Genomic DNA, 57,671 nt, shown 5'->3' with positions numbered 1-57,671 from the left:
ATGTCAAAGATGTACATGATCTGAAAATCTTTTTCCTCTCCTGTTTCATCATCAGACAAGGTAACCACTTCGCCTACTTCTAATTCTTCCAAATGCTTCTGCCTCCTCTAACGTTATTTTTTAAAGTCGAGATAGCCTTGCAGAATCATCACTGCAGCCATCTTATCAATGACTTGCTTTCTTTTTTTACGACTAACATCTGCAGCAACTAGCATTTTCTCTGCTGCCATCGTAGTTAATCGCTCATCCCACATACGCACGGGAATATTCAAGCTGTTCTCTACCGTCTTGGCAAAAGCCTGACAAAGCTCTCCTCGCGGACCAATCGTACCATTCATGTTCTTGGGAAGACCTACCACAACCTCAGTTACCCCATACTCGGCAATAAGTTGAGCCAAGCGGTTTAAATCTGATTTTAGGTTTTCCCGCTTAATCGTTTCAATTCCTTGGGCTGTCCAGCCCATCTCATCGCTGATGGCAACGCCGATCGTCTTGTCTCCTAAATCCAAACCCATAATTCTCATTTGTTTCACCCGACTTCTTCTTATGTGCGGTGCTGAGACAAATACGAACGGACCAGTTCCTCAATCAATTCATCTCTTTCCAATTTACGGATGATGCTTCTAGCGTTGTTGTGCCGAGGAATATAGGCTGGATCACCAGAAAGAAGATAACCCACAATCTGATTAATGGGGTTATATCCCTTTTCCTCCAAGGCGCTGTAAACGGTGAGAAAGGCATCTTTCACCTGAACATCTGTATCATCTAACTTTAGATTGAACTTCATGGTTCTGTCCAATGAACTCATCTTCAACACCTCTTTACCTTTAAGAAGTTCTTTCTACATGCTTCGCTACGCGAATGCCTTTTTCCTCTTTATTTTACAGAAATTTACGCAATTATTGTTGCTCAGCCCAAACTAGCACATAGTTTAAAGCTTCTTTAAGCTGTTCTGGATTTTTTCCGCCCGCTTGCGCCATATCCGGACGACCGCCGCCGCCACCGCCGCAACGAGTCGCTACTTCCTTAATGAGCTTTCCAGCGTGGAAGCCCTTATCAACTAAGTCCTTTGTGACTCCTGCCGTTAGATTCACTTTGTCCCCTTGTACAGACCCAATGACCACCACGGCGGACCCTAGCTTGTTTTTCAAGTCGTCTACCATGTTGCGAAGATTTTCCATATCCATTCCATTTACTTGTTCAGCCAAGACCTTCACCCCGTTCACTTCTTGAACACGATCAGTCAAAGAGGAGGCTTCAACATGGCTCAGTTTCGCTTTTAGAGATTCATTTTCTCTTTCTAGCTCACGGATATTGGCCTTTAATCCTTCTACCCGCTTCGGAACATCAGACAAAGTAGATTTTAGATCTCCTGCTAGTCTGCGAAGTGTAGAATATTGCTCATTTAAATACTCATAAGCAGCACGACCTGTTACAGCTTCAATCCTTCTAGTTCCGGCTCCAATTCCGCCTTCACTGATGATCTTAAAGAGCCCGATCTCTGCCGTGTTCATAACATGACAGCCCCCGCATAATTCTAGGCTGTAGTCGCCTACTTGAACCACACGGACGATATCCCCGTATTTCTCTCCGAATAAAGCCATGGCTCCCATTGCTTTAGCTTCTTGAATTCCTTTGTTCATGATGGAAACTTCAATCTGCTCCCAGATCTTCTGATTAACAAGACCTTCAATGGTCTCGAGCTCAGACTCGGAAATAGAACTGATATGTGTAAAGTCGAAACGCAAGCGATCGGCGGCAACTAAAGAACCTGCCTGATTTACATGCTCTCCTAAGGTATCCTTCAAAGCACGATGAAGCAAGTGGGTAGCCGTATGGTTTTTAATGATATTTACCCTCGAAGCGCGGTCTACAACAGCTTCTACGTTATCCCCAATTTTAATGCTTCCTTGATGCACCCTAGCCTGATGTACATGCTGCCCATTCGGTCCTTTTTGCACGTACTCCACGCTAAGCTGGTTTGGACCGCAAAGGATGAGGCCCTTATCCGCCATTTGTCCTCCGCTTTCGGCGTAGAAAGGTGTACGGTCTAAGATCACTTGACACAAGGCTCCTTCGGATACAAAGTCAACCGATTGATTGTCTACGATTAAGGCAACAACTTTTCCACTTGTTACCAAATCATTATACCCAACAAACTCACTCTTAACCGTGATCTCCCCTAGGATACCGCCTTGAACCTTCATACTATCGACGTCTTGACGAGCGGCGCGAGCTCTTGCACGTTGTTCATCCATGGCTTGCTCAAAGCCTGCTCGATCAATCGAAAAACCATTTTCAGTTGCAAAATCTTCGGTGAGGTCAATTGGGAATCCATAGGTGTCATAAAGCCTAAAGGACTCTTCCCCTGTTAATGCTTGACGCCCGGCCTTCTTGGCTTGTTCAATCATATCGGAAAGGATGGCTAACCCTTCATTCAGTGTCTCGTGGAAGCGTTCTTCTTCGCCACGAACGACTTTCTCAATGAATTCACGCTTTTCCACAACCTCTGGATACGTATCTCCCATGATATTGCCAACCACCGCTACAAGCTGGTATAGGAATGGCTTTTCGACACCGAGCACTTTACCGTAGCGCACGGCACGGCGAAGCAAGCGGCGAATTACATACCCTCGTCCCTCATTGGAAGGAAGAGCTCCGTCGCCAATGGCAAATGTCATGGTCCGAGCGTGATCCGCTATTACCTTAAGCGCTACATCGGCTTCAGTAGAAGAACCGTATTTCACTCCGCTAATTTCACTTGTTGCTTCAATAATCGGAAATAGTAGATCTGTTTCAAAGTTATTGTCCACATTCTGGATCACGGAGGCCATTCTTTCTAAGCCCATTCCGGTATCAATGTTTTTCTTCGGAAGTGGAGTATAGGACCCATCCGTATTATGGTTATACTGTGAGAACACGAGGTTCCAGATTTCCAAGTATCGCTCATTTTCTCCGCCTGGGAAGAGCTCAGGATCATTGGGATCATTTCCGAAAGCTTCTCCACGATCGAAGAAGATTTCACTATTCGGACCGCAAGGACCCTCTCCAATATCCCAAAAATTCCCTTCCAGTCTAATGATCCGCTCTTTTGGAATCCCTACCTTCTCATGCCAAATGGCAAAGGCTTCATCATCCTCTGGATGAATCGTTACAGACAGCTTCTCTGGGTCAAATCCAATCCACTCAGGACTCGTTAAAAACTCCCATGCCCAAATAATCGACTCTTCCTTAAAATAATCACCAATGGAGAAATTCCCTAGCATTTCAAAAAACGTATGGTGACGAGCGGTCTTTCCTACGTTTTCGATATCGTTGGTTCTTAGCGATTTTTGTGAATTCGTAATCCGCGGATTGTCAGGAATAACCGATCCATCAAAATACTTTTTAAGCGGCGCCATCCCGCAATTGATCCATAGTAACGTTGGATCCTCATGAGGAACCAACGGGGCACTCGGCTCAATGCGATGACCCTTAGAAGCAAAAAAATCCACGTACATCTTTCTGATTTCAGCTGAACTTAGTTTTTTCATATCCTTTCATCCTCCAACCATATTGTGAAAAAACAAAAAACCCCCATCCCTAGTCAGGGACGAGAGTTGTCTCACGCGGTACCACCCTGGTTGCCTCTCCCAATCCAATGGAAAAGAGACCTCCTTCAAGCCGTAACGAGGCGAACGGCAGGTTTTCCTGCTCTCTGGATTAGCGTTCAACCATGCCTTCTAGACGCCCTCACACCCTAGGAGCATCCTCTCTGAAAAAAGGGAATACAGTTTACTTAGATCCTTCATCAATCCAATATCTTATTCTTTTGACATTATAATTTTTCAACTTGCCCATGTCAATGTTTGACCAAATGAATAATCACGTGGTGGATGATTACTCTTAAAGTAGCTAAAATGGGTACAGCAAAAATCAAACCGATTAAGCCTCCAAGCTCCCCTCCTAAGAGCAGGGCAAATATGATGAGGATCGGATGCATATGCAATCGCCTCCCCATAATGAACGGAGAAACCAAGTTTCCTTCCAAGACCTGTACGATCAAATTTACGATTAATACGGCAACGGACATTTCCCACGATATCGTAAGCGCAACGAGTATAGAAGGCGCTGCCCCAATGATCGGCCCGATATAAGGAATGATATTGGTAATGGTAATAATTAAAGCGAGAATAAGCGCATAAGGCATTCCAATGATCCAGTAGCCAATGTAGGCTAACACTCCAACAATGAGTGACACTAACAATTGACCTGCTATGTAGTTGCCTAATGCATGATCAATATCGTGGAACAACTTGGAAAATTCCTTCCGCTGGCTTCTGGGAACAAACAAAAGAATCCCTTTTTGTATGGATTCCATATCCTTTAGCATGTAGAAGACAAGAAAAGGAATAACAAATAAGCCGATAAACTTATGAATAAAGCCTCCTGCCCCATTGACAAGATTTGCAAAATACTCCGTCGTTTTCACTTCTATGTTCTCAAGAGCCTGATCGATTCCTAGACGTATGGATTCAGGCAGCTGATACTTGTGATTATTAAATTCCTGCAGCCAGGCCTGATAGGTCTGAACAAGTTCAGGGATATGCTCCGTTAAATCGCTTGATTGTTTAAGAAAAGTTGGAATCGCATTTAAGATGAACACCGTAAAGACAAGGATGAATGTAAAATATATAATAGCGACCGCCATACCCCGAGGAACATTTCTCTGATGAAGCAGCCTGACGATGGGATTTAGTAAATAGGCAAAAATGACGGATATCAAAAAGGGGGCTATAACCGCTTTGATCACTTGCCACATCCATCCGAAGTGAGGAGCCAGCTGGAGAAGCAAGTAGACAAGTCCTGCCACCAAAGTCGCCATACCGAGATAGATTAAAAGTCTTATTCTCAGTTCCATAAGATGCCTCCTTTCTCATATTGTTGCCAGCCCTAGACTAACTATCCGTTAAATAAAAAGGGCCATCTCGAAACCGCAAGATGGCCTTTGGTGTATTTATCGAACTTTCATTTTTCTCATAACCATGCGTGATACAGGAACCACCACGGCTCCTAGCCAATTGACATTATTTCTGGTCCATTTCATGGCTTTTTGCATTGGTGATTTTCTTCTTTTGGGAACCATCCACCCCACAACGGCTAAAGCAACTGCACCTATACCTACCATCCACGACATCATTCCGTTATTTCTCATCTTCATCCTCTCCTTCCGCTAATGTGAAGCTTTCCGATTCAGAAAAACTTGCGAGAGGAAGAATCACTGCGTCCTCTCCAATGGTTGCCCGTTCAAGGTGCTTAACTGCTTTTCTGCCTTCCATTAGGTCGGCCAAAAGGCCATCGGAAACCTCATAGCCTACAATGGAGCCAAATTCCGTCCGAAAATAAACATCCTCTATCTGACCAAGGCGATGACCATTGGTTGTGATGAGCGGTTTGCCCAGCATATGGAAGGATCCAGACTTGACTCCAACCAGATGGTCAATGCCCTCTAGAGGACCCATTGCTCCTTCGTCGGCAATGGTTACATAATCGTCTCCAATAGCCTGAATGGAATCGGAAGGAATAAAGCGACCTCTGCGAAACATTGCTTTGATTTCGACCAATAGGCCTTGGAATGTCCAGTCCTCGTCGAACAAAACGTCGCGAACAACCCCCCGTTCATGACCGGCCTGCAGGTCAAGGACGGGCAAGCCAATAACCTCACTCGCTTTGTACACAAAGAAGACCCTCCTTCCGCTTTCTTAGTGTGTGAAAGGGAGAGAGGGTCTATGTTCTACAAATTTTGCAATTGTTGTAATGCATTTTTCGCTAATACGTGTTGAGGGTTAATTTCAATTGCCCGTTGAAGGCTGTCTTTGGCTGCGGGAAGATCACCGAGATAAGCGTAAGCTATTCCTAAATTAAAAAGGCCGTCTGCATGATCGAGCTGCAAGTGAATCGTTTGTTCAAAAGCTTCTTTTGCCCGACTGATATCCCCCATTCTGGCTAAGGCAAGACCTCTTGTAAACGTTGCTTCCACGTCCTCGGGTTCCATCTGCAGAGATTGATCAAAACGAGCAATACTTTCTGTAAGTTCTTCTAAGTGGAAGCAGGTCATGGCGAGCATGAAGTGAAGATCATGGTGCTTCATGCCTAATTTTTCAGCGCGTTCGTAATGTTCCTTGGCTGAGGCATAATCCCCAACATTGAAATAAACATTGCCTGCCCCATATTGAAAAAGAGGGCCTTCAGGATCTAGAGAAATGGCTTTTTTAAACCATACAAGAGCATCTTCGTTTTCGCCTGAACTTGCCAGAACATTGGCGATATTCGCATAGGGATCCGGAAAGTCCGGCGCCTCCTGCATAGCTTGCTGGAAATATTCCAGCGCTTTATTGATGTCTCCCATGGTTAAGTGCTGAAGACCTTTTTCATTGAGTTCGACTGCTAAAGAGTTCATGGTTTTTCTGTTCCTTTTATCGCTTTATCTATGATACCGCCGCCCAAACATTCCTCACCCTTGTAGAAGACGACAGCCTGTCCTGGCGTAATCGCTTTTTGAGGCTGATCAAAGACAACATGACAGCTTCGGTCTGGCAGCAGATGAACGGTCACCCCTTGATCAGGTTGGCGATAACGAAACTTGGCTGTGCAGGAAAAGCTTGAAGCAGGCTCTTGATCGCTTACCCAGGATAGATCTGTTGCTAATAGTCCGTCTGAATAGAGAGCAGGATGATTGGATCCTTGGCCCACATAAAGAATATTGCGCTCCAGATCCTTCGAGACAACAAACCAAGGTTCTCCTGTTCCTGCTCCGCCGATTCCGAGTCCTTGTCTTTGACCAAGAGTGTAGTACATTAGTCCGTCATGTCGACCTTTAACTTCTCCATCCAAGGTCTGGATTTCCCCTGGCTTAGCCGGCAGATAAGAACTTAGGAACTCTTTGAAGTTTCGCTCTCCGATAAAGCAAATGCCGGTGCTGTCCTTCTTATTAGCTGTAGCTAACCCTGCTTCCTTTGCAAGCTCCCGAACGCGAGATTTAGGCAGGTGGCCGATGGGGAACATGGTTCGGGAAAGTTGTTCTTGCCCGAGCGTATTCAGGAAGTAAGTCTGATCCTTCCCTTGATCCTCTCCACGAAGCAAATGATATTCCCCATCAGAATACTTCACCTGTGCATAGTGCCCTGTGGCTAGGTAATCTGCACCAAGCTGCAACGCCCGATCTAAAAATGCCTTAAATTTGATTTCTTTGTTGCACATCACGTCTGGATTGGGTGTGCGACCTTTTTTATATTCATCTAAAAAGTACGTAAATACTTTATCCCAATACTCTTTCTCAAAGTTGACCGTGTAATAAGGGATGCCGATTTGATCACACACGCGCCGAACGTCTTCATAATCCTCTTCTGCCGTGCAATGTCCAAATTCATCCGTATCATCCCAATTCTTCATAAAGATGCCGATCACATCATAGCCTTGGCGCTTCAGCTCTAAAGCCGCAACTGAAGAATCAACGCCGCCAGACATTCCAATGACAACGCGGGTTTCATGATTTGGTTTACTCATCGATATCCATTACCTACCCATTATATTAATCGTTTGACGATTTCACTCACCTTATGTGCTGCGGATCGAACCTGCTCTTCTGAGTTTCCTAGTCCGAAGCTGAAGCGTATAGCGGAACGCAAACACTCCTCAGCAATTCCCATCGCCTTCAGTACATGAGAAACCTCTAATGATCCTGAAGCGCAAGCTGACCCGCTAGAACAGGATATACCTGCCATGTCTAAATTCATTAGTAGTACTTCCGTTTCCACTCCAGGGAAGCTGACATTCAAGATATGCGGAAGAAAATCCGTCGGGTGTCCATTGATCGTAAAGTGAATGCCTTCCTGTTTCCAAATATCAATCATCGTTTCCCTGAAATGCAAATATTTCTCCTTGCGTTCATCTAAGGATTCAGATGCCATTTCTGCTGCTTTCGCAAAACCAACAATCCCTGGAACATTCTCTGTCCCCGCTCGGCGCTTTTTCTCCTGAGCTCCTCCAAACATCACAGGGGAGAGCTTCACTCGTTTGGACATATAAAGAGCACCAATTCCCTTAGGCCCATTGATCTTATGCGCTGAGATGGACAGCAAATCAACGGGCAGAGCTTGAACATCAAGAGGAATCACACCATAAGCCTGAACGGCATCCGTATGAACATACACGCCTGCAACATGTGCAATCTCCACAATTTCTGCAATCGGCTGCAGGGAACCTACTTCGTTATTACCATACATGATGCTAACGAGGATGGTCGTATCCCTCAATGCCGACCGAACATCTTCCGGTCTCACTTGCCCACGGTCATCAACAGGAAGGTAGGTAACTTCAAAGCCCATCTTCTCCAGCTGATGGCAGGTATGCAAGACTGCATGATGTTCAATAAGTGATGTAATAATATGATTCCCCTTCTGTTGATTGGCCAAGGCAATCCCTAATAGAGCCATATTGTCCGCTTCAGTTCCTCCGCTGGTAAATATGATTTGCCCTGGCTCCGCATGCAGGCTAGAAGCGATGGTCAGCCTCGCCTGATCTAATGCAGCCTTCACTTTTCTGCCGAATTGATGGACACTCGAAGGATTTCCGTAGTATTCCTGGAAATAAGGAATCATTCGATCCACCACTTCGGGATGAACAGGTGTCGCTGCAGCATGATCCAAATAAACGGATTCCACTCTAACCAACCCCTAAATATAAAACATATACGAGCTTCTCTGCCCATCATCTTGATACGTAATCAGGTCATGCAAGGTAGTCGAATCTAGTACTTGGGAGATCGCGTCACGAATTTGAAGCCAAAGATTACGCTTTGCCGGGTCTTCTTCTTCCTCGAACTCAACCGGACTGATCGGACCTTCGAGGACCCGTATAATATCCCCTGCCGTGATTTCCTCGGGTTTCTTCGTCAAAATATATCCGCCATACGCCCCGCGTACGCTTTTTACTAATTCCGCATTTCTTAGCGGAGCAACCAGCTGCTCTAAGTAGTGTTCGGAGAGATCGTGGCGCTGTGCAATGCTCTTAAGAGAAATTGGGCCCTCACCGAACCGCACGGCTAGTTCCATCATGATGGTTAATCCGTAACGTCCTTTGGTTGATATTTTCATAATCTGCATCTCTCCCTATTGCCTTGTCTAATATTCTCTTCCATAATCCAATAAAATATTGACAGATGGGGCCAACGGTCAGACAAAAAATAACGGTACCGATAAATACGGGACCCCCAAGTACCCATCCCAATACTAGAACTGCCATTTCCATGATTGTACGTACCCGTCGAAATGGCCACTGGGTTCTTTCCGCTAGAGCCAGCATAAAACCGTCTCTTGGTCCTGCTCCCCAGCCTGGGGCAATGTACATCCCCGTTCCAAAACAGCTAATCACGAGTCCCATCACAAACCATAAACCTGATTCGACAAGGGAAGAGGCTTCATGAATCCAGCCCCAGGACATGATAAGATCTATAAAAAAGCCTAGGAAAAACATATTTAAAAAAGCACCGATCCCCATCATCCTTCTTGTCAAAACGATCGTTATGACCAGCAGAATCAACCCCAGCAGTTGGGACCAGATCCCAACCGTCCATCCTACGGTGGAAACAAGGCCAAGATGAAGAACATCCCATGGAGCTACTCCAATCTTGGCTTGAATCATAAACACAAAGCCGAGAGCCATGATAAACAATCCGCTCATGAACACAAAGCTTGAGAGTACGTGCTTGAATTTGGTATTCAAGTTTATACCTTCTCTCTATCTTTTCGGTTACCTTGGATATATTCCTTTAATCGTTTCTCTTCTCCATAATCAGTGGGTAGATAAAATCTTTCCTGTACACCATCTGGCAAATATTGCTGAGGAATATAGGCTCCTGGATAGTTATGAGGATAGAGATAGCCTGCCCCATGACCTAATTGGCTTGCTCCTTTATAGGAAGCGTCACGGAGATGAGGCGGAACGGGCCCATGCCCCTTGGTCTTGACCCAGTCCAAGGCTTGGTTAATTCCTTTGTATGCGGCGTTGCTCTTAGGTACGGAAGCACAATAGGTGACAGCCTGCGCTAGTGGAATCCGTCCTTCAGGCATACCTAGAAATTGTACCGCTTGAAAAGCAGATACAGCTAGTTGGAGCGCCATAGGATCCGCATTACCCACATCTTCTGATGCGGAGATCACGACTCTGCGGGCAAGAAAGAGCGGATCCTCTCCCGCATCCAACATCTGGGCTAGCCAGTAAAGCGCACCGTCAGGATCAGAGCCGCGAATCGATTTGATAAAAGCTGAAATCGTATCATAATGTCGATCACCCGTTTTATCATATCGTACCGCTCTCCGCTGAATAGATTCTACGGCCGTTTCCAAATCAATAGAAATGATATTTCGCTCGTTGGGAATGGTTGTCGTAACAGCCAGCTCTAGTGCATTTAACATCCGGCGAGCATCTCCTTCAGAATAATGAACCAGATGCTCCTCTGCTTCGGGGGTGATCTGAACGGTTAGCTCCCCATATCCAACTTCCGGATCCATTAATGCACGCTTGAGGATTACCGCCATATGCTCCTCATTTAGAGGAGATAAGGAAAAAACCTGAGAGCGAGAAAGCAGAGCGGAATTCACCTCGAAGAAGGGATTCTCCGTTGTAGCTCCAATCAAGATAATCGTCCCCTCCTCAACGTAAGGAAGAAGAGCATCCTGCTGAGATTTATTAAAACGGTGGATCTCATCTACGAACAACGTAGTTCTTTTGCGATAGACGGTGTATCGTTCTTTCGCTTCGTCTACAACTTTACGAATATCAGCTACCCCGGCAGTTACCGCATTAATTTCCGTAAAATGCGCTTTGGTTACTCCTGATATCACCTTAGCCAAGGTGGTTTTACCCGTACCCGGAGGTCCATAAAAAATAAGGGAAGATATTTGATCTGCTTCAATCGCTCTTCGCAATAGCTTCCCTTTGCCCACAATATGCTCTTGACCAATAAACTCATCTAAATTTCTTGGCCTCATTCTAGCCGCTAATGGCTGACGCGATGAGGACGGTTTAGCTGATGATGTTTCTTCAAACCCAAATGAAAAAAGATCCATAGTATCCCTCATGAAAGAAAGCAATTTTTCTGTCATTATATTCAACTATAGCTTCTGTGTAAAGGCGAAAAGACTACTCGCTTACGCGTTCTATCTTGACATTGGCTTTCGCTAGCAAGTCGTTTATGACCACACTGGCCATAATTAAGCCCGCTACAGAAGGAACGAAGGCATTACTGGACGGGGGTTGTTTTGCCTTGCGGATGGGTGAATTTGGATTCTGCACCACCTTATCCAATACTTCTCCCTTCTGCTTTACAGGGATTTCTGTAGAATATACAACCTTTACTCCCTTGGTAATCCTATCTTTGCGCAATTCACGGCGCATGACCTTAGCGATGGGATCGTAGGAGGTTTTAAACAAATCTGCTACTTGAAAGCGGGTAGGATCGGTTTTATTCGCTGCACCCATACTGCAGATAATAGGAATATTGCGCTTACGGCATTCTTTAACGAGGTGAATTTTGCTGGAGACCGTATCCATTGCATCCACGACATAGTCAATTTTTTCAACTTCAGAGAAAAGGCGTTCGAAGGTTTCTTCGTTATAGAACATATTTAGCACACGAACGTCACAATCAGGATTAATCCTTGCCACTCTTTCTTTCATTAATTCTGTTTTTTCCTGACCAACCGTGTCAATTAAAGCATGGATCTGACGATTCACATTGGTGATGTCAACTACATCTTTATCCAACAGGATTAATCTCCCTACCGCTGTTCGTGCCAACGCTTCGACTGTAAAGGACCCCACTCCCCCTACCCCTAGCACAGCTACCGTACTTCCACGCAAAGCTTCTAATCCTTCCGAACCTATTGCAAGTTCTGTTCTCGAGAACTGATGCAGCATATGTCGCTACCCCTTTCAAAAATAAAACAAAGTTATTCTATATGATTTCCATATTTGCTAAAAAGATAATATAGCATACTTTCAAGCAAATAAAAAGACTGTCCGTTTCTTGCCTTGGACAGTCTCACTTTTGCTAAATAATCTCTAATTCCCTTAGCTTTTCTTCCGGTACTACGCCGTCCTTCCATCCGCGAGCTCCATAGTACTCGTCTAGCATGACGTCTAGGTGACACACTTGTCCTTCGCTGTTCCCGCTCGCTGGTTCTTCTAAGAATCGCTTAGGCAGCATGTCATCCTGACGGCGGTTGAACCCTGATAAATTATTATAGTAGCGTTCTAGATTATACACCCGTTCACCGATCCTTAATACATCATCAGCCGTTATTTTGATGCCTGTCATTGCCGCGTACTGGTCAGCATATAAATCGGCGTTCTCCGCAAAAGCAGAAAACTTGCATATATTCATAGAATCAGAGAAAGCATGGAGATCTTGGAAAATCTTAAGCAGGGTTCCTTTCCCTTCAGCCTTCAGCCTGTCTGTCGGTTCTGGAATCCCTAATATTTCGGAAGCAATAATATACCCTCGAAGATGGCAGGCTCCGCGGTTACTTGTGGCATAACCCAATCCAATCCCTTGCGCTCCCCTAGGATCATACGCGGGAATGGCCTGATTCTTTACCACCATCGCCATGTCTGGAGCACCATAGAGTAGGGCTGCCCTGCCAGCTCCATCGGCAATGGCGTTTCCTAGAACCCCTTCGCGTCGGGCTGCTTGATCAATCAGCTCAATCATTTTATCTGCATCGCCCCATTGGACAGCTTCGTCTATCAATCCACGCTGATAAGCTTCCATTGTCACCGATAAGGCGTTGCCGATCTCAATGGTATCGAAGCCATATTCGTTGCATTGGTTAAGCATATAAGCTATGGCCCGAGCATCAGAAAGCCCGCAGTTCGATCCAAGCGCCCATCCAGTTTCATATTCGAAGCTTTCTACTCTCGTTTTGTACTTTCCCTCTTTAACTTCAACTTCCTTCTTACATGTGACAGGGCAGGCATGACAGCCATTATCTGAAACAAGTAGGGTGGCATTCACCGTTTCGCCACTGTGTCCCTCAGCCCCTTCAAAATGAGAGTACTGAGAGTTTTTTGCAGGCATACCCCCTACTTCATTCATGATACTCGTTAATACATTTGTTCCGTAGACGGAAAGACCTCCCTTACGAGGAGCCGTTACTGGACTTTCCATGATAGCTTTTAGCCCAGCTTGGACGGCTGGCTTGTAATCCGCCTCGTTCGCCGCTGTCGGCATATTCCCTTTCTGAGAAGCTCTGATCACGATCGCTTTTAGCTTTTTGTCTCCGGCGACCGCACCTGTTCCCCCACGCCCCGCAGATCGATCATGCTCATTGATAAACCCTGCATAGAGTACCTTGTTTTCTCCTGCAATGCCGATACATGCCACACTCAAATCATTTTCTCCGTATCTTTCTTTAAGTCTTTGAATGGTTTCCCGTGTTCCAAGACCCCATAGATCGGTTGCATCTCGAAGGTTTGCCTGTCCGTTTTCTATATATAAATAGACGGGACGATCACTTTTTCCTCTGAAGATTACATTATCTATCCCCGCCCATTTTAACCTCGCTGCTGTCCATCCACCCATATGAGAGTCAGTTACGGTCTCTGTTAGCGGTGACTTCGTCACAAAGCAAAGACGTCCACTCATGGCTACTCGGGAGCCAGTGACGGGACCTGTCATCAAACATAGGATATTATCTTCTGAAAAAGCCTTTACCTGTGGACCGTTGTCAAATACATACTTTACGCCTAAACCTCTTCCTCCGATATACTTCCGTGCTAAACCCTCATTAATTGGTCGATATTCTATATTCCCTGTCGTTAAGTTTACATAGACTTCTCGATCTTTGAATCCCCCGATATTCATAGCTTCCCCCTTAAGTTCTATTTAGCCTACCCGCTCGCAATATTTATGGTTTATTTGGATCTCCACTTGATTCATCATTTCCTTACCTTCGATTGTTTTTAAGAGTCCTAGCCTTACCAAAAAATCCACCACGCGAGATAAGGCATACATCTGCGTATCCAAAATATCAGCCGCATGGAGCTTTCCTTTTTTACTTAATTGATGCTCCATGATCAGCATAATCCGATGAATATCATCGTCAAGCAGTTCGATGGCCGCTTCGCCCAGTTCCATAGATTCCTTCATCTGTCTTCCTCCTTCTATCCAGTACCATGCAAGACTTACTCTTAGATGAGGAAAGAGGGAGTTCACCTGCCAAGGCGCTCCCTCTTAAAGAATCCGTATCGTTCTAATTAAAACGCTGCGCGGATGATGGCTTGTAATTCATCCATGGTTGCTTTTCTAGGATTTGTGAAAGAGCAAGCATCTTTCATTGCGTTTTCAGCAAGCACCGGTACGTCTTCCAACTTTGCCCCCAGCTCACTGAATCCGCTAGGAATGTTAACATCGCGTGCTAATTTTACGATAGCATCTAGCGCTTTTTCAGCAGCTTCCATTGTAGACAAGCCCTCAATGTTTTCACCTAAAGCTACAGCGATATCTGCAAAACGCTCAGGCTTAGCCATAAGGTTAAATCTCTCTACGTGAGGCAAGAGGATCGCATTACAAACCCCGTGCGGCAAGTTGTAGAATCCGCCGAACTGATGCGCTATCGCGTGAACATAGCCCAGAGATGCGTTGTTAAAGGCCATTCCGGCTAACAATTGAGCATAGGACATTTTATCGCGGGCTTCCAGGTCTTCTCCGTTAGCAACGGCCGCACGCAAGCTTTTGCTAATTAAGCGGATCGCTTGAAGAGCGCAAGCATCGGTAATCGGAGTAGCGGCTGTCGATACATAAGCCTCCACTGCATGCGTAAGGGCATCCATACCTGTAGCTGCTGTTAAAGGAGCTGGTTTCTTTACGGTTAATACTGGATCATTAATAGAGATCGTAGGAGTTACATGCTTGTCTACGATGGCCATTTTTACGGAGCGTCTTGTATCTGTAATGATACAGAAACGAGTAATCTCACTCGCGGTTCCTGACGTTGTGTTAATCGAAATCAAAGGTACGGAAGGAGACTTGGATTGATCTACCCCTTCGTAGTCATAGATGGTACCTCCGTTAGCAGCTACAATCCCGATCCCTTTCGCACAGTCGTGAGAGCTTCCTCCGCCAAGAGATACAATCACATCGCAACCCTCTTCCCTATAAGCAGCCAATCCCGCCTCCACATTCTTATCGGTAGGGTTAGGTTCTGCACCCGGGAAGATGGCAACATCAACGCCTGCCTCACGAATATAGCCTGCAATTTCATCAGCTACGCCAAATTTATATAAACCTGCATCGGTTACGATAAGAGCTTTTGTTTTGCCCAAGTTCTTAATTCTAGATCCCACTTCTTTCACCGCACCTACACCCATCAAGTTTACGCTTGGCATAAAGAATCCAAATACTGACATCAGAACACTCTCCTCATAGTTAATGTTTATTTTTGTAACGCTTACACTCATTTATATAAGCAAGTTTGATGCCAACTTCTAGGGGAGGTTCTTAATGCAGTTAAACCTAGAATTAACCCGTAGTCTAACTCTGACGATCTCTCCACCATTGTTCCACAATAGAGCAATCCCCTGTTCCATAACGGAACAGGGGAGCAACTTCCCAAACAAAAAACCGGAGCAACTGCCGCTCACCGATCAATCGGTAAGAGGCAATTCTCCGGTATGATTTCATTAAGTATGGGAAGAGTCCCACATATGCCGTAAAAAACCTAGTTTTGAACCTGCTCAAAACCATTCCCAATCACGGGTGCATCCTGTTCTCCGGTTCACGTTCCAGGTCATTAGCCTAGCATCACTCCCCAAGAGAAACTCCGGAATCCCATTACTCTAGTGTTGGGCTCAAAACATATGGGCCTTACGTACATCTTAGGACTCTTTGTTGATTTTATTTTAACCTATACTGAAAGCGATTGCAATACCCATACAAGCCTATATTTTTACTTCTTCAGGTAATTTGAGCTGGATATGAAGCTCATTCAATTGCTTTTGCTCTACCGCACCAGGAGCATCCGTCATCGGATCTGTCGCACTGGCCGTTTTAGGGAAGGCAATGACTTCTCTTAGATTGGTTCGGCCGGCAAGCAACATGACTAATCGGTCAAGTCCAAAGGCTACTCCCCCGTGAGGTGGTGTGCCATACTCAAAGGCATCGAGAAGGAATCCAAACTTTTCTTGTGCTTCTTCTTTGCTGAAGCCAAGGGCCTGGAACATCTTTTCTTGAATATCGCGCTTATAAATCCTCATGCTGCCCCCACCAATTTCAAAGCCGTTAAGCACAAGGTCATAAGCTTGAGCACGAATTTGGCTTGGATCGCTGTCAAATAAGTGCAAGTCTTCTACTCGAGGCATTGTGAACGGATGGTGCAAGGCCACATAGCGCTGGGCATCTTGATCGTATTCCACAAGCGGGAAGTCGACTACCCATGCGAACTTAAACACATTCGGATCGATGAGCCCCAAGTCTTTTCCGAACTTCGAACGTAGTGCCCCTAATCCATCTGCTACTACTTTCGGAGAGTCAGCCACAAACAGCAATAAGTCTCCTTCTTCTGCAGCAAAGCGTTCTTTGAATTGGGCAATTTCCTCTTCACTAAAGAACTTTCCGATTGGTCCCTTGATTTCCCCATCTTTAAACGCAATCCACGCCAAGCCCTTAGCCCCATATTGAGCGGCAAACTTCGCTAGGTCATCCACGTCTTTTCGGGAGAAGTGTCCGCATCCTTTAACATTCAATCCCTTCACTTGTCCGCCGCGTTCAATCGCGCTGCTAAACACTTTAAAGCCACATTCCGCCACTAGATCCGACACATCGGTAAGTTCCATTCCAAATCGTAGGTCGGGCTTGTCTGAGCCATAGCGTCCCATCGCTTCTTGGTAGCTTAAGCGTTGGAATGGAGTTTCTACCCGAAGCCCAATCGCCTTTTCACACACTTCAGCAATCAATTGCTCCATCATATCCAGCAACTGTTCCATGGACAAGAAGGAGGTTTCAATATCCACCTGAGTGAACTCTGGCTGACGGTCTGCACGCAAGTCCTCATCACGGAAGCAGCGAACAATTTGGAAATACTTTTCATAACCCGAAACCATCAACAATTGTTTAAACAATTGCGGGGATTGTGGTAAAGCAAAGAATTCACCTGGATGAACGCGGCTAGGAACGAGGTAGTCTCTTGCTCCCTCTGGTGTGCTTTTGGTAAGCATAGGCGTTTCAATCTCAAGGAAGCCTTGGTTATCTAGGAAATCGCGGAAGGTCTTCGATACACGGTGGCGAAGCATCAGCGATTGTTGCATGACTGGACGTCTCAAATCCAGATAGCGGTATTTTAAACGGATATTCTCATCGACTTCGACCTGATCCTCAATCATGAAAGGAGGCGTCTTGGCTTCATTTAAGATATTGACTTCAGAAACATGAATCTCAATTTCTCCCGTCATCATCTTCGGATTGACCGTCTCCGGGCTTCTTTCCACCACTTTTCCTTTTAAGGTCAACACGTATTCACTGCGAATGCGGTCTCCCCGCTCATGGGCTTCCACATTGTATTCCGGATTTAATACCACTTGAACCAACCCGCTGCGGTCACGTAAATCAATGAAGATTACCCCGCCTAGGTCTCTTCTTTTTTGTACCCAACCGCTTAACGTTACCTCTTGACCTACATGGTCTTTTCCAATTTCACCACAATGGTGTGAACGATACATCTCCACTTTCCTTTTCCTCCTTTTTTGATTACAGGTATTGCAGACATATGATCCGCTATTCCTTTCAAAAACACTATATCTGTGCTTTTATCGGACCTTGAGTTCCTTATTTTCTCAAAAACAGTCAAAAAGAGCAGGGTTTTATCAACATAACGGAACTGATGTCCGCTCTACTTTCTATCCCTCGCCATTTTACCCATTTAATGGATCAAATGGCCGAAAAACCTAATGAGCTGACAGGAACGATACCATTTCATCAAACGGAACTTCCTGCTGATCGCCTGTCTGCATATCCTTGATGACCACCACTTGCTTGTTTAGTTCATCCTCACCAAGAATCAGGACATAGCGGGCAGCATAGCGATCTGCTGCTTTGAGCTGGGCTTTCATCTTTCTGCCTACATAATCCTTATCTGCAGCAAATCCATGCTGTCTAAGCTGATCCAGCAGCTCCACCGATTTCATTTCCGCGGCTTCTCCCATCGCAATCAAAAAGCAATCCAGATGGGTATGTACCGGCAACTCGATGTTTTGAGCCTTCAGAGTCAGTAGAACCCGTTCGATACTCATGGCAAAACCAATGCCTGGCATATCATTCCCGCCAATTTGCTCTACGAGACCGTTATATCGCCCTCCACCGCAAATGGTGGTTATCGCCCCAAAACCCTCAGCCATTATCTCAAAGGCTGTTTGGGTGTAGTAATCCAGCCCACGGACCATCCTTGGATTAACCGTATAGGCAATGCCCAATTGATCCAGGTGCTTCTTGACTGCTTCGAAATGAGGAGAGCATTCTTCGCACAAGTGTTCCGTGATATTCGGAGCTTCCTTCGTGATCTCTTTACAAGTAGGATTCTTACAATCCAGGATCCGCAAAGGGTTTCGCTCTAACCGGGATTGACAATCTCCGCAGAGCTCTTCCTTCCTTTCCTCCAGATGAGCAACTAAATGCTCCCGATGAACGGGCCGGCAAGTAGAACAGCCAACACTGTTGATTTCTAGACTTAAGCCCTTAATCCCCAGCTCTTCATATAGTCGCATGGCTAGAGCTATCGTCTCTGCATCAATAGAAGGATGGTGTGCTCCAATGGCCTCGACGCCGAACTGCGTAAACTGCCTCATTCTTCCCGCTTGAGGTCTTTCATACCGAAACATCTGACCTATATAGTACAGCTTCGTCGGCTGGTTAGGGTCACCATACATCTTGTTTTCCACATAGGAACGGACTACGGCTGCCGTCCCTTCCGGACGCAGGGTAATGCTCCTGTCGCCTTTATCCGTGAAGGTGTACATTTCTTTTTCTACGATATCCGTGGTTTCACCCACGCCACGGTGAAAGAGCTCCGTGTGTTCAAATATCGGGGTACGTATTTCCCGATAGTTGTATCGCTTGCAAATCTGTCTCGCTTTTTGCTCAATATACTGCCATAACTCCACTTCGCCTGGGAGTACGTCTGCGGTTCCGCGGGGAATGTGAATTGCCATCCGATTTCCTCCTTACTGGGTCTTTTTTCAAATCAAAAACAAAAAACTCTCGTCCCCGACAAATGTCAGGGACGAGAGTTGTTCTCCCGTGGTGCCACCCTAATCAAGAACAAGGTAAACAACGCTTGTTCTCACTTATTGCATAACGTTCGCACGCCAACAAGCTACTAAATTCGTTCGTTCGCTTGAGGTCCTCAGGGATGTCTTTCGCCAGAATAGTCTAGAGAAGTGATTTCAGCCGGGTCACTTCCTCTCTGTTCTAACCTAATTAAGGGTACTGTTCCCTTCAAAGGATCGAATATTCAATTGCTTTTTTCATGATACTGAGAAGCTGTTTTAATGTCAAGTTATTTCCCTAACCTACAGAAATAATTTGTTAAGCATGTCAATTTTTACTGATGTATAGTATTCGTAATTCTCATTATAAGCTTTGGGCTCCTTTGGATTAGCAAACCGCGAGATTTTTCCTGTCTTGGGATCCACCCACTTACTCGAAGCGCCGCAGCCTAATCCGATAATCGTCTGCGCTTCTTCCATAATCATAATGTTATATAGGCTCTCTCTGCCTGCTAACGAATATCCTATATTCTCCAGGTTTCCTAATATATTCTTTTGGCGGTATAAATAATAGGGTGAATAGTCATGCTTCTCTGTCCACAACTGGGCTTTATTCATCATTTGGGTAATTTCTTCACGGCTTGCAACGGGATACTTTTCCTTATTCTGTGTCATTTCGGAGGCTCTTTTAAAGGATAAGGTATGAACCGTTAAGGATTCAGGTTTTAGCTTTTCAGTTTCCGATAAGGTATATTCGAATTCTTCTAATCCCTCTCCCGGCAACCCAATAATTAAATCCATATTGATGTTGTCCATCCCCATGTGCCGTGCCAGCTTAAACTTCTCAATCGTTTCCTCTACGGTGTGATGACGTCCAATCGCTTTCAAAGTTTCCTGGATATAGGATTGCGGGTTGATGCTAATTCGGTGAATGCCCCATTTTTTTAATACATCCAGCTTATCGGGAGTAATGGTATCCGGCCTTCCCGCTTCCACTGTAATTTCTCGTATGCGCTCGACATGAGGAAAGGACTGATACATTTGCTCGTATAAGTCATCCATCTCTTCTGCTGTAATGCTCGTAGGCGTACCGCCTCCAAAGTAAACGGTAGTGATGGGGATGTTGTGCTGCCGAAGCCAATCTCCGATCCCCTTAATTTCGTGGTGAAGCCCACCTAGAAAAGAATCCACGGATCCTTGACGTCCATTAATTGCATATGCCGGGAACGTGCAATAAGCACACTTGGTTGGACAGAACGGAATGCCAATATAAATACTCACTTGATGTTTTAGCTCGTAAAGATCAGGAACAGCAGATAGCTGACGCTCTACAATTCTTTCAAGAAGCTTTGATTTTTCGGGTTGAACAAGATATTCCTCTTGAAACTCCCGGTGTACCTCTTCCTTCGAGACCCCCAATTGAAGCTTGCTGTGCATCAGCTTGGTTGGTCTTACTCCCGTAAGAATGCCCCACGGCTGTTCCAATCCCGTATAGTCCTGCAGAATGGAGAGTAGATTTTGGCTAAGGCCTCTCTTAAGGCGCTTCCGTTGCTCCGCTTCAGATAAATCCTCATTCCATTCTATGATTAATGCTTTTTCAACTTTTTGACCTTGTCGGTCTGTGATTGCCACTTTAGTTTGCGGCCGCTCTTCCAAGAATATTTGTATATCAATTTGCAAATCCGGCGCTTGTTCTAGAGCTTGGAAAGAAATCGTAGTGTCCTCATAAAACAGGTCAATAAGATGGGCCACTGCTCTTTCCCATTTTTCCTCAATCCCTGTTACATAAATAAGCATGACGGTTCTCCTTTAGAAACGATAAACTTCCCGTTTACTCTATCATCTGCCTATTCTTCTGGCAAGGTCTCTCCCTTCTCCAAAGCACATGCTGCTTCCCTGAGCATCTTCCCAGACCTCAATTTGAACTGTTGTATCATGCAGATCAGCACTTTCTCCAGTTAAAATGGTTTGTGCAATTTGCGCATCTTTAACGCCCTGTCTCACGACGACTCCCCCTTTTCCATTCGGCTTTCTCTCTTATTCTTGCCAACTTAACCATTTTTTCTTCGTTTTTTTAGAGGATATCCCTTATCAAACAGCGAAGTAGTTCCCATGCGATTTCTATACGGAGAAAGGATTGTCACAATTGTCGCACCTTGAATGTAATCGAAGGAGGATCATAAGCCTGCTCGTAAGCATAAGCTTACTTTTAGGCTGTATTCCTTTGGCTGTTTTATCTAATTCTCAGCAGGCAGGTTCGGTAACGATTGCCGTCAGCTCATTGAACGTACGAGATGGCGCAGGCCAAACTCATAAAGTCATCGCGCAAGTTAAAGGCCAAGAAAACTACCCCATCGTTCAAATGAAAGATAACTGGATTCAGATTCTTCTGCCTAACGGACAGAAAGGCTGGGTTGCCTCCTGGCATGTGGAAATCAATCAGCCGGCGACGCCTGCGGCTTACGTCTCTCCTACGATTGAGACTTTGAATATCCGAGCTGGACCCAGTACCTCTTTTCCAGTGGTTGGACAGATGGCCAAGAGTGAGAGCTTTCCCCGGTTAGATGCAGAAGGCGACTGGATCAAGATTCGCTTGAAGGATGGGTCGATTGGCTGGACCGCAGGCTGGTTAACCAAAGAGGTTCCCTCACCTGCGCTCATACAGCCAGCCCCCAATCCATCCTCACAGGCTCAAGCCACCGTCAAGAGTGCTACGCTTAATGTGCGAAGTGGTCCGGGTACCCATGAGTCTGCGGTTGGACAGGTGTATGCAGGCGACAGTCTCACCATTTTGGAGCAACAAGGAGACTGGATACGAATACAGAAAGACAATCTGCAAGGATGGGTGGCTAGCTGGCTTGTGACCATGGGGTCTACTCCCTCCCCTCCGTCACCAAGCGTCGAATCGGAGAAGCCGACGATACGCATCTTGAATCCCGGCACCAACCTACGCAGCGGACCAGGTACTTCCTTTGATGTCGTAAAGATTGCAAAGGAAGGGGAGAATTATGCTGTTTTAGGCGTTGAGGGAGACTGGTTTCGGATTCAGACAGCCCCCAATCAAGTGGGCTACGTGGCGGGATGGATCGTATCGGCTCAAGGAGTAGCCAACGTTGAACGTAAAGGAAACGAGTCCCTGCTTAAGGGACGAACGATTCTCGTTGACCCAGGACATGGCGGCAGCGATAGCGGGGCGATCGGTCCTCATTTAGGAACCTTAGAAAAAGTCGTCAATCTTCAGGTGAGTCATCTCCTCAGCCGCAAGCTTAAGGCGGCAGGGGCTACCGTAATCATGACCCGGGAAGATGATCGGAAGGTATCCCTTCAGGAGAGAGTAGATTCTTCCATTCGTCGGCAGGTAGACGCTTTTATCAGCATCCATCACAATACAAGTGAAAACTATCGTGTCAACGGCGTGATTACCTACTTCTATAGCAATGGCGATGACCGAGAACTGGCCAACAGCATTCAAAAAGAAGTAGTAAAGAGAACGGGATCAACAGATCTCAATGCACGCTATGGGAACTATTTTGTGCTAAGGGAAAATCCCCAACTTGCCGTACTATGCGAGCTAGGCTTCCTGACGAACTATCAAGAAGAAGTCATCATGAAGACAAAAGAATTCCAGGAACAAGCTGCTGAAGGTGTCTTCCAAGGGATTGTAAAATATTTTGCACAAAAGAAATAACCAAGGGAGTGAACTCCCTTGGTTATTTTTCTTTACTATCAATGATTATGGTCACAGGCCCGTCATTATTGAGGTGAACCTGCATCATAGCTCCGAATACCCCTGTTTGTACGTTGATGCCCATTTTCCTTAAGGTCTCATTAAACAGATCATATAGCCGCTCAGCGTGATCAGGTCGGGCAGCTGCCATGAAGTTCGGTCTTCTGCCTTTCCTACAGTCGCCGTAAAGGGTAAATTGGGAAATCGATAACATGCTTCCACCGACGTCCAACACCGAATGATTCATCTTTTCCGTGTCATCCTCAAAGATCCGCAGATGAGCGACTTTTTCCGAGGTAAAGCGCACATCTTCTTCCCCATCGTCATGGGTAATGCCAACTAACACGACCAGGCCTCTGTCGATTTTGCCGGTCACTTTCCCTTCTACTGTAACCTCGGCCTCTCTGGAGCGTTGCACTACAAGTCTCATGGCCTAATAAATCCCCTTTTAGATGTTTAACACTCGTCTTACGGTATAGACGTCTTTGATCCTTTTAAGCCTTTCTACTACTCTCTGCAGATGGCTAACGTTATGAATCGCAATGGTCATATTGATTTTAGCGACCTTATTCTTATCCGCTTTTCCCGTCACCGCAATAATATTCGTCTTGCTGTCAGCTACCGAGTTGAGTACTTCGTTTAGTAAGCCGCTACGGTCATGTCCGGTAATCTCAATATCGACATTGTATTCCTGAACTCGGTCGCCTTCCCAATCAATATGGATCAATCGATCTTTTTCCTCTTCATTAATAATATTCGGACAGGAAGTTCGATGAACGGATATCCCTCTCCCCCTCGTGATAAAGCCTACAATGTCATCACCAGGAATAGGCGTACAGCAACGCGAAAAGCGGACTAATAAATTATCGATCCCCTTAACGGAAATCCCTTGATCCGGTGTTTTTCTTTTCGCAAAATCCTGCTTAAAGTCTGGAATGGATTTTTCTTCCCGTACCTTCCGAATTTTCTCTGTCAGACGTGTGACTAATTGTGCGGGCGTGAGTCCTCCATAGCCAATAGCAGCATACATATCTTCTTCGTTATTAAAATTAAATTTACTGATAGCTTCAGCGATATTCTCCTGCGTAAGGGCTTCTTTCAGTTCAAAGCCTTGTTTTTTCAGCTCATTCTCGACCATTTCCTTGCCCTTAATCACATTGTCGTCCCGTTGCTCTTTCTTAAACCAGGCTCTGATTTTATTGCGGGCTTGAGACGATTTAGCTATCTTGAGCCAATCCCGGCTAGGTCCATAACTGTGTTTTGAGGTAAGCACCTCAACAATGTCCCCCGTTTTCAGCGGATGGTCCAAGGTTACGATCTTGTTATTGACCTTTGCTCCAATGCAGCGGTTACCGACTTCGGAATGGATCCGATAAGCAAAATCCAACGGCACCGAACCGTTTGGCAGCTCAATGACGTCTCCTTTTGGTGTAAACACAAACACCACGTCCGAGAACAGGTCCATCTTAAGGGATTCCATAAACTCTTGGGCGTCTTTAGCACTGTCCTGCCATTCCAATATCTCCTGGAACCAGGTCAGCTTGTTTTCTAGGTTATCCTCTGTATTGGCCTTCCCTTCCTTATACGCCCAGTGAGCGGCGATCCCGTATTCAGCTGTCCGGTGCATTTCTGCTGTCCGGATCTGAACCTCTAAGGGCTCTCCATTGGGTCCTATGACGGTTGTATGCAAGGACTGGTACATATTCGCCTTAGGCATGGCGATATAGTCCTTAAAACGCCCGGGCATCGGCTTCCATAGCGTATGGATAATCCCAAGAGAGGCATAGCAATCCCGAATATCCTCCACGATCACACGAACAGCTAAAAGGTCATAGATTTCATTGAATTCTTTGTTCTGTGTAATCATTTTTTTATAAATACTATACAGGTGTTTAGGTCTTCCTGAGATATCCGCAGAAACCTGCAGCTCGCGAAGTTTGACGCGTATTTCCTCAATGACTTGCTCAATATATTTTTCACGCTCGGTGCGTTTCTTTTGCATGAGGTTGACGATTCGGTAGTATTGCTGCGGGTTGATATATCGCAGGGCAATATCTTCTAATTCCCATTTAATCGAAGCTATCCCTAGACGATGAGCTAACGGCGCAAAGATTTCCAAAGTTTCGTTCGCAATTCGTCTCTGCTTCTCCTCCGGCAGATGCTTGAGTGTCCGCATATTATGCAAACGGTCCGCTAACTTAATGAGGATCACACGGACGTCCTGAGCCATCGCCAAAAACATTTTGCGATGATTCTCAGCTTGTTGCTCTTCTTTTGACTTATATTTGATCCGCCCTAGCTTCGTTACCCCGTCCACAAGATTGGCTGTATCTTCGCCAAATTCCTTTTTTATCTCTTCTAATTCTACTGGGGTATCCTCCACGACATCGTGTAAGAAAGCAGCAGCCACGGTGACAGCGTCCATCTGCATTGTCAGCAAGATCTCTGCCACTGCAATGGGATGGATAATGTAAGGCGCACCAGACTTACGTATTTGCCCTTCATGTGCGCTCCGAGCAAATTCGCAAGCGCGGATCAACATATTGACATCCTTGTCTGGAAGATATTTTTTGGCCTTGGTTATGGCACTGTCAGCGGCATGTTCAATGGCAGTATCGACGCTCATTTTTCTCACCCTCATCTATACTTCAATTCATCCGAAGATTTTGCTATCCATTATCTTTTAATTTAATAAGATTGTAAAGCTTTATGAACGAAAAAAGCAATATCCCCCCTTTTGGGGGCCTATTGCTTTTCTGTCTTATTGGTATTTTACAAGGGAAAACACATCAATATCCTTGATCTTATCTCTGCCGTTCAAGTAGGTCAGCTCTATTAAAAAAGCGGCTCCAACGATTTCCCCACCCAATTGTCTGACTAGATTGACGGTAGTCGATATGGTTCCTCCTGTAGCTAATAGATCATCAGCAATGAGGACTCTTTGTCCAGGTTGGATGGCGTCCTTATGCATGGCTAGCTGATCCTTTCCGTATTCCAGATCGTATTCAGCTGAAATCACTTCTCCCGGTAATTTGCCGGATTTTCTAACAGGCGCAAAGCCAGCATTCAACGCGTAAGCTAAAGGAGCTCCCACCACAAAACCTCGGGCTTCCGGTCCAGCGATAATGTCCACGTTTAAATCTTTGGCATACTGGGCAATTTCGTCAATGGCTTGTTTATATACGGTTCCATTTTTGAGCATGGTTGTAATATCCTTAAACTTAATCCCTTCCTTGGGGAAATCAGGAATGATTCGAATATAATCTTTAAAATCCATCTTACTTCCTCCTATGGGTTACGATAATTTAGTTTATCCTGATTAACGACTTGACATAACGATTCAAAGCTGGAATAGAGAATTTCTGTTTCAAGCTCTAACTCTTTTTGCTTATTTCTATAGAGTACCGACTCCGTTAATTCCCTTTTTTCTGCTGAAGGCACGATTTCAATTTGTGAACGTTCATTTTTGACAAAGCCTAGTTCCAAGAAAACCTGCAGCATAAAGTAGACAGCCTGCTCACTGATGCCTTTTGTCTTGGCAAGGTGGGGAACTAATTCTGGTTTAAAGGTCTTCTTTTTTACTAACGTCCCATATAGCCACTTGAATTGTTCCCGAGTCGGTATCATCGCTAAGCGGTTGCGATGCTCAGCTCCAAAAACACAATAAAGTCTGCCATAGCTAGGCAGGCGGCTAAAGGTTTCTGTTAGCTGTTCGAGTGAGAACGGCATGTCATACCAGATCAGGTGACTCATTCCACCATCAGCAGGCAACAACAACTGATCGTCCACAACTAAAAGAATTTTGGCTTTTGTCTGAACCCCCACAAGTTCCGCTAAACTTTCTTTTCGAAAGCATAAAATCCACGTATTTAAATCTAGGATGCTTGCAATCTTATTAAGCTTGTCCTTTACCCCCCGGTAATCAAATACTTGGGTATGTTCGATTGCCATATCCACAAACATAAACTGGGGCTTCCTCACGCCATTCCACTCATGTACAACAGGTTGACCCACAAGATCAGCTATCGCGTGTTTGGAGATCTCTGCAACCTTTTTCCCTATTCCTCCAACCCCCAAGCCATCCATAGAACTTTCTCCTTGAACAATAGTACACTTCATATCTTCCTGATACAGGCCAACCGCTCGAACATTCTTTAGTTCACCACGTCGCAGCAAGAAGACTGGAGATGGATTGCCAGGACCAAACGGAGCTAACAGCTCTAATTCCTCTATCACAGACACGCTCCAATCCCATAAGGAACAATCGGTATCAATATGTATAGTAGGGGATGAAGCTAGTGGCCGATCCGTATCCTCGGTCTCCAAAGAATCGTTCAAATTAAGAGAAACAAGGAAGGAATGGATCTTGTCATCCTGATTGGAAAGGAGCAGGTCAACGGTTCTTCTATCCGTTGGAAGCATACTTAAGATGGATTGAGCAAGCTCTTGCCTAGAACCAGTAGTTATCCGTCTTTGCAGATGTTTGACGCCTACATTCTTACTCTGTTTGAAAGTTTTAAGCCCCATCTTCACTATGGTTCGGTTGACGCCTCGTAACGGCACCTGGGCGGAAAGGGTTCCTAATAACGCTAAATCCAATAAAGATAAGGCATCACTCTTTAGTAGTCCGTAAGCCAGCACCAAACACAAACCACTGACGGATAAAGGAGTTTCCGTTTCAGGCGCGAGCCGTTCAGGGGAAAGCAGGATGCAGTCATCGTAGCTGTGCGCCAGCCCCCCTATTGTGATACGAACAAATGATTGAGACTCACACTCTTGGCTTAGAGCGGGTTCATATTGAATCCGCTCAGGGGAGCCTTCTGCTAAGAGCAGCGAATGAATCAGGATACTAGAAGCAATCAGTGCATCTTGATTCTGAGAGCTTGTTATCAAGATGGGGTGTGAGTGGCTAAGGACCTTATGTAAAGAGGAAAGAATTCTTTGACATTCATTCCATTCACTGGCATCGCGAATAGAGTTCGTCGTAGGATATAAGAACTCTTTAGCATGTGCAGGAGTTCTAAGTTCTCTGCGAACTAAAACCCGAGCAAGTAAGGGCGAAATTCCTAGCTCTGTTTGCAAAACAGCCGCTTGCTCTTCATCCAGTGGTTCTATAAGCCATTGAGCTTGTGATGAAAGCATGTTTGCACCACCCCTCTAAGAGATCATTATACTGAACCTTAAAGAAGTGGACAATCCTTGCTTGGCAAGCTAATGGATCACCTCGGGATTTTCATCCTGAAACTCTCCACTATACGGGTTAATGTGAACCATCACATCATGAACATGTTCAAAGTTCGTAATTAAGGTTTGTTTCACTTCTTTGCCAATGGCATGCCCTTTTTCCACCGAGATGTGAGGGTTGACACCAACCTTAACATCCACGATCACATAGTGACCGTGTTCTCTTGCCAGCAGCTTATCAACGGAAATAACACCGTCCACTTTCTCAACAGCATCCACTAGCTCTTGCGCTTCTTCTTTATGTATGACATGGTCCAGCGTGTTATGAATCGATTCCTTCAAGATATGATAAGCCATCTTGAGAACAAGGATCGATACGATGATTCCCGCTATTGGATCTAAGTAGAGTAAAGCTGGGATGTTCCACTTGCCTCCGAGCACCGCTCCCCCAATCCCGATTAAAGCGGCAAAAGAGGAATAGACATCTGACCGATGCTCCCAGGCATTCGCAATAAGAGCTTGACTATTCAGCTTTTTTCCTAAACGGTATTTCCATTGAAACATGGCCTCTTTGATGATCATGGATGCTAAAGCTACATAAACAGCAATCGCACCAGGAGCAGTCAGGGGCTCTCGCATCGTTTGGAACGACGCATTCGCCACTTCCAAACCAACAATAAATAAAATAATACTAACAATAAGGGCTGCGATGGATTCAGCTTTTCCATGCCCATAAGGATGGTCCTCATCAGGAGGTTTCCGTGCCGCCCGAAGTCCTATTAGCACAGCTAAGGACCCTACGACATCCGAGGCGGAATGTACAGCATCCGCTACCAATGCTTTACTATTGGCAATGTATCCAATCAATCCTTTAGCAACAGCAAGGATCAAGTTCCCTACAATCCCTACCCAAGCAGCAAACTCGGCTTTGCGAAACCTTTCTTCTTTCATATAGTCACCTCATGCTCTTGATAATCGTCCATATGAAAACCGCGGGGTTTACCCGCGGTTCAGATTTCTCTTCCTATAGTTTACGCTTTAGGATGCCTCATTATTTGCTGAAGCAAAACGATTTTTCACCAGATCTCTTCCCTTCCACTCTAACCAGATCTGACTGGCAATGAAGATGGAGGAATACATACCAAAGATTAATCCAACCAGCAATGCTAGAGAGAAGTTCTTGATGCCTTCTCCTCCAAAAATATAAAGAGCAAGCGCTGCGAATACAACCGTAATCACCGTGTTAAAAGATCTGACAATGGTTTCTTGGATACTTACATTTACGAGTTTCTCCAGATCCTCCATCTTCTTCACCTTATACAAGCGAAGATTTTCTCTTATCCGGTCAAAGGTTACAATCGTATCATTAATGGAATAACCCACAATGGTTAGGATCGCAGCAATAAACGGCAAATCTACTTCGATACGAAAAATCGAGAAAAAAGCAATAACGGCAAAGGCATCATGCAGAAGTGCAAGAATCCCTGCTATAGCGAAACGATATTCAAATCGGATGGTAACATAGATGATGATTCCAAGAGAAGCAATGGCAACAGCGTACATCGCATTCTTCGCAAGCTCTCTACTTACGATAGGATCCACCGTACTTTCTTGAATATCTACTTGTTCCCCATATTTCTGCGTGAACGCTTCTTTTACAGAGGCAAGTTGTTCCTTCGTCAGCGGCATTCCAAAACGGACGGCTGCTCTCTCTCGGTTATCACCTGCCGTTTCGACACTTCCAGGCTCTAAACCTAACGCTTTCATCTCAGCCCTTACGTCTTGCTCTGTAAACGGCTTACCAATCATAATGTCCATTCGTGTGCCGCTCTGAAAGTCTACTCCCAGATTGAGCCCAAAAACAAACAAGACGATCAAACCCACTACTTGTATGATCCCTGAGAGGGTAAAGAAGAGTTTTCTTTTCTTTACATAATCAAACGTCTTCGGATTAAAGCTCACCGATTTCACTCTCCTTTACTCCATAGAACCAAGGCTTACGCAAGGCGTTTGAGCGAACCCAAACGGCTAGAAGCAAACGCGTTCCAAACACAGCTGTAATCATGGTAATCACAATTCCAACCATAAGCGTAATAGCAAACCCTTGTACGGCACTTGTTCCAAAGTAGAACATAACAGCCCCTGCGATCATGGTGGTAATATTAGCATCCAAAATCGTAGACAAAGAACGACGTTGTCCAGCTCTTACTGCGGAGAGAAGTGTTTTGCCTGTCCGTAATTCTTCTTTAATCCGCTCATACGTAATAATATTGGCATCTACTGCCATACCTACAGTAAGGATAAAAGCTGCGATACCTGGCAGTGTCAACGTTGCATTCATCCAATTAAGAATGAGCAGAAGCAAATACATATAAGCAATCAAGGTGATGATGGCAATCACACCTGGCCAACGATAGAAGAAAAACATAAAGCCAAAAATCAAAATAACAGCAATTCCGCTGGCATAAACGCTTTTCTCAAGGGATTCTTGTCCCAGTTTAGCCCCAACGCTGTTGGAGTATAGTTCCTTCATCTCCACAGGTAATGCACCTGCGTTAAGGATAGCAGCAAGTTCCGTTGCTTCTTGTACGGTATAACTTCCTGTGATGGACGCTACGCCCCCAGAGATTACGCTCTGGACAACTGGGCTAGTCAAAATGTCTTCATCCAAGGCGATATGGATAGGCTGTCCCAGATATTCTTCAGTAATAGACTTAAATTTATTAGCATCCTTAAGCTTAAGGGCAATGTACGGTCTCTTCACTTCGTCATATTGGACGGAGGCACCACTCTCTGCCAGATCATTACCCGTCATCAGTTCCTCACCAGTTGGGCTAAGAAACGCCAATTTGGCCGGTGTTCCGAGTAACCTTCTTGCATCTTCTTGATTCGTTACCCCAGCAAGCTTTACCCGGATCCGATTGGTTCCTTCTATCGAGACTTCAGGCTCAGAAACCCCAATAATGTCAATCCGCTTAATAATAGCAGCTACTGTATCTTTCATCGTGTTCTGATTCAGTTCTTGCCCTTCTTCTATTGGCTTCACTTCATACAGAATCTCGAAGCCGCCTCGCAAATCAAGCCCAAGTGTTATTCCTTTGACTACACCTGCAGCGGTGGCACCAATGATGCCAAAGGTCAACCCCACTATTAGTAGAAAGGCTATAATTCTGCTCCATTTGATCATGAGCGATGTTTTCCTCCTTTTACTATGCCTGCTGGTAATGCAAAGATGAGGATGCAGGCTTGTCCAATAGTAACTATTATACGCATCGCTTCAAATCTATGTCAATTCATGTCAACAAATCTCATTTTAGCCACAAAAAAGAAAAAGACCCGGGCAGGCCTTTTCTAAAACTCTCCACGATAAACCTTCATGGTCAACCAATTCATGAATTTCGTTACCTTTAAGGATAAGATATCATTGGCAATGCGATGGACAGGAGGAACCTCTTTTTTATAAGCACTAGCCACGCATTCCCAAATCTCCTCTACCGTAACATGCTCATAACCAAGCAAATGAAATTCCTCTGACTTGCTTCGGCATACCTCCAGCATTTTCACTTTAATATCTTCTAGCTCTGAATTTTCCATTTTTTGTTCTCTCCCGGCCGTAATAAATTAGAGGTCATGTCCTATTTTTGCGCGCATATGTATTTTATGTAAGAAAGAATTTAGATGCTCACGCCAGAAAGGAACTTTAAAAGGCATGAATAGGAAAAAGCAAACTTTTTTGCAAGGAACCTTAATCCTTGTCGCAGCAGGTCTTCTAACCAAATTGTTGGGATTTATCAATCGTATTTTCCTAGCCCGGATCATTGGAGCCGAAGGTATGGGTCTGTATCAAATGGCTGTGCCTACCCTGTACCTCGTCATTACACTTACTCAATTTGGACTACCTATTGCCATTTCGAAGCTTGTCGCTGAAGCCTCTGCTCAAAACGATCATAAAAAGGTTAAAGCGATTCTCAAGATCTCGTTATTTCTTGTATCCATCCTTAGCGTCATTTTTACTGCTGCCATGGTCATCGGCGCCCCAATGATCTCTAAACATCTTCTGACAGACGAACGAGCCTACTATTCTTTAATTGGGATTGCTCCCATTGTTCCAATCGTAGCCATCTCGTCCATTATTCGCGGATATTTCCAAGGGAAGCAAAATATGACCCCTACTGCCAGCTCTCAAATTATTGAACAAGTGGTAAGAATTTGCCTTGCGTTAGCTCTAGCCTCTTATTTCCTTCCGATGGGAGTGGAATATGCAGCAGCGGCTGCTATGGTAGGAGTTGTAATTGGTGAGTTTGTCGGGATGCTTTCCCTCGTTTATCAATTTAGAGGAACCCGGATGAAGGAAATCTGGGCTGGCTCCAGGTTAAATCAGGCGATGAAACGACATGCAGAAACTTGGAAAGGGCTCTTGCGCATTGCTGTACCCGTTACCTCCGGCCGATTAATTGGTTCCTTAACCTTCTGGGTGGAACCGATCATCGTCGCACAAAGCTTAGCTATTGCAGGATTAACGACAGCTGCTGCGACGACCTACTATGGGCAACTACAAGGAATGGCTATCCCTCTTTTAACGTTTCCAACCTTCTTTACTTATTCTCTTGCGGTGTCCCTTGTTCCTGCTGTTGCAGAAGCGCATGCTCAAAAAAATTGGGGCTTGGTCCACCGAAGGATCCACCAGTCACTGCGACTTGCCCTAGTGATTGGGGCCCCCTTCACGGCCATTCTCTATATTTTCGCTGAGCCTTTATGTGAAGTGATCTACGGCTCAGCAGAAGTAGGCAGCATCATGAAACTCATGGTCCCTTTTTGTTTGTTTCTTTATTTTCAAGGTCCATTAGCCGCGACTTTACAAGGCTTGGATTACGCACAGGTTGCCATGAAAAATTCCATTTATGGCGCGATATTAAAGACCTTTGCTATTTATATCTTAGCCTCAAACCCTGCGGTCGGGACCAAAGGAATCACCATCTCCATTAGCATTGGGATCGTCATCGTAACGTTGCTTCATTTCTTCAGTGTTGCGAAATTGACGGGATTCACGATCCAGATCCTTGATTTCGGAAAGGTGGCTTTAGCGATGATAGTTATGGCATTCGCAGGGAGCTACCTATTTCAGGAGTTAGTCCATTCACTTTCGGTTTCATTATCCCTAGTTCTGGCCTCCCTGGTCTCGCTTGTTGTCTATGTCCTTATACTTATTCTGTTTAAAGTGCTTGGAAAGCAAGATATAGCTCGTATTCCCTTTATTGGAAGGTTAATAGCTCCCTTTTTTCCAGCACGCTAAAGCTTTTTCTTGTCTAAGAACATGTGACCATAACGATCCATGCTGCAGTAAGCCACTTCTTTAAATCGGCGTACCCCATAGCGTTGCACCTCGTTTTTTAACCAAAACCTGGTTTTTCCAAGTTGCTCCAAATTATGATCCAGTACCCTCCCGTCTAATATAAGCGGCAGTGGTAAAGGACCTATGGGGCCGCTAGGGGCTACGGTTTCTAAGAGTCCCATTTCAACATCGGCCTTTTGGGGTCTTAACTGGATCGAAGGAATCTTTGGATTTGGGGTTTCCTCTTTTTTATTGAACACAGGCTTAAAAAGCTGATGAAGTACAAGTAAAAGTAGGGTTGGCAACAGGAGCGCAAGCAGGGGCTTCTCCGGTCGATCTACTGCTAATACGGCAAATTGAGCGATCATGAAAGCTACAAGCAAATCGGCTAAGGTTGTTTTTCTTCGTCTAAATAACAATTGCAAAGTCAGCATAAGCAGGAAATAAAGAACCAAGGTACGTATGAGCAGGATTGCCAGATCCATTGGAATCCTCCTTTAGGACGATTGAGTTACTTCCTATTCTGGACTCCTAACCAAGCTCCTATGTACATCTTCTCATGCCAAGTCCATCCATTGGTCTGTCATATTCTAATGCCTGTCTTCATAGATTGTACAAGGTCCATTGATAATTAAAGGGAGGTCATCTGTATGAAAAGTCTCGCTGCGTCCTCGTCCCCTATTGTTACTGGAATGCTGGCAACAGTAGGCTTGGTCCTTATCGGTTCTCTTCTAACTTCATTAATGCTCCACTTTAGCAGTATGAGTGAGTTCAGCCTTTCTTATTTTACTTATACCGTCAACGGTATCAGTCTGCTCATTGGGGGCTTCATCTCTGGAAGGAAAGGAGGGCATAAAGGCTGGTACTTCGGAGGGTTAACCGGAATCGCCTACTTTGCTCTACTCGTGTTCATCGGCTTTCTTGCTTTTGACGTCACCCCCCACCTTAATGCATTGCTTTATTTGGCTTTTGCTTTTATCGTGGGAGCGATCGGCGGAATATTTGGCGTGAATCTCTCTAACAAATGATAAAAAAAACTTCTATCGAAGTATTTTCAGGGTAGCCAGACCGCCTTTAGAGGAAGTTTTTTATGCGTTTAAGAAAGTTTGTTCACTTTAATGCTTTAATGAACTTAAACTTTCTTAAACAGTAAAAAAAGCTTGCTATCGGCCCAAGGGCGACAGCAAGCTTTTTTAGTTTTATTCGGCAGTTGCCGTATCAGAAGAAACCACTTGGTTAACGGCTCCTTTTTCCATTGTTACTCTCGTATTTTCTGCGATTTTTACCACAAGGGTGTCTTCTCTAAGCTCCATAATGGTACCGTGTACGCCACCGATGGTAACCACCTTGTCCCCTTTTTTCAACGCATCAAGCATGGCATTCCGCTGCTTGGCTTTCTTCTGTTGAGGACGGATTAACAAGAAGTAGAAGATGGCAAACATAAGAACCAAAGGCAAAATAGAACCTAAGACACCACCTGCACCACCTGCACCTGCATCTGCTAACTCAAACCATTGCATAACGATCCCTCCAAAGTTTAAAATGATCTTTCTTCATTTAACCCATATTGGGCAAAGAATTCATTACGATAATCCATCAAGCGGTCTTCCATTATGGCCTGCCGTACATTCTCCATCAATCTCAATAAGAAATGAAGATTATGATAGGATGTCAATCGAAGACCAAAGATCTCATCCGCGTTAAACAAATGCCGTATGTAGGCCCTTGTATAGTTGCGACAAGTATAACAATCACAATTCGGATCCAGTGGAGTAAAGTCTTGTTTAAACTTGGCGTTACGAATTACTAGCCTACCTTGACTCGTCATGCAAGTCCCATTTCGAGCAATTCTCGTAGGAAGAACACAATCAAACATATCAATTCCCCGGATTGCCCCATCGATTAAGGCATCCGGAGAGCCAACTCCCATAAGATAACGAGGCTTATGCTCTGGAAGATGAGGCACGGTATGCTCTAGCACTTCATCCATGATTGCTTTAGGCTCGCCCACGCTTAGTCCGCCAATGGCATACCCAGGCAGATCAAAGGCTACAATCTCCTTCGCACTCTGCTCACGAAGATCTCGATACATCCCCCCTTGAACAATGCCAAAAAGAGCCTGGTCCTCCGTTCGCTTATGAGCCTTCATGCATCGTTCCAGCCATCGGGTGGTGCGTTCAAGGGACTTGCGGACGTACTCATGCTCTGCAGGATACGGGGCACATTCATCAAAGGCCATGATAATATCTGCTCCTAGAGCATTCTGAATGTTCATCGCTTCCTCTGGGCCAATAAATAGCTTAGCGCCGCTTAAGTGTGAACGAAAATGTACGCCTTCTTCCTCAATTTTTCTTAAATTGCTCAAGCTAAATACTTGAAAACCGCCACTATCGGTTAATATAGGCCTGTCCCAATTCATAAATTGGTGCAAGCCCCCTGCTTGTTTCACGATATCGTGACCAGGTCTAAGAAAAAGATGATATGTATTACTCAAAATAATTTGAGCATTCATTTCCTTAAGTTCTTCAGGGCTCATCGCCTTCACGGTGGCTAATGTGCCTACAGGCATAAATATAGGAGTTTCTATCGTGCCATGAGGCGTATGCAACCGCCCTCGCCGCGCTCCTGTTTGTTTACATACTTTTAGCAATTCATATTTTACCGCCAAAGTAAAATTCCTCCACTCTAAAACATTATACACTAAACGTTTTCATAGGAAAACAGGATGTTTAGTCGAATTTAAATAATAAGCATCGCATCTCCAAAGCTGAAAAAGCGGTAACGCTGTTCTACCGCTTCCCTGTAAGCATTTAGGATATGCTCTCGGGTAGATAAGGTGCTGACAAGCATAACTAAAGTTGATTTTGGCAGGTGGAAATTCGTAAGGAGACCGTCTACGATCGTAAACGTATACCCTGGAAAAATAAAAATGTCTGTCCAACCCGAATCGGCCTGAATCTTTCCATGAAATTTTCCTCCGACCGTTTCTAGGGTCCTTGTCGCCGTTGTTCCAACGGCAATCACGCGATTTCCGCGTGCTTTGGCAGCATTAATGATTTCCGCGTTTTCTTCCGAGATTTCATAGTATTCTGCGTGCATCTTATGTTCAAAGATGTTTTCCACTTGGACAGGCCGAAAGGTGCCTAATCCCACGTGCAACGTAATGTAGGCAATGTTAACGCCCTTTCCCCTGATTTCCTCCAGATACTCCTCCGTAAAGTGCAAGCCCGCTGTCGGAGCTGCTGCGGAGCCCGGGTTTTTAGCAAACACCGTTTGGTACCTCTCGGCATCTTCAAGTTGTTCTTTAATATAAGGGGGGAGGGGCATTTGACCTAATTCATCCAATATCTCGTTAAAGATCCCCTTATACTCAAAATGAATAATCCGTCCTCCAACCTCCGTGCTTTCTTCGCATATCCCAATCAATTTTCCCTCTCCAAAGCTGATTCTAGAACCAGGCTTGACCTTTTTTCCAGGTTTTACAAGAGTCTCCCAGCGATCATCTTCCAATTGCTTTAGAAGTAATACTTCTATTTTTGCCCCTGTGTCCTCTTTCGCTCCTAGGAGTCGTGCAGGAATGACGCGCGTATCATTAAGCACGATGGTATCTCCAGGTTCCAAATAGTCAATAAGATTGCGAAAGGACTGATGCTTGACTTCCCCTGTTTTCTTATTAAGCACCAATAGTCTTGAAGCACTTCTTTCCTTTAGAGGGGTCTGGGCAATCAGTTCTTCCGGTAATTCAAAATCAAAAAGGTTAATATCCACTTCTCTACCATCCTCTGTTGAGCCAAATATTGTTAGTTACCTACTAGTGTTGCAATAATAAACGGGTGTCATACCACTGGTCCCTTTACGATTTAAAAAAGCGAAGAAGATAAAACACAAGGGATAAAACTACGCTTATAATGATACTTGTCATCAAAGGAAAGTAGAATTTGAAGTTCTCCTTCTCCACTACAATATCTCCCGGCAGTCTGCCAAGCTGCAGAAAACGTCCGCCTATCTGCCATAAGACCCCTGCAATAATGAGCACAATTCCTGCTGTTACAAGGAGTTTAGCGATTGGATTCATCTTCTACGATGGCACCTCCCGATTAAAATGCTGATAGGCAAGCGGCGTAACTATACGACCTCTAGGAGTTCGCTGGAGAAAACCAATCTGGAGCAAATACGGCTCATAGACATCTTCAATAGTGTGGGATTCTTCCCCAATGGTTGCCGCAATCGTGTCAACCCCTACCGGCCCCCCACGAAACTTATCAATAATCCCCAAGATGAGCTTATGGTCGACATGATCAAGACCGAGCCTATCTACTTGGATGCGCGTGAGAGCAGTATCAGCCAGTTCTTGCGTTATTTGACCGTTTCCCTTGACCTGGGCAAAATCCCGTACTCGCTTTAACAACCGATTTGCAATTCTCGGAGTTCCCCTAGATCTAAGAGCGATTTCTTCTGCTGCTCGTTTATCGATTTCAACCTGAAGGATCTCCGCCGCCCTTGAAACAATAAAGCTAAGTTCTCCGACCGTATAATATTCCAGACGACTAACTACTCCAAACCGATCCCGAAGTGGAGCGGAAAGCAGTCCTGCCCGCGTCGTTGCTCCTATAAGGGTAAAGGGAGGAAGGTCCAATCGAACCGACCTCGCACTAGGTCCCTTGCCAATAATAATATCGAGAGCAAAGTCCTCCATCGCTGGATACAATACTTCTTCCACACTTCGATTCAAACGATGAATTTCATCGATAAATAGTACGTCTCCCTGCTGCAGATTGGTTAAAATGGCAGCCAAATCACCAGGTCTTTCAATGGCTGGTCCCGATGTTGTCCTCAAGTTTACGCCTAATTCGTTTGCGATAATCGTTGAAAGAGTGGTTTTTCCTAAGCCAGGAGGGCCATACAAGAGGACGTGATCCAGTGTTTCCTTACGGAGTTTAGCGGCCTCAATGTAGATTTTAAGATTTTCTTTCACCTGGGATTGACCAATATATTCGCTTAGGTAGCGTGGACGGAGGCTAAAGTCCATGCCGATATCTTCGTCACTCATTTGAGCAGAGATGATTCGGTCTTCCATTTATGCCTTTCCTCCTTTTTACTTCGAGATAAATAGCTGCAGGGCTTTTTTTATCAACTCTTCTGTTGTTAAGAAGTCATCCTTTATTTTGGCCATTACCTTTTGCACCTCAGACTCGCTGTATCCAAGTGCCTTCAGGGCTTGCGATGCTTCCTCGCGAGCATCCAGATCTTCTGTTCCTTTTCCTATGGTAAACAGGTCTTCACTCAGATGAACATGTGAAAGGTCACTCTCTGAGAACAAAACAAAGTCCTTCAGCTTATCCTTGAGATCAAGCACGATCCTCCCCGCTGTTTTCTTCCCGATTCCCGGAAACTTAGATAAAAACACGAGGTCCTCACGCTGCACAGCTGCCGCTATCTGGGCTGGAGTAGCGGATGCAATGATGGCCAACGCCCCTTTAGGACCAATCCCTGAAACATCTAACAGCTTGCGAAATAAATTTCGCTGTTCTCGAGTTCCAAAGCCATACAGGTGAATGGCATCTTCCCTAACATGGTGATGAGTGAAAATCCGCTTTTCCTGCATCGCTCTATACTCATAGGGGTTAGGACAAAAAATGCGATATCCCATCCCTTGCGCTGTACCGATCACAATGCAATCTGCTTCTATATATTCTATGCGTCCTTCAATAAAATCTATCATTACAACCCACCATTGATCAAATTATGAAGATGAGAGGAATGGGCATGCGTAATCGCTACCCCTAGCGCATCTGCCACATCATCCGGCTTCGGAGGCGCTGGCAGGGCTAACAATAGCTTAACCATCTCTTGAATTTGTTTTTTTTCTGCTTGCCCATAACCGACAACGGCTTGTTTTACCTGTAAAGGCGTATATTCATAACAGGGGATGCCTGCTTCTTCTCCTGCTAAAACAATAACTCCCCTAGCTTGCCCTACGGAGAAGGCCGTCGTTACATTTCGATTAAAAAAAAGCTTTTCTACAGCTAAAACATCAGGTTTATACTTTTCCATTAAGGATGTCATGGCATCATAAATTTGCTTTAAACGGAGAGCCTCACGCGTATGAGCTTCCGTCTTGATACATCCGTATTGGATAGGAATAAGCCGGTTTCCTTGCTTCTCTATAATACCAAACCCTACAATCGCGATGCCGGGATCAATACCGATAATTCTCAAACCGTTTCCTCCCCGGTAAAAAATGACGTACCTCTTATTCTACTATAATCTTAAGAAAGCTACTACCGTAGACTTATTCGCATGGATGAATGCAAAGAAAAAACAGCTTGCGCAACGCAAGCTGTCAGTCTTCTAAATGCTCCACATCCGTTAATCGGGAATACTCAGAATGGTCCGAGAACTCCCCGTATGTAGATAATATGCTATTGTACTCCCCTAAATCATGAATCCTGATTCCCTGCTGTAAAAGAAGCAAGTCCCGCTCAAATAAGCTTGATGCTAATTTCTTGGTATCGATATGGAAAAAGGTTTGTATGACTTTCTCATCCTCAGGTGGACCTTCATAGAGCGTAAGCATATTGTCTTGGTTTAAACCAAAAAAACCATTTTCCTTACAAACGGGTGACAAGTCGGGGACAAGCTTCTTAAAAGCGAACTGATTTCCGTCATTGGAAACTAATTCCCAATCCTTGTACTCCATATATACTTCATTTAGGGATGAGAACACTTGGGTTACCTTTTCCTCCGTCTCTGCACCGCAAATATAAGCGCGAGTCAAGACCAGCTCTACTTCTTGCCGTACAGGAGCTTGGACCGTCTCCACCTGCTGCTCGCGATCAGGATTCAAGGTTCGCTTCTGTTCCTCAATGGTATTCGTCGTCAACCAAGCTCCTCCTGCGATGAGAATGAGGAGAACCGCACTAAAGAAACCGTAGAAAAACGATTGGGACCTGTTTGTCCTTCTATTCCACATAAAGACCCCTTCTTTTGCTTTTGTTACTCATTTATTTCCAACAAAAGAAGAGGTTATACCTATTTAATCTTAAAACGATATTAAAATTTCGGCGGAGCAGGCGGCATGGTTCTCTTATGCTCCGAAATACGGTGAAGGCGTTCAATAATCTGCCTATCTTTTTCCGGAATCTCTTCCCCATCCAACAGGGCATCGATCATGGCATAAGTAGTGCCCATTTCGCTTTCATCTGTTTGATTCTCCCAAAGGCCAGCACTCGGTGCGCGATCCAGCACTTCCTGGGGAACACCTAAATACTTCCCCCACTCATATACTTCTGATTTTTTTAAGTGAGTGATCGGCAATAAGTCTACCCCGCCATCGCCATACTTTGTAAAATAACCGGTATAAACCTCAGCCGCATTATCCGTTCCTACAACCAAATAACGATAATGGCCTGCTACGGCATAAAGCGTGCTCATCCGAAGTCTGGCCCTTAGGTTTCCATCGTTGAGCTTACTCACTTCATCACGGAACGCATTCTTGGCCTTTAGTTTCTCGTTAATGGATTGCAGCAGCAAAGCATGAGGTTCTGTTAATGCCAATTCAATATGCTCAAGATTAAAGCCATTCACCACAAGCATGGCATCTTCTCGATCTTTTGGGTTGGAGCTGCAAGGCATAATGACGCCAAGAGAGTGATCGGGAAAAGCTCTTTTAATCAATCCTGCAACCACAGCACTATCGATTCCTCCGCTAACGCCTACAAGGAGTCCAGACATATTCGCTGATTCTACCTGTTCGCGCAGCCACTGAACGGTTAGATCTACTTTTTCTGCAACGGTTCTCATACTTTCCCTCCACTGCCAAATGGTATTTCTTCTCATCATACCACAATGGAGGAATCTCTATGAGTGTCTTCATGAAAAAAGTGGCGAAATCCTCTGAAGAAACTTGCTCTTTCTTGCCAATTTTTCATGATCATGGTTAAATAACCCTCGATCTTCTGGGGAATAAAATTTAATCTTCCTTCATACAACCCTACTACTTCTCTCATAAAATTATCTGGATAGCGAAGCAATAAATAGCTCAATGCCATTTGCGTATCTGTAAATGGCATTCTTCTTTGATATTCGTTCATCATAGTTCCAAAAACCTGAGAGTCCCATGCTTGTTCGTCCAGTACGCGATTCAGCATTTGGATCACATCCACAAGCTGTGTATCATACATCGCTGTATCGTAGTCAATAAGCGTGGTGTTTTGACCAACAATAAAGTTATGGCTGGCGAGATCCCGATGAGAGATCGTTTGCTCTTTTAAGGCTTTTTGATATTCCTTTAAGAGAGGAGATCTTCGGGCGAGGTCCATAACAGACTCTGCTTCACTTACTATTAAGGGAGCAAAACCGATAATCTTTTTTTCTAGACTCCCCCCATAGCGATTCCTCTTTAGCTTTCTCACAATGCTGGCGAATCGTCCTGAGCGATCCTCCCACTTATCTAGCAGCGGTGTGGAAGTTGTTCTACTCATCGGTCCACCAGAAATCCCTCTTGCATGGTAATGAAAGTCACCTAGACACCGTATGGCAGCAAGAACGTCTTCCCGATTAGCATAAGTTGCCACCCTTCCCCTTATCGACCTAATAGCCACATAGTACTTTCCTTTATAGGGGAGATAGGGTAAGCCCCCTGCGGTATATACATAGTCCAACACTTGATGGAGCCCTTTTTCTCTCATTTGTTGAGAGAGGGACACCACCCAAGCTGCCTTTGCTGCAGAGGTATAGCTTTTCACATAAACGTTACCCCGGTCCGTTTCCAGGTAAAAGGCCTTCCTGAGCCCCTTTACAGACTTTACCTGGCATCTCCACTCGTGCTGAAATAAGTGAATCCAATCGTACTCCACATTACCAGCTCCTCGAAAAGCAACTTTCTTATTCTGTAAAAAAAAGGGCTACACGTGGTAGCCCTACTCTCTAATCTTGCTTTAGCGTATCATTGCCTTCCTCGTCTTCCCAGCCTCTGGCTACCGGTGCTTGCATATGAGCATTAGGCATTTGCATGTGTGGAGGATAAGTTGGAGGCATCATATATGGCGATACGGCTTCAGGCATCATATTGGGATGCATATAGGGAGATACGGCTTGCGGCATCACATTCGGAGCCGCATACGGCGCGTAAGCTTCAGGCATCATGTTGGGCTGCATCGCCGGGGATACGGCTTGCGGCATCGCATTCGGAGCCGCATACGGCGCGTACGCTCCAGGCATCATGTTGGGCTGCATGCCATAGGGAGAAACGGCTTGCGGCATCGCATTCGGAGCCGCATACGGCGCATATGCCTCAGGCATCATGTTGGGCTGCATCACCGGGGATACGGCTTGCGGCATCGCATTCGGAGCCGCATACGGCGCGTACGCTTCAGGCATCATGTTGGGCTGCATGCCATAAGGAGAAACAGCTTGCGGCATGGCATTCGGAGCCGCATACGGCGCGAAAGCCTCAGGCATCATATTGGGCTGCATGCCATAAGGAGAAACAGCTTGCGGCATCGCGTGAGGATGACCCCATGGGGCCATGTTAGGCTGCATCGGTGCCATTGAGCTAGATTCAGCACCTGTCGGTAGTGCTGGAGGCATCGTATACGGGCTTACTGCACTGGGAGCCACGTTTTCCTGTTTTACCCCCTCCCCCATCGGAGAAATCGGCATATTGGCATGGGGATGATAGGGCATTCCATGACCATACGGTGAAAGCATGGCATTGTCAGCACATGGATGACATGGTGTTGGCATAGCGTACGGCATCATATTTGCATGCGGCATGACGTTAGCATATGGCATCACATTAGCATGTGGCATCACATTGGGATACGGCATCATTGGCTGCTGAGGCATCTCATAAACTGGCATCACAGGGGCTTCCGGAGCTGGCGGCAACTGCTCGCTTGCCACAGGCGGTTGAGGAGGCTGAACCTCTACTCGATCTGAAACGGGCAGGGCTTCTTCTTTGGTTTTTAGCGGAACACTGGCTGTAGGTACCTTGACCTTTGTTCCGGCTGTAACTCTCTCTACATCCTTAATATGAGCATTGACTTCCCTCAATTTGTCTGCACTGACGTTATATTTCTTAGCGATTTTCTCTAATGTCTCTCCGCGTTTAACAATGTGTATTTTCAACGCTTAGACCCTCCTCTTTCCAAAGTTCCATACATCATATGCAGCAATAGGCAAATTGCTCATAAAAAAGTAAAAAAAAGAGGCAAGCTGCCTCTTTCTAAGTTAAGATTTTACTTTAAGTTCTTTAATAAAATAGGGATAAGAGCCCATTTGGCGGACTTGGCACCCTAGAGCCTCAATCTCCGCAAACGCCCCAGGAAGCAAGACCTCATCCATCTCCTGTTCAATATCGATAATGAAATGATAGTTCCCTAACCCTGTTTTTGTCGGTCTCGATTCAATTCGGGACAAGTTGATCTTTCTCCAGGCAAAAGCCGCAAGAACCTGATATAGCGCTCCTGGAAAATCAGAAGGCAGTGTTACCAGGATCGTGGTTTTTTCTTTTCCACACTCCGCAAACTGGAGGGCTAAGGAGCTAACGACAAGGAATCTTGTATAATTGTTATCGTGATCCTGAATGAATTCATGCAAAAATTGAACAGGATAAATTTCCTGTGATAATCGATTGCCAATGGCCGCCCATGGCTTTTGCGGATGTTCGGAAATCCATTTCACCGCTTCCGCTGTGCTCGTCATGTACTCAATCTCTACATCTGGTAAGTACTTGCGCAAAAACAGTCGAGATTGAGCCACCGCCTGAGGATGAGAAAACACTTTCTTCACCTCAGAATAGTCCATATTCTTAGCTACCATCAGATGCTGTGAGATCGGATAAGCTAACTCCCCTCTTACGGGGATATCGACATGATGAATCAACCAGTCCATCGTTAAATTTACAGTACCTTCAATTGAATTTTCAATCGGAACCACCGCAATCTCTGTTTTCCCTTGATCGACGGCATCGAGAACATCTGGTATGGTGCGGCATGGGACATAAGAAACCTGTTGACCCTTAAAGAAAAAGCGAGCCGCTTCTTCCGTAAATGTGCCATGTGGACCTAGAAAAGCAACTCTTCTCTCCATCTCTTAAGACTCCTCATCTTTTTATGTTCCATCCTACCTGCTTTAAAAGGAGTTGTCAATCTCTTCAGAAATCTGAACCCCTACACAGTCGGGCGTTAAACTCATCGTTTGAGCCGTGATTCCATGCTCTAGGAGGGTATCAACAAAGAAGCGAGTTAACTTTTCTTCGTCTCCCTTCAGCAGAGAGATGACCGTAGGTCCAGCCCCACTTAAAGCCGTGCCAAGAGCTCCATAATGATGAGATTCTTCCAATAACGTTGCCATCCCCGGAACCAAATCCATGCGATACGGCTGATGCAGACGATCCTTCATGGCATCTGCGAGCATCTCATATTGACCAGTGGCTAGAGCGGCAGCCAATAAGCTTGCATGACTTACGCTGTGGACTGCATCCTTTCTAGAGTAGGCCTCCGGCAGTACGCCTCGAGCTTTTTCTGTAGAAAGCATAAAATTCGGAATAACAGCTAAGGCCTTTAAGTCGGGTTGAGGAAGCACTTTAATATAAGGGACCCTTTCCTTTTCCATCACAGCTATGACAATCCCGCCAAATAAAGATGCTCCTACATTATCTGGGTGACCTTCTAACTCCGTAGCCATAAAGAAAATTTCTTCTTTGGTAAAAGGATCGCCAGCAAGATAATTGGCTGCCACCAGTCCTCCAATAATAGCAGCTGCACTGCTACCTAGCCCCCGAGTCAAAGGAACCTCGCTTTTCATCTCGATGCAAAGAGCCGGCATCTCCATATTGGCTTTTGCAAAAATTAACTCTGCCATCCGATAAACTAAATTGCTTGTATCCGTAGGAAGGCCCTGGAGCTCTTCCCCGTACAAGATCACCTGGGGTTCGTCTGCGACCCTCATTCTAATCGTAGTATATAATTGAAAGGCCATACCTATGGTATCAAAACCAGGGCCTAAATTTGCCGTACTTGCCGGAACCCTAACCTGAACTCGCCATCTCATCGTCTTAAACCTCTTCCCTTCCTTCAACACGGTAAAAGCTCTTCACTTCAAGAACAGACTCAACGGATTGGAATCCTTCTAGCAATTGGTCCATGTTTTTCTTAGATGCCATATGCGTGATCATTATGATTTCTGCTTGAGCCTTATCCGGACGTGGTTGCTGGATAATCTGCTCAATGCTGATATCGTGATTAGCCAATAGCGTGGTAATTTCGGATAGCACACCACGCTTGTCGGAAACTACAAGTCGAAGGAAGAACTTGGATTCAATCTGTTCAGGTGTCTTTAAAATCTTTTCTTTGTATGGAGCTACCATGCCGCGGCCATTGACTCCCAGTTTCATATTTTTGACCACAGTCACCAAATCAGACGTAACTGCCGTTGCGGTTGGCAATTCTCCTGCTCCTCGTCCGTAGAACATCGTTTCTCCTACTGCTTCTCCATACACATAAACAGCGTTGAATACACCATTCACAGAGGCAAGCGGATGGGACTGATGGATCATCGTCGGCTGGACACTCACCTCGATGCACTCTTCATCTCGTTTAGCGATCCCTAATAACTTAATCTCATAGCCCAGTTTTTTACCATAAGCAATATCCTCTGCTGTCACTTTGGAGATTCCTCTTACGTCTACATCTTCCAGGCTATATTCCACACGGAAGCCCAGAGTACTTAAGATCGCCATTTTTCTTGCTGCGTCCAAGCCCTCTACGTCTGAAGTTGGATCTGCTTCAGCATAGCCTAACGCTTGAGCTTCTTTAAGCACCTCTTCATAAGCAGCGCCTTCTTGACTCATCTTGGTCAGAATGTAGTTCGTTGTCCCATTCACAATTCCCATCATTTTCATGATTCGATCGGAAGAAAAACCTTCTACAAGAGCTCTCAGAATAGGAATACCCCCAGCTACGCTGGCCTCATAAAAAACATCGCAGCCTTTCTCTGCTGCCTTTGCTAGAATCTCAGCACCATGCAAGGCCATCAAATCCTTATTTGCCGTTACCACATGCTTCCCGTGCTCCAAGGCTTCTAGAATAAAATCTTTGGTTGGATCAATGCCACCCATAACCTCAATAATAATATCAATCTCTGGGTCTCTCAGCAGGTCATAAGGGTCTGTCGTCACCGCTTCTGCCGGGATCTCAATATTTCTCGGTCTATCAGGATTCTTGACCAGGACTTTTCCCACCTGGATCTCTACCCCGGTTTGCTTTACTAAGTCAAACTTGTGTCCTTCAAGGATCCTTACCACACCCGTACCCACTGTTCCTAAGCCCATCAAGCCAACTTTTACGATCTGTTTATCCATTGTTATTAACCCTCCAATGTACCTATCTATTTTTTCAACCTCTACCTACAATGGTTGCCTTCCTAACTCCATCTAGCTTCTGAATTTCTTCAACAAAATCGGTGGTTGATAAATTTAGCACGGCCGTATCAATCGACATCGCTAAATTCGCTATTCCTTGTAAGGGAATAGTCTGATTTATCGTGAGAACATTTCCTCCTTTTCCGGCTACAAAGGTCAATACTCGTGATAATACACCTGATCTATGCTCCAGTTGAAGGGATATTGTAATAATCATTTCACGCATCATGGCATTAAAAGGAAAAATACCGTCCTTATATTTGTAATAAGCACTGCGACTCAGTCCGACCTTCTCCACGGCGATATGCACGGTCTCAGCCTCACCTGACTCCAGCAACTGCTTAGCCTCCACCGTCTTCAATATGGCCTCTGGGAGGATCTCTTCACGGACCAAATAATATTTTTCCTCGCGATTCTTCATTACGTCCTCCATGAATAAACATTTGTTTTCCTATAGTGGACATTATAGTGCATCCTTTTTCCTTTGACAAGAAGAAAAAAAAAGCCATTGCTCATTAGCAACGGCTCCCTTCTATTATTCCACAAATTCAAATTCAAAGTCACCAATTCGAACGGTACTCCCATTTTCCGCGCCCTTTTCTCTGAGAGCTTGATCCACACCCATTAAGCGCATGGTGCGAGCAAATCGCTGAACCGAGTCATGAGAATTTAAATTGGTCATCTTCATGAGACGAACAATATAGTCGCCTTCTACGATAAATGTTTCGTTATCCCGACGTACAAAGAACTTCTCAGGATCCTTCTCCGCCTTGTATACCACGCGTTCTTGGGCCTCTTCTTGAAGCTCTTCAACCACAGGCGTAACTGGGATCTGGTCAAGTTTATCAGCAACAGCATAGATCAACTCTTGGATTCCTTGCTTGGTAGCTGCTGAGATTGGGAAAATCTCCACGTTTTCCCCAACCTTTTCCCGGAAGGCCTTGAGATTTTCTTCGGCCTCAGGAATATCCATTTTATTGGCGGCAACGATTTGGGGGCGATCCTCTAGCTTCTGGTTATAAAGCTTCAGCTCTTCGTTGATCTGTACGTAATCCTCATAAGGATCTCGGCCTTCGATTCCAGCCATATCCACAACATGAAGGATGAGGCGTGTTCTCTCTACATGGCGCAAAAACTGATGCCCCAATCCTATTCCCTCATGAGCACCCTCAATCAACCCGGGCAAGTCTGCCATCACAAAGCTGCGGCCTTCTCCCGCGTCCACAACACCTAGGTTAGGCGTCAAGGTCGTAAAGTGATATTCAGCGATCTTAGGCTTGGCCGCGGACACCATAGAAATCAGAGTGGATTTCCCTACACTAGGGTACCCGACTAGACCTACATCAGCGAGAACTTTAAGCTCTAGGCGCACATAGCGCTCTTGACCAGGCTCTCCATTTTCCGCGATAGAAGGGGCAGAATTGACGGAGGTCGCGAAGCGAATATTCCCTCGTCCGCCTCTTCCTCCTTTTGCCACTACAACGGTCTGCCCATGGTAGACCATATCGGCAATGAGTTCATCCGTATCATCATCATAGATCGCAGTTCCCGGTGGAACCTTGACGACCATGTCCTCTGCTCCAGCCCCATGCTGAGACTTGGTCCTTCCATTTTCTCCTTTAGGGGCCTTAAAATGGCGCTGGTACTTAAAGTCGACTAGGGTTCTCAATCCTTCGTCTACAACAAAGACCACATCGGCACCTCTTCCGCCGTCGCCTCCTGCAGGCCCCCCCTGATCCACATACTTCTCCCGGCGGAAGGCTACCATTCCATTGCCTCCGTCACCGCCCTTAATATAAATCTTCGCGGTATCTACAAACACTATTCCTTCACCTCTTGGTTTACAGGAAAATAAAATTCCATTATCGATTCTTGATCATTATGTAAGCCTTCCACGAAAAAGCCTTCCTCATTCCCCATCTGACCTGCGAGCTCACGGAGAGCTTCTAAGCAAGCCGCCTCCTGTAATCGTCCTTCATACTCAACAGCAAGGAATAGGGCATGGTCCAAAGCTTGAAGTTCGATGACGAGCGAATTAGGAAGTCCATCATTAGGTTGGGAAAACTCCCTGTATGTTTCAATAATGCCTCTTACAAGAAAGTAAAACCTTTGCTTTTCATCATGCCCAAAAGCGGTCAAATTAATGAGCTCAGGCACTTGAAATTCTAGCTTCATTTCCTTATGTAATGCAGGGTATGTTAATAAGAAAGCCTCCAGCCCATCATGACCAAGGGCTGCAATTCGACTTTCGTTATTTGTCATTTCTGTTACTTTAAGCATGTACTCTTCACACAGATCGTATCGCTTCAATTTGAGATAGCCCATAATGACTTGGACATGATTCAGCCAGTCATGGCGTTGGAGGCGCAAGCTCTCCAGAAAATGATGACGCTGTTCGTCAATGGTTACCTCTTCCTCGAGTCGTTGTGGCAGTTTACTTTTTGTACTATCGTATTGAGCCAACTTAGACACCCCCATGTCAAGTAGACGTGGAAGCTTTTGTTGCATTAGATTGCCACATGCTTCCAAGTGCTTTTGCTTAGTATAACACAAAAACCCGACCAATGTCGGGTTTTTGCTAAGGGGTCTTATGCTTCTTGAGCTACAGGCTCGATAACCACTTGCTTGCGGTCACGTCCTAGACGCTTGAAACGAACAACTCCGTCAGACAATGCAAACAAAGTGTCGTCTCCACCAATTCCAACGTTTAGTCCAGGGTAGATCTTCGTTCCGCGCTGACGAACAAGAATGTTCCCAGCTTTTACGAATTGACCGTCCCCACGCTTCACTCCAAGGCGCTTCGCGATACTGTCGCGACCGTTCTTAGTAGAACCTACCCCTTTCTTAGAAGCGAAAAATTGAAGATTCAACTTTAACATTACATCCACCTCCTAGTAGGTTTTTGATCATGAATTCGAACAAACTTTCCGTACTCTATGGCAACCGACTGAAGCGAAGCCACCATGCCATCCAGGAGTAATTGAACTTTCTCTTGTCCCACCGGAATTCTATCCGGGACGGAACAGCGGAGAAAACCACTCTCTCCCTGCTGGACAGGAAGCTGCACCCCAAGTAGCATATCAATAGCATTAATCGTCCCGAAGGAAATCCCAGATACGGCGGCACAAACGATATCGTGTCCCGGGTCCGCAAAACCGGCATGTCCATCAATGGTGAACGATTCGATGTCTCCTGATGCCCGTCGCTTGACATGCACCTTAATCATAAATTAAGCGTTGATGCTTTCGATTACGACTTTGGTGTATGGTTGGCGATGACCTTGCTTCTTGTGGTAGTTCTTCTTCGCTTTGTATTTGAAGACGATAATCTTCTGTCCACGTCCGTGTCTGTCAACCTTAGCAGTTACAGAAGCACCTGCTACAGTAGGACTTCCAGCAACTACGTTTCCATCCTTGCTTACTAACAATACGCGGTCAAAAGTTACAGTTTCACCATCAGCTTGTGGAAGCTTCTCGATATAAAGCTCAGATCCTTGCTCAACTTTATATTGCTTACCACCTGTTTCGATAATTGCGTACATTCCTTGCACCTCCCTATAGTTATACTAAGACTCGCCATCCCAGGTGCCAGATTGGCTTATGAAAAACCTGTTCCGAGCGGTTGTAGCATGATGACAGGAGCCAAACATGATATCAACAAAAAACAGATTACCATATTCAAAGATTGAGTGTCAAGGTAAAAGGTTTCCAGCTAGTACGGCTTTCGCATCATGTCGAGCTACCTTCACGACTTTAACCAGCTGTTTTTGGCCGACTAACTCACCAGCCCCTTCAACCTCAATTCGATAATCCTCTATTACACCTACACCATTTTGATGGTTCTGATGGTGTCGATGCCCAATCAGAAGAGGGAGGTGCTCTCCTTCTTCCACGGGCAACGCCCTTCTCCTTACTTCTTGCAGACTGCCAACAAAAGCAAAGTGAAAATGCTGCTCATGGGTTAGCTCATTGGTTTTGATATAAATCTCTAACCCCGTCTCTTGCTCCAAGCGCTGCAGCTCCACGTTCTCGCTCCCTCTTACCTTTTCAGCGATGACCGGATGTAGCTCTAAGAGAATGGACTCCACATGGTCAGCCCGTACATATTCCCTTATAGAGCGTTCTATCGCTGCTATAACCGTGTCTATAGCCAGGATCTTACCTCTTCCTTCACAGTAAGGGCACGCGCGCGTGAGAATATCAGATAAGTTTTGCCGGACTTTTTTTCTTGTCATCTCCAAGAGCCCGAGTTGAGTAAAACCAAGCAAATGAGATTTGGTGCGATCCGGCTTCAAATGCTCCTGCAAAGCACTCCATACCGCAGCCCGATGGTCTTGCTTTCTCATATCGATAAAGTCGATAAGGATGATTCCCCCAATATCACGCAATCTTAATTGGCGGGCAATTTCTTTGGTGGCTTCCAGATTGGTTTTATACACCGTTTCTTCTAGATGATGAGTTCCTGTGAACTTTCCTGTATTTACATCAATCGAAGTAAACGCCTCCGTTTGATCAATAATGAGATACCCTCCGCTTTTTAACCAGACCTTTCGCCTTAGCGCTTTTTCAATCTCCCCTTCAATTTCAAAAGCATCAAACAGGCTTGTCCGATCTTTATAGAGCTTTAATTTTTGCTTTAAAGTGGGTATGGCATGCTGAAGGTCCTCTAAGACCTTATGGTACATCGGAACACTATCAATAATAAATTCATCCACATCTTCTGTAAGAAGATCTCTTGTGATTCGGGAAACTAGGTCCAAATCTTGATGGATGAGCCGCAACGGCTTACTCTCCTTAGCAGACAGGCTTGCTTTTTCCGCAAGTCCGCGAAGAAACAGAAAATCAGCTTCTAGCTCTTCTTTACTTGCACCTTCCGCTACGGTCCGAGCAATTACGCCTTCTTGTCCCGTGCATAAAGATTCCAAAATCGAACGCAGCCTTTCCCGTTCCGTTTCTTGCGAAATTTTCCGGGAGAGGCCGATGTACGGATCGGTAGGCATGTAGACTAAAAAGCGTCCTGGAAAGCTCAGCTGAGTTGTAATTCTTGCGCCCTTTGTCCCTAGAGGCTCCTTGATTACTTGAACAATAATTTCCTGTCCTTGCGTTAGTACTTCCCGAATAGAAGGTTTGGGTTTTTCCTTATTCTCCTTCCATTCGGACGGAAGGCAATCATCCACGTAGAGAAAGGCATTTTTCTCCATGCCGATATCGACAAAGGCTGCCTGCATACCCGGCAGCACGTTCGCGACTTTTCCTTTATATATATTTCCAACCACCCTTTGTTCAACCGGCCGCTCCACAAACAACTCCACAAGCTTGCGATTTTCCAAGATGGCGACGCGGGTCTCCCAATGGGCGCAGTTTACTATAATTTGCTTCAACGTTTTAAACCCCTCTTCAAACGAATAGTATCCTCTCTATTTTAGCCAATTGTTAGCAGTTCAGATATGGGTCGTTGAGGGTTTTTTTTGAAGAACGCTTGTAGAATAGCTTCCTCCGTCAGAGAAGCCACTACCTGCTGCCGTCCATCTAAGACATGGAAGCAATGGTAGGACTCTTTTTTCATAAGCTTTACAACCTCTCCAATCCGATCGTTTGGGTTCAATCGATAGGTATTTGATTTTTGGGTACCCAAGCCTATCCTTTCCTTTTCTTTTTTCAATAAAAATCGGATAAATTGATAGTGAGCTCGTTTATACGCAATTCGATTCTCTATAAGTAGATATAAACTAATCGCGATGAGATTCCATTGATATGGAAGAAGCAGCGAGATTGCAAGCAGGACAAAGGTTAAAACGGAAGACCATATAATACAAAAATAGATGGTTCGGTAATACGGCAGACATTTACTTAAAAGGGCCTGAAGAATTTTCCCCCCATCTAAAGGCCAAATGGGCAAAAGGTTAAAACAGGCGATCCAAGCATTCGCTTCTATAAAAAAGCGCGTCCACTCCTCGCCCCAAACGCCGAGCCAAAGGAGCAGCACTCCAACCAGGATCATCACCCCATTGATGAAAGGTCCTGCCAAGGCTACGATAATTTCATCTTTAGCCTTTGTGGTTCCCCACTCATCAACCTTAGCTACCCCGCCAAAAGGAAGCAACTCGACGCTTTGTACTCTCCATCCTACCGCTAGTGCCGCAAATACGTGGCCTAGCTCGTGCATGATCACGATGGAAAAAAGGGTGAGAAGCTCAAAAAATTGTCCAGTCATCGCAGCTGCAATCGATATGACCCAGAATAAGGGATGAACCTTCACTTTAATCCTTGCCATCTGCCAATTATTCAAATGTTATCACGCTCGTTGGGTCTATATAGTGCCCGTTCATTTCCATGGAAAAGTAAACTGTTCTTCCGTCTTTGCTTTTTCCAATAGCCTGCCCTGGCTGTACCCAATCCTGCACTGTCACTTCAATTTGATCTAGGCTGCCATACCATGCTTGCATTTGGTTTTCATGCTGGACAATAATGGTCTGTCCAATCCCTTCTTTTTCCCCGACAAAGATGACCCAGCCTTGGTCAACCGCTTTAACCTCACTTCCTGCTGGAGCTTCTATCTGAATTCCTCTTCCGTCTAAGAAAAAAGGGGCGGAGATCGTTCCCGTCACAGGAGCAAGCAGCTTCTTAGGCGAAACCTGATTCCAAACCGGTTGCGGTTGTCCTTTGGCTTGCTGTCCAAAACTAGGAAGAATAGAAGGAGGGCCTCCTGCATATTTCTCCACCATCCCTATCATGCCTTGAAAATTATATTCCCTTGTCATTACTTGTCCAACAAAGTCTTTAGCTGCAGAAGAATAAGGAATATTGGTTTTATAAAGGAGAAAGGTGAAGCTCAATAAAAACAAAGAAATAAGTGCCTTCAGCATGAATCTTGAACTCACGGGTGCCGATGCCTCTTCCCTTACTCCCCATGTGTCATCAGAATCCCATTCAAATTCTCTTCGATTCAAACGATTGGAATGGGAAACACTCCTATCTGCTTCCATTTGATAAGGAGTATCCCCTGCCTCCCTCATTTGCTCCCTTAACATCTTTAGTCTTTCTTCTCTACGCCGCTTAATGGAATCCTGGCTCATGATTTCAAACCACCCTTCCCATACTTGTCCTCTAAAACAGTTTATGAATAAGAGGGACGAGATAGAACAAGGCTGTCCTTTGCAAGTCGATCTTTCGACTTAACGGACAGCCTCTCATAAACAAGGATTTAATCAAACATCAGTTTCTTTCTCCTCATACCTACATTCAGGACCAGACCAATAATGATAAAATTGGTGACAAGGGAGCTTCCTCCGTAGCTAATAAATGGCAATGTAATTCCGGTAATCGGCATAAGCTGGATCGTCATCCCGATATTCTCAAAAATCTGAAACACAAACATACCGATCACGCCCGAAACCAAATAAGAACCGTAAGCATCCTTCGCGTCTAAGGCAATCCGAACCATTCGGTAGATTAAAAAGAAAAACAAGAAAATTAGTAAGCTGCCGCCCAGGAAACCTAGTTCCTCTGCAATAACAGTAAAGATAAAATCACTTTCCCCAACCGGAACCCAGCCAAATTTGGCTTGCGTGCCTGCATTGATTCCTTTCCCTAACAGCTGACCTGAACCGATGGCGATAAGCGATTGCTTAAGCTGAAACCCTTGCCCTACAGGATCAAGCTCAGGGTTGAGCCAATATACAATACGATTCCACTGATAGGGTTTGATTAATTTAAAAAAAATCTCTTGCTTAAGTTGATAAAGATAAATCATCAAGCCGAAAAAACTGGCAACCAATGTCCCAAATAAAAGAAAATGCTTGCCCTTGACTCCACCTACAATCATCATGCTCATGAGAATACCGGTAAACACAACAGCATTACCCAAATCGGGCTGTATTAAGATGAGCAGCATGGGTACCCCAATAATAGCAAAGATAGGAATCAGCTCATAAATCTTGCTGAAGGGTTCTTCCTGCTCCGAGCGCTTAGACAAGTATTTCGCAAGTGTCATAATCGTAATGATCTTCATCAGCTCTGCCGGCTGAAACGAGAAAAAACCGAGATTATACCAGCTCGTAGCGTTATTAATCGGCGGGGTAAACAATACCCCTACAAGAAGGGCTAACCCAATGATATAAAACACGTAGCTAAGATTCCCGATCAAATTATAATCAAACAATAAAATAAAAGCTAAAAAGACAAACCCAATAATATACCAGACAACCTGTTTGCCTTCCAAACTGAGATGCGGTGAGGCACCCGATATGCCTAAGTAGCTGAAAATGCCAAAACCCACAAGAATGAGGATGATCAGCCAATCAACTGATTTTAGATATTTTACTTCAAAATCCATTTCTATTGCCCTCCATTAGGTTATTATAACCCCAGGCGCCCAAGAAAGAAAACCAGTCTTTCCACCGCTTGGACAAGGAAAAAGCAGGAACCATTAATTGAGTCCCTGCTACTTCATGCCAAACAGCTTTCGTACCTTCTTCATAAACCCGCCTTGGTCCTCCTCCAAGCTCAACAGCGGAACTTGCTCTCCCAGTATGCGGCGTGCAATATTACGGTATGCCAATGCTGCCTTGGCTTCATGATTCATCACGATGGGCTCTCCATCTTTTGAAGCTTTAATCACTTTTTCGTCATCTGGAACGATGCCTAGTATCTCAATCCCTAATTGCTGGATAACATCATCCACGTCAAGCATATCTCCTTGCTTCATTAACCCGTAGCGAATACGATTAATAATCAGCTTCGGAGATCCTGTTTTCTCCCTTTCTAATAAGCCAATGACCCTGTCTGCATCTCGAACAGCTGTAGGCTCGGGTATCGTTACTACGATCGCTTTATCTGCACCTGCCACCGCATTTTTAAATCCTTGCTCAATCCCAGCCGGACAATCTATAATCACATAATCAAAATCCTGCTTCAGCTCTTTAATCAGCACTTCCATTTGCTCGGGCGTAACCGCATTTTTATCCTTGGTCTGTTTGGCTGGAAGCAAAAATAAGTGATCGAATCTTTTATCTTTAATCAGGGCTTGCTGAAGCCTGCACTGCCCTTCCAACACATCAACCAGGTCATAAATAATGCGATTTTCCAATCCCATCATGACATCAAGATTACGCAAGCCGATATCGGCATCTACAAGGCACACCTTCTTGCCATTAGTCGCCAAGGCCGTTCCGATGTTAGCGGATGTAGTCGTCTTACCTACTCCACCTTTTCCCGATGTCACCACAATCGCTTCTCCCATGCCAATCCCCCCTGAGATGCTCTATCTATTGCTCCAAAAATTGAATCGAACTTTATGTAATTGGTTTAGTTTATCAATGGACATCTGCCCATCCTCAAGATAAGCAAACTCCATCTCGTTGTTGCCATCCATCCACTCATCAGATGGCCGACTGATGACTTCGGCTATCCTAAGCTGGGTAGGTCGCAATAATGAAGCTGCAATAATCGCATTCTCGTCTCCGTCACAGCCTGCATGAGCCAAACCACGAATGGCACCCATGACAAAAATACTCCCCGTAGAATATACAATTCCACCTGGATTAATATCGCCTAATAGTAAGAGGTCACCGTTATGCCTTAACTCCTGGCCAGAGCGAATGGTTCGGGTCTCGACTCTTACCATGGAAGCTAGCTTATCTATGAGCGCTTGTTCCTTTGTCACGAGTAAAGAGTCAATACTCTTAATGACTAGGTTGCTCTTCTCCTTAATTATGCCACGCAATTCATTAGTCTGCTCTTCATTAAGGTACCTATTGCCAAGCTTAATTGTGATCTCTATTGGGGGACCCGATGTTATTTGGTGTTGGCTATGTTGAATCTTTTCTTGTAATTGAGTGAATAACTCTTGTAAGGAACAAGTGTCATCTAACAAAAAAGTTAGGCCATCCTTAGTTCCCTTGATGGTTACGATGTTTTTAGTCAGCGTCATGCCGTATTCCCCCCACGCTATAGCATTCGATGTGGAGTCCTTTTTTTCCTGCTGCTTAAAATAAAAATGACCGTAATCACTCTACGGTCAAAATTACACTCTACAAGTCCGCTTCATCTTGTCTGCTGTCTGCCATTTGTTCTAGCCATTGATCTAGTGGGCGATAAATAAGCACGGCAAATGCGGTATTAAATGCGGCTGTCGGCAAGTAATCCAGCCAATGATAGGTATACCCAGTTAATCCGAATAAATCAAACAAGAAAAACACTGCGGTTTCGTGAACCCAGACCCCCAGGAAAACCGTCATGATAATGAGAAGTACATTTAACTGAAAGTATTGATAGGTTAAAGCCGAAAGATAAGGTACTAAAGCCATTGTAAAAGCATAGACGCCAATTACATCACAATATTGAATGTCAAAAAACAGACCGAACACTAACCCTAAGATAAATGCCCTTCTTCTCCCTAAATAAAGAGAAATGAAAATTAAAATGACAAGGACAAATCGCGGAAGCACAAACCACTGACCTAGATGGGCTTGAGCTTGGAACACCTGGAATACCGTTCCCTCAACAATGAATATGCCTAATAACCCGGCTAATAGAACGCCCCATCTCATTCTCCGGTCCCTCTCGTGTCATCAGATGCACTGGTTTCCAGTCCAGGCTGCTGATTCGCCCCGCGTATGCCAGGGAGCGGGGCGGCAGGGATGTCTGTTGGAGCAATAAAGGATCTTTCCACCACAAATACTTTTTCTAAACGATTCAGATTGGCGC

At 45.1% G+C, this 57,671-nt stretch carries 61 protein-coding genes, 1 other RNA gene and 2 other annotated features (2 of these 64 only partly in view); of the genes, 3 read left to right on the top strand and 59 right to left on the bottom strand.

The genetic code is table 11. From position 1 onward, the window contains the following. From EIZ58_RS07980 to EIZ58_RS33200, 22 genes are all read right to left on the bottom strand, one after another. On the bottom strand, positions 1 to 92 hold the beginning of the coding sequence (locus EIZ58_RS07980) for a DUF1292 domain-containing protein (protein WP_240688987.1). The gene continues 178 nt to the left of window position 1, outside the view; the window shows 92 of its 270 coding nt (coding positions 1-92); it begins with the start codon at positions 90 to 92; its stop codon lies off the left edge, out of view. Between the two features lie 21 nt (positions 93 to 113). After that, on the bottom strand, positions 114 to 524 hold the full coding sequence (gene ruvX, locus EIZ58_RS07975) for a Holliday junction resolvase RuvX (RefSeq protein WP_134700076.1): 411 nt from the start codon (positions 522 to 524) through the stop codon (positions 114 to 116). A 20-nt stretch (positions 525 to 544) separates the two neighbouring features. Continuing rightward, positions 545 to 808 (bottom strand): IreB family regulatory phosphoprotein, encoded by a 264-nt coding sequence (locus EIZ58_RS07970; protein WP_129196420.1) that lies wholly within the window; start codon positions 806 to 808, stop codon positions 545 to 547. A 91-nt stretch (positions 809 to 899) separates the two neighbouring features. Then, entirely contained in the window at positions 900 to 3,533 is a 2,634-nt protein-coding gene (gene alaS, locus EIZ58_RS07965; protein ID WP_134700075.1) for an alanine--tRNA ligase, read from the bottom strand. A gap of 308 nt (positions 3,534 to 3,841) precedes the next feature. Further along, positions 3,842 to 4,900, bottom strand: coding sequence for an AI-2E family transporter (locus EIZ58_RS07960; protein WP_134700074.1), 1,059 nt, complete (start codon positions 4,898 to 4,900; stop codon positions 3,842 to 3,844). Between the two features lie 96 nt (positions 4,901 to 4,996). Beyond that, positions 4,997 to 5,194 carry a hypothetical protein gene (locus EIZ58_RS07955; protein ID WP_134700073.1) on the bottom strand — a complete coding sequence of 66 codons (198 nt, stop codon included), beginning with the start codon at positions 5,192 to 5,194 and terminating at the stop codon, positions 4,997 to 4,999. Continuing rightward, the gene (locus EIZ58_RS07950; protein ID WP_134700072.1) at positions 5,184 to 5,717 is read right to left on the bottom strand and encodes a PRC-barrel domain-containing protein; all 534 of its coding nucleotides are present in this window, start codon (positions 5,715 to 5,717) and stop codon (positions 5,184 to 5,186) included. Before EIZ58_RS07950 ends, EIZ58_RS07955 begins: the two co-directional genes overlap by 11 nt. Positions 5,718 to 5,773: 56 nt before the next feature. Further along, positions 5,774 to 6,439, bottom strand: coding sequence for a tetratricopeptide repeat protein (locus EIZ58_RS07945; RefSeq protein ID WP_134700071.1), 666 nt, complete (start codon positions 6,437 to 6,439; stop codon positions 5,774 to 5,776). Beyond that, on the bottom strand, positions 6,436 to 7,545 hold the full coding sequence (gene mnmA, locus EIZ58_RS07940; protein ID WP_134700070.1) for a tRNA 2-thiouridine(34) synthase MnmA: 1,110 nt from the start codon (positions 7,543 to 7,545) through the stop codon (positions 6,436 to 6,438). The genes EIZ58_RS07945 and mnmA overlap by 4 nt, the downstream gene beginning before the upstream one ends. 20 nt (positions 7,546 to 7,565) lie before the next feature. Further along, positions 7,566 to 8,702, bottom strand: coding sequence for a cysteine desulfurase family protein (locus EIZ58_RS07935; protein WP_134700069.1), 1,137 nt, complete (start codon positions 8,700 to 8,702; stop codon positions 7,566 to 7,568). Positions 8,703 to 8,714: 12 nt separating this feature from the next. Continuing rightward, positions 8,715 to 9,134 (bottom strand): cysteine metabolism transcriptional regulator CymR, encoded by a 420-nt coding sequence (cymR, locus tag EIZ58_RS07930; protein ID WP_134700068.1) that lies wholly within the window; start codon positions 9,132 to 9,134, stop codon positions 8,715 to 8,717. Continuing rightward, the gene (locus EIZ58_RS07925; RefSeq protein ID WP_205672127.1) at positions 9,067 to 9,762 is read right to left on the bottom strand and encodes a YczE/YyaS/YitT family protein; all 696 of its coding nucleotides are present in this window, start codon (positions 9,760 to 9,762) and stop codon (positions 9,067 to 9,069) included. Before EIZ58_RS07925 ends, cymR begins: the two co-directional genes overlap by 68 nt. Positions 9,763 to 9,764: 2 nt before the next feature. Beyond that, positions 9,765 to 11,108 (bottom strand): replication-associated recombination protein A, encoded by a 1,344-nt coding sequence (locus EIZ58_RS07920; protein ID WP_134700067.1) that lies wholly within the window; start codon positions 11,106 to 11,108, stop codon positions 9,765 to 9,767. A gap of 73 nt (positions 11,109 to 11,181) precedes the next feature. Beyond that, complete coding sequence (locus tag EIZ58_RS07915; protein ID WP_134700066.1) at positions 11,182 to 11,958, bottom strand: tRNA threonylcarbamoyladenosine dehydratase; 777 nt, start codon at positions 11,956 to 11,958, stop codon at positions 11,182 to 11,184. Between the two features lie 133 nt (positions 11,959 to 12,091). Continuing rightward, positions 12,092 to 13,903, bottom strand: a complete 1,812-nt coding sequence (locus EIZ58_RS07910) for an aldehyde ferredoxin oxidoreductase family protein (protein WP_134700065.1) — start codon at positions 13,901 to 13,903, stop codon at positions 12,092 to 12,094. 21 nt (positions 13,904 to 13,924) lie between these two features. Then, positions 13,925 to 14,188, bottom strand: a complete 264-nt coding sequence (locus tag EIZ58_RS07905; RefSeq protein ID WP_134700064.1) for a DUF1507 family protein — start codon at positions 14,186 to 14,188, stop codon at positions 13,925 to 13,927. A 107-nt stretch (positions 14,189 to 14,295) separates the two neighbouring features. Then, on the bottom strand, positions 14,296 to 15,447 hold the full coding sequence (locus EIZ58_RS07900; RefSeq protein ID WP_205672125.1) for an iron-containing alcohol dehydrogenase: 1,152 nt from the start codon (positions 15,445 to 15,447) through the stop codon (positions 14,296 to 14,298). A gap of 284 nt (positions 15,448 to 15,731) precedes the next feature. Then, a non-coding RNA gene (gene ssrS / locus EIZ58_RS07895) (6S RNA) lies at positions 15,732 to 15,925 on the bottom strand. Between the two features lie 53 nt (positions 15,926 to 15,978). Continuing rightward, positions 15,979 to 17,754: an aspartate--tRNA ligase gene (aspS, locus tag EIZ58_RS07890; RefSeq protein ID WP_134700942.1), complete on the bottom strand. Its 1,776-nt coding sequence runs from the start codon at positions 17,752 to 17,754 to the stop codon at positions 15,979 to 15,981. A gap of 225 nt (positions 17,755 to 17,979) precedes the next feature. Continuing rightward, positions 17,980 to 19,239 carry a histidine--tRNA ligase gene (hisS, locus tag EIZ58_RS07885; protein WP_134700062.1) on the bottom strand — a complete coding sequence of 420 codons (1,260 nt, stop codon included), beginning with the start codon at positions 19,237 to 19,239 and terminating at the stop codon, positions 17,980 to 17,982. Positions 19,240 to 19,303: 64 nt separating this feature from the next. Continuing rightward, positions 19,304 to 19,538, bottom strand: a binding site (T-box leader). 61 nt (positions 19,539 to 19,599) lie between these two features. After that, the gene (locus EIZ58_RS07880; RefSeq protein WP_134700061.1) at positions 19,600 to 21,093 is read right to left on the bottom strand and encodes a coproporphyrinogen III oxidase; all 1,494 of its coding nucleotides are present in this window, start codon (positions 21,091 to 21,093) and stop codon (positions 19,600 to 19,602) included. Positions 21,094 to 21,135: 42 nt separating this feature from the next. After that, on the bottom strand, positions 21,136 to 21,300 hold the full coding sequence (locus tag EIZ58_RS33200) for a hypothetical protein (RefSeq protein WP_167577561.1): 165 nt from the start codon (positions 21,298 to 21,300) through the stop codon (positions 21,136 to 21,138). A gap of 220 nt (positions 21,301 to 21,520) precedes the next feature. On the opposite strand from EIZ58_RS33200, the gene EIZ58_RS07875 reads away from it, so the two are divergent. Beyond that, positions 21,521 to 22,984, top strand: coding sequence for an N-acetylmuramoyl-L-alanine amidase family protein (locus EIZ58_RS07875; protein ID WP_167577560.1), 1,464 nt, complete (start codon positions 21,521 to 21,523; stop codon positions 22,982 to 22,984). A gap of 22 nt (positions 22,985 to 23,006) precedes the next feature. Here EIZ58_RS07875 and dtd read toward each other — a convergent pair whose 3' ends face one another. From dtd to EIZ58_RS07840, 8 genes are all read right to left on the bottom strand, one after another. Next, a complete protein-coding gene (gene dtd, locus EIZ58_RS07870; RefSeq protein WP_134700059.1) occupies positions 23,007 to 23,453 on the bottom strand; it encodes a D-aminoacyl-tRNA deacylase in 447 nt (148 codons plus the stop codon). An 18-nt stretch (positions 23,454 to 23,471) separates the two neighbouring features. Beyond that, a complete protein-coding gene (locus EIZ58_RS07865; RefSeq protein WP_134700058.1) occupies positions 23,472 to 25,649 on the bottom strand; it encodes a RelA/SpoT family protein in 2,178 nt (725 codons plus the stop codon). A gap of 135 nt (positions 25,650 to 25,784) precedes the next feature. Beyond that, positions 25,785 to 26,300: an adenine phosphoribosyltransferase gene (locus tag EIZ58_RS07860; protein ID WP_134700057.1), complete on the bottom strand. Its 516-nt coding sequence runs from the start codon at positions 26,298 to 26,300 to the stop codon at positions 25,785 to 25,787. An 11-nt stretch (positions 26,301 to 26,311) separates the two neighbouring features. Next, positions 26,312 to 28,165 carry a single-stranded-DNA-specific exonuclease C-terminal domain-containing protein gene (locus tag EIZ58_RS07855; RefSeq protein ID WP_134700056.1) on the bottom strand — a complete coding sequence of 618 codons (1,854 nt, stop codon included), beginning with the start codon at positions 28,163 to 28,165 and terminating at the stop codon, positions 26,312 to 26,314. 69 nt (positions 28,166 to 28,234) lie between these two features. Further along, on the bottom strand, positions 28,235 to 29,158 hold the full coding sequence (locus tag EIZ58_RS07850; protein WP_134700055.1) for a cation diffusion facilitator family transporter: 924 nt from the start codon (positions 29,156 to 29,158) through the stop codon (positions 28,235 to 28,237). 87 nt (positions 29,159 to 29,245) lie between these two features. Next, a complete protein-coding gene (gene secF / locus EIZ58_RS33195) occupies positions 29,246 to 30,169 on the bottom strand; it encodes a protein translocase subunit SecF (RefSeq protein ID WP_167577559.1) in 924 nt (307 codons plus the stop codon). Then, positions 30,159 to 31,394, bottom strand: a complete 1,236-nt coding sequence (secD, locus tag EIZ58_RS33190) for a protein translocase subunit SecD (RefSeq protein ID WP_167577558.1) — start codon at positions 31,392 to 31,394, stop codon at positions 30,159 to 30,161. Before secD ends, secF begins: the two co-directional genes overlap by 11 nt. A 164-nt stretch (positions 31,395 to 31,558) precedes the next feature. Continuing rightward, positions 31,559 to 31,801 carry a post-transcriptional regulator gene (locus EIZ58_RS07840; RefSeq protein WP_134700054.1) on the bottom strand — a complete coding sequence of 81 codons (243 nt, stop codon included), beginning with the start codon at positions 31,799 to 31,801 and terminating at the stop codon, positions 31,559 to 31,561. Positions 31,802 to 31,916: 115 nt separating this feature from the next. On the opposite strand from EIZ58_RS07840, the gene spoVB reads away from it, so the two are divergent. After that, the gene (gene spoVB, locus EIZ58_RS07835) at positions 31,917 to 33,500 is read left to right on the top strand and encodes a stage V sporulation protein B (RefSeq protein WP_134700053.1); all 1,584 of its coding nucleotides are present in this window, start codon (positions 31,917 to 31,919) and stop codon (positions 33,498 to 33,500) included. Here spoVB and EIZ58_RS07830 read toward each other — a convergent pair. Beyond that, positions 33,497 to 34,024, bottom strand: a complete 528-nt coding sequence (locus EIZ58_RS07830) for a YetF domain-containing protein (RefSeq protein ID WP_134700052.1) — start codon at positions 34,022 to 34,024, stop codon at positions 33,497 to 33,499. The two genes, spoVB and EIZ58_RS07830, sit on opposite strands and share 4 nt — an antisense overlap. Before the next feature lie 165 nt (positions 34,025 to 34,189). On the opposite strand from EIZ58_RS07830, the gene EIZ58_RS07825 reads away from it, so the two are divergent. Continuing rightward, entirely contained in the window at positions 34,190 to 34,567 is a 378-nt protein-coding gene (locus tag EIZ58_RS07825) for a TIGR04086 family membrane protein (protein ID WP_134700051.1), read from the top strand. Positions 34,568 to 34,738: 171 nt separating this feature from the next. Here the strand turns inward: EIZ58_RS07825 and yajC are convergent, their stop codons facing one another. The 28 genes from yajC to mreC form a co-directional block, all read right to left on the bottom strand. Then, positions 34,739 to 35,059 (bottom strand): preprotein translocase subunit YajC, encoded by a 321-nt coding sequence (gene yajC, locus EIZ58_RS07820; RefSeq protein WP_134700050.1) that lies wholly within the window; start codon positions 35,057 to 35,059, stop codon positions 34,739 to 34,741. 17 nt (positions 35,060 to 35,076) lie between these two features. Further along, positions 35,077 to 36,207 carry a tRNA guanosine(34) transglycosylase Tgt gene (gene tgt / locus EIZ58_RS07815; RefSeq protein ID WP_134700049.1) on the bottom strand — a complete coding sequence of 377 codons (1,131 nt, stop codon included), beginning with the start codon at positions 36,205 to 36,207 and terminating at the stop codon, positions 35,077 to 35,079. A gap of 71 nt (positions 36,208 to 36,278) precedes the next feature. Then, complete coding sequence (queA, locus tag EIZ58_RS07810; protein WP_134700048.1) at positions 36,279 to 37,307, bottom strand: tRNA preQ1(34) S-adenosylmethionine ribosyltransferase-isomerase QueA; 1,029 nt, start codon at positions 37,305 to 37,307, stop codon at positions 36,279 to 36,281. Positions 37,308 to 37,392: 85 nt separating this feature from the next. Next, positions 37,393 to 37,614, bottom strand: coding sequence for a DUF2905 domain-containing protein (locus EIZ58_RS07805; protein ID WP_134700047.1), 222 nt, complete (start codon positions 37,612 to 37,614; stop codon positions 37,393 to 37,395). A 3-nt stretch (positions 37,615 to 37,617) separates the two neighbouring features. Continuing rightward, a complete protein-coding gene (gene ruvB / locus EIZ58_RS07800; protein WP_134700046.1) occupies positions 37,618 to 38,616 on the bottom strand; it encodes a Holliday junction branch migration DNA helicase RuvB in 999 nt (332 codons plus the stop codon). A gap of 18 nt (positions 38,617 to 38,634) precedes the next feature. Then, positions 38,635 to 39,261, bottom strand: coding sequence for a Holliday junction branch migration protein RuvA (gene ruvA / locus EIZ58_RS07795; protein ID WP_134700045.1), 627 nt, complete (start codon positions 39,259 to 39,261; stop codon positions 38,635 to 38,637). Further along, positions 39,261 to 39,758, bottom strand: a complete 498-nt coding sequence (gene ruvC, locus EIZ58_RS07790; RefSeq protein WP_134700044.1) for a crossover junction endodeoxyribonuclease RuvC — start codon at positions 39,756 to 39,758, stop codon at positions 39,261 to 39,263. The genes ruvA and ruvC overlap by 1 nt, the downstream gene beginning before the upstream one ends. 124 nt (positions 39,759 to 39,882) lie before the next feature. Beyond that, entirely contained in the window at positions 39,883 to 40,512 is a 630-nt protein-coding gene (locus EIZ58_RS07785) for a BofC C-terminal domain-containing protein (RefSeq protein WP_134700043.1), read from the bottom strand. A gap of 80 nt (positions 40,513 to 40,592) precedes the next feature. Beyond that, entirely contained in the window at positions 40,593 to 41,342 is a 750-nt protein-coding gene (nadE, locus tag EIZ58_RS07780) for an NAD(+) synthase (protein ID WP_134700042.1), read from the bottom strand. A 35-nt stretch (positions 41,343 to 41,377) separates the two neighbouring features. Next, positions 41,378 to 42,397 carry a phosphotransferase gene (locus tag EIZ58_RS07775; protein WP_134700041.1) on the bottom strand — a complete coding sequence of 340 codons (1,020 nt, stop codon included), beginning with the start codon at positions 42,395 to 42,397 and terminating at the stop codon, positions 41,378 to 41,380. Between the two features lie 70 nt (positions 42,398 to 42,467). Next, positions 42,468 to 43,670: a LysM peptidoglycan-binding domain-containing protein gene (locus EIZ58_RS07770; protein WP_134700040.1), complete on the bottom strand. Its 1,203-nt coding sequence runs from the start codon at positions 43,668 to 43,670 to the stop codon at positions 42,468 to 42,470. Between the two features lie 102 nt (positions 43,671 to 43,772). Beyond that, positions 43,773 to 44,633: a prephenate dehydratase gene (gene pheA / locus EIZ58_RS07765; RefSeq protein WP_134700039.1), complete on the bottom strand. Its 861-nt coding sequence runs from the start codon at positions 44,631 to 44,633 to the stop codon at positions 43,773 to 43,775. Between the two features lie 42 nt (positions 44,634 to 44,675). After that, positions 44,676 to 45,596 carry a homoserine kinase gene (gene thrB, locus EIZ58_RS07760; RefSeq protein WP_134700038.1) on the bottom strand — a complete coding sequence of 307 codons (921 nt, stop codon included), beginning with the start codon at positions 45,594 to 45,596 and terminating at the stop codon, positions 44,676 to 44,678. A 4-nt stretch (positions 45,597 to 45,600) separates the two neighbouring features. Next, positions 45,601 to 46,905, bottom strand: coding sequence for a homoserine dehydrogenase (locus tag EIZ58_RS07755; RefSeq protein ID WP_134700037.1), 1,305 nt, complete (start codon positions 46,903 to 46,905; stop codon positions 45,601 to 45,603). Between the two features lie 34 nt (positions 46,906 to 46,939). Continuing rightward, the gene (locus tag EIZ58_RS07750; RefSeq protein ID WP_134700036.1) at positions 46,940 to 47,386 is read right to left on the bottom strand and encodes an ACT domain-containing protein; all 447 of its coding nucleotides are present in this window, start codon (positions 47,384 to 47,386) and stop codon (positions 46,940 to 46,942) included. A 114-nt stretch (positions 47,387 to 47,500) separates the two neighbouring features. Further along, a complete protein-coding gene (obgE, locus tag EIZ58_RS07745; RefSeq protein WP_134700035.1) occupies positions 47,501 to 48,787 on the bottom strand; it encodes a GTPase ObgE in 1,287 nt (428 codons plus the stop codon). Continuing rightward, positions 48,787 to 49,473: a Spo0B domain-containing protein gene (locus EIZ58_RS07740; protein ID WP_134700034.1), complete on the bottom strand. Its 687-nt coding sequence runs from the start codon at positions 49,471 to 49,473 to the stop codon at positions 48,787 to 48,789. Before EIZ58_RS07740 ends, obgE begins: the two co-directional genes overlap by 1 nt. A gap of 80 nt (positions 49,474 to 49,553) precedes the next feature. Next, positions 49,554 to 49,844 (bottom strand): 50S ribosomal protein L27, encoded by a 291-nt coding sequence (gene rpmA / locus EIZ58_RS07735; protein WP_134700033.1) that lies wholly within the window; start codon positions 49,842 to 49,844, stop codon positions 49,554 to 49,556. Beyond that, on the bottom strand, positions 49,844 to 50,191 hold the full coding sequence (locus EIZ58_RS07730; RefSeq protein WP_134700032.1) for a ribosomal-processing cysteine protease Prp: 348 nt from the start codon (positions 50,189 to 50,191) through the stop codon (positions 49,844 to 49,846). Before EIZ58_RS07730 ends, rpmA begins: the two co-directional genes overlap by 1 nt. Before the next feature lie 3 nt (positions 50,192 to 50,194). After that, positions 50,195 to 50,506 (bottom strand): 50S ribosomal protein L21, encoded by a 312-nt coding sequence (gene rplU, locus EIZ58_RS07725; RefSeq protein ID WP_134700031.1) that lies wholly within the window; start codon positions 50,504 to 50,506, stop codon positions 50,195 to 50,197. 17 nt (positions 50,507 to 50,523) lie between these two features. After that, positions 50,524 to 50,598, bottom strand: a sequence feature (ribosomal protein L21 leader region). A gap of 58 nt (positions 50,599 to 50,656) precedes the next feature. After that, the gene (locus EIZ58_RS07720) at positions 50,657 to 52,345 is read right to left on the bottom strand and encodes an Rne/Rng family ribonuclease (RefSeq protein WP_134700030.1); all 1,689 of its coding nucleotides are present in this window, start codon (positions 52,343 to 52,345) and stop codon (positions 50,657 to 50,659) included. A 41-nt stretch (positions 52,346 to 52,386) separates the two neighbouring features. Continuing rightward, a complete protein-coding gene (locus EIZ58_RS07715; protein ID WP_167577557.1) occupies positions 52,387 to 53,238 on the bottom strand; it encodes a M50 family metallopeptidase in 852 nt (283 codons plus the stop codon). 7 nt (positions 53,239 to 53,245) lie between these two features. Next, entirely contained in the window at positions 53,246 to 54,040 is a 795-nt protein-coding gene (locus EIZ58_RS07710) for a M23 family metallopeptidase (protein WP_134700028.1), read from the bottom strand. 128 nt (positions 54,041 to 54,168) lie between these two features. Beyond that, positions 54,169 to 55,299, bottom strand: coding sequence for a rod shape-determining protein RodA (rodA, locus tag EIZ58_RS07705; protein ID WP_134700027.1), 1,131 nt, complete (start codon positions 55,297 to 55,299; stop codon positions 54,169 to 54,171). A 108-nt stretch (positions 55,300 to 55,407) separates the two neighbouring features. Further along, the gene (gene minD / locus EIZ58_RS07700) at positions 55,408 to 56,205 is read right to left on the bottom strand and encodes a septum site-determining protein MinD (protein ID WP_134700026.1); all 798 of its coding nucleotides are present in this window, start codon (positions 56,203 to 56,205) and stop codon (positions 55,408 to 55,410) included. Positions 56,206 to 56,226: 21 nt separating this feature from the next. Continuing rightward, positions 56,227 to 56,895, bottom strand: a complete 669-nt coding sequence (gene minC / locus EIZ58_RS07695; RefSeq protein WP_134700025.1) for a septum site-determining protein MinC — start codon at positions 56,893 to 56,895, stop codon at positions 56,227 to 56,229. Between the two features lie 100 nt (positions 56,896 to 56,995). Then, positions 56,996 to 57,514 (bottom strand): rod shape-determining protein MreD, encoded by a 519-nt coding sequence (gene mreD / locus EIZ58_RS07690; RefSeq protein ID WP_134700024.1) that lies wholly within the window; start codon positions 57,512 to 57,514, stop codon positions 56,996 to 56,998. Next, positions 57,511 to 57,671: the 3' portion of a rod shape-determining protein MreC gene (mreC, locus tag EIZ58_RS07685; protein ID WP_134700023.1), read on the bottom strand. Its footprint extends 784 nt past the window's final position; the window shows 161 of its 945 coding nt (coding positions 785-945); the start codon falls outside the window, past its right edge; its stop codon occupies positions 57,511 to 57,513. Before mreC ends, mreD begins: the two co-directional genes overlap by 4 nt.

This window comes from Ammoniphilus sp. YIM 78166, from assembly GCF_004522215.1.
In the GTDB taxonomy this organism is placed as follows: domain Bacteria; phylum Bacillota; class Bacilli; order Aneurinibacillales; family RAOX-1; genus YIM-78166.
Note: the sequence above shows the minus strand (reverse complement) of the source record. Positions and strands in the feature narration are given on the sequence as shown.

Bases quoted from the DNA above. Each gene is read 5' to 3' on its own strand.
- EIZ58_RS07900 (WP_205672125.1), bottom strand. From the start codon at position 15,447: ATGTCAGTATTTGGATTCTTTATGCCAAGCGTAAACTTGATGGGTGTA.
- rpmA (WP_134700033.1), bottom strand. From the start codon at position 49,844: ATGTTAAAGTTGAATCTTCAATTTTTCGCTTCTAAGAAAGGGGTAGGT.
- aspS (WP_134700942.1), bottom strand. From the start codon at position 17,754: ATGTATCGTTCACACCATTGTGGTGAAATTGGAAAAGACCATGTAGGT.
- EIZ58_RS07750 (WP_134700036.1), bottom strand. From the start codon at position 47,386: ATGAAGAATCGCGAGGAAAAATATTATTTGGTCCGTGAAGAGATCCTC.
- EIZ58_RS07910 (WP_134700065.1), bottom strand. From the start codon at position 13,903: ATGAATATCGGGGGATTCAAAGATCGAGAAGTCTATGTAAACTTAACG.
- EIZ58_RS07805 (WP_134700047.1), bottom strand. From the start codon at position 37,614: ATGAATCCAATCGCTAAACTCCTTGTAACAGCAGGAATTGTGCTCATT.
- EIZ58_RS07785 (WP_134700043.1), bottom strand. From the start codon at position 40,512: ATGTGGAATAGAAGGACAAACAGGTCCCAATCGTTTTTCTACGGTTTC.
- EIZ58_RS07915 (WP_134700066.1), bottom strand. From the start codon at position 11,958: ATGCTGCATCAGTTCTCGAGAACAGAACTTGCAATAGGTTCGGAAGGA.
- secD (WP_167577558.1), bottom strand. From the start codon at position 31,394: ATGATCAAATGGAGCAGAATTATAGCCTTTCTACTAATAGTGGGGTTG.
- EIZ58_RS07840 (WP_134700054.1), bottom strand. From the start codon at position 31,801: ATGGAAAATTCAGAGCTAGAAGATATTAAAGTGAAAATGCTGGAGGTA.
- EIZ58_RS07740 (WP_134700034.1), bottom strand. From the start codon at position 49,473: ATGCAACAAAAGCTTCCACGTCTACTTGACATGGGGGTGTCTAAGTTG.
- EIZ58_RS07960 (WP_134700074.1), bottom strand. From the start codon at position 4,900: ATGGAACTGAGAATAAGACTTTTAATCTATCTCGGTATGGCGACTTTG.
- EIZ58_RS07955 (WP_134700073.1), bottom strand. From the start codon at position 5,194: ATGAGAAATAACGGAATGATGTCGTGGATGGTAGGTATAGGTGCAGTT.
- spoVB (WP_134700053.1), top strand. From the start codon at position 31,917: ATGAATAGGAAAAAGCAAACTTTTTTGCAAGGAACCTTAATCCTTGTC.
- ruvB (WP_134700046.1), bottom strand. From the start codon at position 38,616: ATGGAAGACCGAATCATCTCTGCTCAAATGAGTGACGAAGATATCGGC.
- mnmA (WP_134700070.1), bottom strand. From the start codon at position 7,545: ATGAGTAAACCAAATCATGAAACCCGCGTTGTCATTGGAATGTCTGGC.
- EIZ58_RS07850 (WP_134700055.1), bottom strand. From the start codon at position 29,158: ATGAAAGAAGAAAGGTTTCGCAAAGCCGAGTTTGCTGCTTGGGTAGGG.
- yajC (WP_134700050.1), bottom strand. From the start codon at position 35,059: ATGCAATGGTTTGAGTTAGCAGATGCAGGTGCAGGTGGTGCAGGTGGT.
- EIZ58_RS07880 (WP_134700061.1), bottom strand. From the start codon at position 21,093: ATGCTTATTTATGTAACAGGGATTGAGGAAAAATGGGAAAGAGCAGTG.
- EIZ58_RS07715 (WP_167577557.1), bottom strand. From the start codon at position 53,238: ATGGCAAGGATTAAAGTGAAGGTTCATCCCTTATTCTGGGTCATATCG.
- minC (WP_134700025.1), bottom strand. From the start codon at position 56,895: ATGACGCTGACTAAAAACATCGTAACCATCAAGGGAACTAAGGATGGC.
- minD (WP_134700026.1), bottom strand. From the start codon at position 56,205: ATGGGAGAAGCGATTGTGGTGACATCGGGAAAAGGTGGAGTAGGTAAG.
- nadE (WP_134700042.1), bottom strand. From the start codon at position 41,342: ATGAGAACCGTTGCAGAAAAAGTAGATCTAACCGTTCAGTGGCTGCGC.
- dtd (WP_134700059.1), bottom strand. From the start codon at position 23,453: ATGAGACTTGTAGTGCAACGCTCCAGAGAGGCCGAGGTTACAGTAGAA.
- hisS (WP_134700062.1), bottom strand. From the start codon at position 19,239: ATGGCAATTCACATTCCCCGCGGAACCGCAGACGTACTCCCAGGCGAA.
- EIZ58_RS07905 (WP_134700064.1), bottom strand. From the start codon at position 14,188: ATGAAGGAATCTATGGAACTGGGCGAAGCGGCCATCGAACTGCTTGAC.
- ruvA (WP_134700045.1), bottom strand. From the start codon at position 39,261: ATGATAGATTTTATTGAAGGACGCATAGAATATATAGAAGCAGATTGC.
- rplU (WP_134700031.1), bottom strand. From the start codon at position 50,506: ATGTACGCAATTATCGAAACAGGTGGTAAGCAATATAAAGTTGAGCAA.
- EIZ58_RS07830 (WP_134700052.1), bottom strand. From the start codon at position 34,024: ATGGATCTGGCAATCCTGCTCATACGTACCTTGGTTCTTTATTTCCTG.
- mreD (WP_134700024.1), bottom strand. From the start codon at position 57,514: ATGAGATGGGGCGTTCTATTAGCCGGGTTATTAGGCATATTCATTGTT.
- EIZ58_RS07970 (WP_129196420.1), bottom strand. From the start codon at position 808: ATGAGTTCATTGGACAGAACCATGAAGTTCAATCTAAAGTTAGATGAT.
- EIZ58_RS07920 (WP_134700067.1), bottom strand. From the start codon at position 11,108: ATGGATCTTTTTTCATTTGGGTTTGAAGAAACATCATCAGCTAAACCG.
- EIZ58_RS07825 (WP_134700051.1), top strand. From the start codon at position 34,190: ATGAAAAGTCTCGCTGCGTCCTCGTCCCCTATTGTTACTGGAATGCTG.
- EIZ58_RS07730 (WP_134700032.1), bottom strand. From the start codon at position 50,191: ATGATTAAGGTGCATGTCAAGCGACGGGCATCAGGAGACATCGAATCG.
- EIZ58_RS07865 (WP_134700058.1), bottom strand. From the start codon at position 25,649: ATGAGCGTCGATACTGCCATTGAACATGCCGCTGACAGTGCCATAACC.
- ruvX (WP_134700076.1), bottom strand. From the start codon at position 524: ATGAGAATTATGGGTTTGGATTTAGGAGACAAGACGATCGGCGTTGCC.
- EIZ58_RS07860 (WP_134700057.1), bottom strand. From the start codon at position 26,300: ATGGATTTTAAAGATTATATTCGAATCATTCCTGATTTCCCCAAGGAA.
- alaS (WP_134700075.1), bottom strand. From the start codon at position 3,533: ATGAAAAAACTAAGTTCAGCTGAAATCAGAAAGATGTACGTGGATTTT.
- thrB (WP_134700038.1), bottom strand. From the start codon at position 45,596: ATGAGATGGCGAGTTCAGGTTAGGGTTCCGGCAAGTACGGCAAATTTA.
- cymR (WP_134700068.1), bottom strand. From the start codon at position 9,134: ATGAAAATATCAACCAAAGGACGTTACGGATTAACCATCATGATGGAA.
- pheA (WP_134700039.1), bottom strand. From the start codon at position 44,633: ATGGAGAGAAGAGTTGCTTTTCTAGGTCCACATGGCACATTTACGGAA.
- EIZ58_RS07945 (WP_134700071.1), bottom strand. From the start codon at position 6,439: ATGAACTCTTTAGCAGTCGAACTCAATGAAAAAGGTCTTCAGCACTTA.
- rodA (WP_134700027.1), bottom strand. From the start codon at position 55,299: ATGGATTTTGAAGTAAAATATCTAAAATCAGTTGATTGGCTGATCATC.
- EIZ58_RS07755 (WP_134700037.1), bottom strand. From the start codon at position 46,905: ATGGATAAACAGATCGTAAAAGTTGGCTTGATGGGCTTAGGAACAGTG.
- EIZ58_RS07855 (WP_134700056.1), bottom strand. From the start codon at position 28,165: ATGCTTTCATCACAAGCTCAATGGCTTATAGAACCACTGGATGAAGAG.
- EIZ58_RS07710 (WP_134700028.1), bottom strand. From the start codon at position 54,040: ATGAGCCAGGATTCCATTAAGCGGCGTAGAGAAGAAAGACTAAAGATG.